Source organism: Alteromonas nitratireducens, from assembly GCF_040812025.1.
GTDB classification, from domain to species: domain Bacteria; phylum Pseudomonadota; class Gammaproteobacteria; order Enterobacterales; family Alteromonadaceae; genus Alteromonas; species Alteromonas nitratireducens.
Map to the genome: position 1 here is coordinate 1 of NZ_JBFNPK010000023.1, position 43168 is coordinate 43168.

At 44.3% G+C, this 43168-nt stretch carries 38 protein-coding genes, 2 pseudogenes and 1 riboswitch; of the genes and pseudogenes, 29 read left to right on the plus strand and 11 right to left on the minus strand.

Annotated features, from left to right (window positions below; translation table 11 throughout):
• Positions 1-118 (minus strand): annotated as a pseudogene (locus AB1N33_RS15225) (IS3 family transposase); the annotation flags it as partial.
• Between the two features lie 119 nt (positions 119-237).
• Here AB1N33_RS15225 and AB1N33_RS15230 point away from each other — a divergent pair.
• From AB1N33_RS15230 to AB1N33_RS15270, 9 genes are all read left to right on the plus strand, one after another.
• Positions 238-1107 (plus strand): TnsA endonuclease N-terminal domain-containing protein, encoded by an 870-nt coding sequence (locus AB1N33_RS15230; protein ID WP_411272423.1) that lies wholly within the window; start codon positions 238-240, stop codon positions 1105-1107.
• The gene (locus tag AB1N33_RS15235) at positions 1091-3196 is read left to right on the plus strand and encodes a TnsB C-terminal domain-containing protein (protein WP_411272424.1); all 2106 of its coding nucleotides are present in this window, start codon (positions 1091-1093) and stop codon (positions 3194-3196) included. Before AB1N33_RS15230 ends, AB1N33_RS15235 begins: the two co-directional genes overlap by 17 nt.
• Positions 3189-4838 (plus strand): ATP-binding protein, encoded by a 1650-nt coding sequence (locus tag AB1N33_RS15240; protein WP_411272425.1) that lies wholly within the window; start codon positions 3189-3191, stop codon positions 4836-4838. The genes AB1N33_RS15235 and AB1N33_RS15240 overlap by 8 nt, the downstream gene beginning before the upstream one ends.
• 1 nt (position 4839) lies before the next feature.
• On the plus strand, positions 4840-6339 hold the full coding sequence (locus AB1N33_RS15245) for a TnsD family Tn7-like transposition protein (protein ID WP_411272426.1): 1500 nt from the start codon (positions 4840-4842) through the stop codon (positions 6337-6339).
• Positions 6340-6377: 38 nt separating this feature from the next.
• Positions 6378-8033, plus strand: a complete 1656-nt coding sequence (locus AB1N33_RS15250) for a Tn7-like element transposition protein TnsE (protein ID WP_411272427.1) — start codon at positions 6378-6380, stop codon at positions 8031-8033.
• Between the two features lie 197 nt (positions 8034-8230).
• Positions 8231-8710, plus strand: a complete 480-nt coding sequence (gene nrdG, locus AB1N33_RS15255) for an anaerobic ribonucleoside-triphosphate reductase activating protein (RefSeq protein ID WP_411272428.1) — start codon at positions 8231-8233, stop codon at positions 8708-8710.
• Positions 8694-10484 (plus strand): anaerobic ribonucleoside-triphosphate reductase, encoded by a 1791-nt coding sequence (gene nrdD, locus AB1N33_RS15260; protein WP_411272429.1) that lies wholly within the window; start codon positions 8694-8696, stop codon positions 10482-10484. The genes nrdG and nrdD overlap by 17 nt, the downstream gene beginning before the upstream one ends.
• 120 nt (positions 10485-10604) lie before the next feature.
• Positions 10605-10997 carry a ribonucleotide reductase subunit alpha gene (locus tag AB1N33_RS15265; protein WP_411272430.1) on the plus strand — a complete coding sequence of 131 codons (393 nt, stop codon included), beginning with the start codon at positions 10605-10607 and terminating at the stop codon, positions 10995-10997.
• A gap of 59 nt (positions 10998-11056) precedes the next feature.
• Positions 11057-12073, plus strand: a complete 1017-nt coding sequence (locus AB1N33_RS15270) for an Acg family FMN-binding oxidoreductase (RefSeq protein WP_411272431.1) — start codon at positions 11057-11059, stop codon at positions 12071-12073.
• Between the two features lie 13 nt (positions 12074-12086).
• On the opposite strand, the gene AB1N33_RS15275 is transcribed toward AB1N33_RS15270, so the two are convergent.
• From AB1N33_RS15275 to AB1N33_RS15285, 3 genes are all read right to left on the minus strand, one after another.
• Positions 12087-12527 carry a hemerythrin domain-containing protein gene (locus AB1N33_RS15275; protein ID WP_411272432.1) on the minus strand — a complete coding sequence of 147 codons (441 nt, stop codon included), beginning with the start codon at positions 12525-12527 and terminating at the stop codon, positions 12087-12089.
• Between the two features lie 5 nt (positions 12528-12532).
• Positions 12533-14293 carry a bifunctional protein-serine/threonine kinase/phosphatase gene (locus AB1N33_RS15280; RefSeq protein ID WP_411272433.1) on the minus strand — a complete coding sequence of 587 codons (1761 nt, stop codon included), beginning with the start codon at positions 14291-14293 and terminating at the stop codon, positions 12533-12535.
• A gap of 67 nt (positions 14294-14360) precedes the next feature.
• Complete coding sequence (locus tag AB1N33_RS15285; RefSeq protein ID WP_411272434.1) at positions 14361-15827, minus strand: NarK family nitrate/nitrite MFS transporter; 1467 nt, start codon at positions 15825-15827, stop codon at positions 14361-14363.
• A gap of 475 nt (positions 15828-16302) precedes the next feature.
• Here AB1N33_RS15285 and AB1N33_RS15290 point away from each other — a divergent pair, with 475 nt between their 5' ends.
• Both AB1N33_RS15290 and AB1N33_RS15295 read left to right on the plus strand, forming a co-directional pair.
• The gene (locus AB1N33_RS15290; protein WP_411272457.1) at positions 16303-17577 is read left to right on the plus strand and encodes an MFS transporter; all 1275 of its coding nucleotides are present in this window, start codon (positions 16303-16305) and stop codon (positions 17575-17577) included.
• 5 nt (positions 17578-17582) lie between these two features.
• Positions 17583-18785, plus strand: coding sequence for an NnrS family protein (locus AB1N33_RS15295; RefSeq protein WP_411272435.1), 1203 nt, complete (start codon positions 17583-17585; stop codon positions 18783-18785).
• A 6-nt stretch (positions 18786-18791) separates the two neighbouring features.
• Here the strand turns inward: AB1N33_RS15295 and AB1N33_RS15300 are convergent, their stop codons facing one another.
• Together AB1N33_RS15300 and moeB are read right to left on the minus strand one after the other, a co-directional pair.
• On the minus strand, positions 18792-19163 hold the full coding sequence (locus tag AB1N33_RS15300) for a SirB2 family protein (protein ID WP_411272436.1): 372 nt from the start codon (positions 19161-19163) through the stop codon (positions 18792-18794).
• An 11-nt stretch (positions 19164-19174) separates the two neighbouring features.
• Complete coding sequence (moeB, locus tag AB1N33_RS15305; protein WP_411272437.1) at positions 19175-19933, minus strand: molybdopterin-synthase adenylyltransferase MoeB; 759 nt, start codon at positions 19931-19933, stop codon at positions 19175-19177.
• Between the two features lie 189 nt (positions 19934-20122).
• On the opposite strand from moeB, the gene AB1N33_RS15310 reads away from it, so the two are divergent.
• The 7 genes from AB1N33_RS15310 to moaE all read left to right on the plus strand — a co-directional run bounded on the left by AB1N33_RS15310 (position 20123) and on the right by moaE (position 24870).
• Positions 20123-21319: an alginate export family protein gene (locus AB1N33_RS15310; protein ID WP_411272438.1), complete on the plus strand. Its 1197-nt coding sequence runs from the start codon at positions 20123-20125 to the stop codon at positions 21317-21319.
• A gap of 108 nt (positions 21320-21427) precedes the next feature.
• Positions 21428-21580: riboswitch (molybdenum cofactor riboswitch) on the plus strand.
• Positions 21569-22543 (plus strand): GTP 3',8-cyclase MoaA, encoded by a 975-nt coding sequence (gene moaA / locus AB1N33_RS15315; protein WP_411272439.1) that lies wholly within the window; start codon positions 21569-21571, stop codon positions 22541-22543. (Overlaps the previous riboswitch by 12 nt.)
• A 1-nt stretch (position 22544) precedes the next feature.
• Positions 22545-23138 carry an NTP transferase domain-containing protein gene (locus tag AB1N33_RS15320; protein WP_411272440.1) on the plus strand — a complete coding sequence of 198 codons (594 nt, stop codon included), beginning with the start codon at positions 22545-22547 and terminating at the stop codon, positions 23136-23138.
• The gene (moaB, locus tag AB1N33_RS15325; protein ID WP_411272441.1) at positions 23125-23670 is read left to right on the plus strand and encodes a molybdenum cofactor biosynthesis protein B; all 546 of its coding nucleotides are present in this window, start codon (positions 23125-23127) and stop codon (positions 23668-23670) included. Before AB1N33_RS15320 ends, moaB begins: the two co-directional genes overlap by 14 nt.
• Positions 23667-24161, plus strand: a complete 495-nt coding sequence (gene moaC, locus AB1N33_RS15330) for a cyclic pyranopterin monophosphate synthase MoaC (protein ID WP_411272442.1) — start codon at positions 23667-23669, stop codon at positions 24159-24161. The genes moaB and moaC overlap by 4 nt, the downstream gene beginning before the upstream one ends.
• Positions 24158-24403: a molybdopterin converting factor subunit 1 gene (moaD, locus tag AB1N33_RS15335; RefSeq protein WP_411272443.1), complete on the plus strand. Its 246-nt coding sequence runs from the start codon at positions 24158-24160 to the stop codon at positions 24401-24403. The genes moaC and moaD overlap by 4 nt, the downstream gene beginning before the upstream one ends.
• A gap of 2 nt (positions 24404-24405) precedes the next feature.
• Positions 24406-24870, plus strand: a complete 465-nt coding sequence (gene moaE, locus AB1N33_RS15340; RefSeq protein WP_411272444.1) for a molybdopterin synthase catalytic subunit MoaE — start codon at positions 24406-24408, stop codon at positions 24868-24870.
• Positions 24871-25300: 430 nt separating this feature from the next.
• Here moaE and AB1N33_RS15345 read toward each other — a convergent pair whose 3' ends face one another.
• Genes AB1N33_RS15345 through narL form a run of 3 tightly spaced genes read right to left on the minus strand, consistent with a single transcriptional unit; the run spans position 25301 to position 27574 of the window.
• Entirely contained in the window at positions 25301-25675 is a 375-nt protein-coding gene (locus AB1N33_RS15345; protein ID WP_411272445.1) for a YbaN family protein, read from the minus strand.
• 7 nt (positions 25676-25682) lie between these two features.
• Positions 25683-26918 carry a molybdopterin molybdotransferase MoeA gene (moeA, locus tag AB1N33_RS15350; RefSeq protein WP_411272458.1) on the minus strand — a complete coding sequence of 412 codons (1236 nt, stop codon included), beginning with the start codon at positions 26916-26918 and terminating at the stop codon, positions 25683-25685.
• Positions 26919-26920: 2 nt separating this feature from the next.
• On the minus strand, positions 26921-27574 hold the full coding sequence (narL, locus tag AB1N33_RS15355) for a two-component system response regulator NarL (RefSeq protein WP_411272446.1): 654 nt from the start codon (positions 27572-27574) through the stop codon (positions 26921-26923).
• Between the two features lie 308 nt (positions 27575-27882).
• On the opposite strand from narL, the gene AB1N33_RS15360 reads away from it, so the two are divergent.
• From AB1N33_RS15360 to modC, 4 genes are all read left to right on the plus strand, one after another.
• On the plus strand, positions 27883-29496 hold the full coding sequence (locus AB1N33_RS15360) for an MFS transporter (RefSeq protein WP_411272447.1): 1614 nt from the start codon (positions 27883-27885) through the stop codon (positions 29494-29496).
• Between the two features lie 71 nt (positions 29497-29567).
• A complete protein-coding gene (gene modA, locus AB1N33_RS15365) occupies positions 29568-30347 on the plus strand; it encodes a molybdate ABC transporter substrate-binding protein (protein ID WP_411272448.1) in 780 nt (259 codons plus the stop codon).
• 1 nt (position 30348) lies between these two features.
• Positions 30349-31023 carry a molybdate ABC transporter permease subunit gene (modB, locus tag AB1N33_RS15370; protein ID WP_411272449.1) on the plus strand — a complete coding sequence of 225 codons (675 nt, stop codon included), beginning with the start codon at positions 30349-30351 and terminating at the stop codon, positions 31021-31023.
• Between the two features lie 2 nt (positions 31024-31025).
• Positions 31026-32084, plus strand: coding sequence for a molybdenum ABC transporter ATP-binding protein (gene modC, locus AB1N33_RS15375; RefSeq protein WP_411272450.1), 1059 nt, complete (start codon positions 31026-31028; stop codon positions 32082-32084).
• Positions 32085-32109: 25 nt separating this feature from the next.
• Here the strand turns inward: modC and AB1N33_RS15380 are convergent, their stop codons facing one another.
• Positions 32110-33900 carry a histidine kinase gene (locus tag AB1N33_RS15380; RefSeq protein ID WP_411272459.1) on the minus strand — a complete coding sequence of 597 codons (1791 nt, stop codon included), beginning with the start codon at positions 33898-33900 and terminating at the stop codon, positions 32110-32112.
• 332 nt (positions 33901-34232) lie between these two features.
• Here AB1N33_RS15380 and AB1N33_RS15385 point away from each other — a divergent pair, with 332 nt between their 5' ends.
• From AB1N33_RS15385 to AB1N33_RS15415, 7 genes are read left to right on the plus strand one after another with little or no spacing between them, the layout of a single operon-like run.
• Positions 34233-38009 (plus strand): nitrate reductase subunit alpha, encoded by a 3777-nt coding sequence (locus AB1N33_RS15385; protein WP_411272451.1) that lies wholly within the window; start codon positions 34233-34235, stop codon positions 38007-38009.
• 2 nt (positions 38010-38011) lie between these two features.
• Positions 38012-39544 carry a nitrate reductase subunit beta gene (gene narH / locus AB1N33_RS15390; RefSeq protein ID WP_100642516.1) on the plus strand — a complete coding sequence of 511 codons (1533 nt, stop codon included), beginning with the start codon at positions 38012-38014 and terminating at the stop codon, positions 39542-39544.
• The gene (gene narJ / locus AB1N33_RS15395) at positions 39544-40284 is read left to right on the plus strand and encodes a nitrate reductase molybdenum cofactor assembly chaperone (protein WP_411272452.1); all 741 of its coding nucleotides are present in this window, start codon (positions 39544-39546) and stop codon (positions 40282-40284) included. Before narH ends, narJ begins: the two co-directional genes overlap by 1 nt.
• Before the next feature lie 2 nt (positions 40285-40286).
• On the plus strand, positions 40287-40970 hold the full coding sequence (gene narI, locus AB1N33_RS15400) for a respiratory nitrate reductase subunit gamma (RefSeq protein WP_411272453.1): 684 nt from the start codon (positions 40287-40289) through the stop codon (positions 40968-40970).
• Between the two features lie 54 nt (positions 40971-41024).
• Positions 41025-41819 (plus strand): peptidylprolyl isomerase, encoded by a 795-nt coding sequence (locus AB1N33_RS15405; protein ID WP_411272454.1) that lies wholly within the window; start codon positions 41025-41027, stop codon positions 41817-41819.
• 34 nt (positions 41820-41853) lie between these two features.
• Positions 41854-42189, plus strand: coding sequence for a PM0253 family protein (locus tag AB1N33_RS15410; RefSeq protein ID WP_411272455.1), 336 nt, complete (start codon positions 41854-41856; stop codon positions 42187-42189).
• 18 nt (positions 42190-42207) lie between these two features.
• Positions 42208-42726, plus strand: coding sequence for a CBS domain-containing protein (locus AB1N33_RS15415; protein WP_411272456.1), 519 nt, complete (start codon positions 42208-42210; stop codon positions 42724-42726).
• A gap of 321 nt (positions 42727-43047) precedes the next feature.
• Here AB1N33_RS15415 and AB1N33_RS15420 read toward each other — a convergent pair.
• A pseudogene (locus AB1N33_RS15420) lies at positions 43048-43168 on the minus strand (IS3 family transposase); the annotation flags it as partial.

The window sequence follows — 43168 nt, forward strand, 5'->3', positions numbered from 1 at the left end:
CGCATTGCAGGCTGTCACACATAAAGTCCATCGACCAGCAATGGTTGGCCTGAACGGGTACGGCCAGTGGCTCAGGGGTTCGGGTAGGCAAGCGTTTCTTGCCACGTCGTCGCTTGTTGTGTAGATTGACAAAAAAGTATCATACTTACATAAAAGTGTCATACTAAACAAAAAACTATCATACTTAAAATAATCCGAGCTATGCTTTTACTTAATAGCCTTGCTCGGATTATCAATATGAGTATGAAAACCGCTTTCTTAAGCCCCTACCCAAAAGAAATTAAGAGTCTTCTTCAGCCTGCAATTCTGAGACGCTTACAAAAAGAAAAACGTGGTCAAGGTTATGGAAAAGATTATCAGCCCTTTCTAACTGTTCGAGATGTTCCAAGCAAGGGAAGGGTACATCGCCGTCCAGCTCTTACTCATAACCGTATTGTCCATCTACTTTCAGACCTTGAGCTTGCGGCATTTTTACTTTTTGATTGGAATGATACCGTGGTCGATATACGTGAGCAGTTCCCTCTTAACCCTGAAGCCACTATTGATATTGCAAAAAGATTAGGTATCAAACATCCCTCATACAAAGGGATACTTCAGGTTATGACTACTGATTTTTTAATTGATATGGAAATTGATGGGGTTCTAGTAAGTCGTGCTGTTTCCGTCAAGTATGCTGAAGATCTAGAGGATGCGCGCACACTAGAAAAACAGGAGATTGAGCGTCGCTTTTGGGAAAATGAAAAAGTAGCCTGGTACGCAATTACAGAACACGATGTGCCAGTTACGTCGGTAAAAAATATCCGCTGGTTAGCGCCTCACATGCACAGTTATGACCTTGAGGTTTCCGAGAGAATGAGCATTTTCGAACGAATCGCCAAAGCGCTTGATGGCAATTCGGAAGAAAAATTGCCAGTTCCGTTGCGAGAGCTGGATGACAAATATGCTCAAGAGCCCGGCGCTCACCTCCAATACTTCAGACACTTAGCCGCACAACACGCTTTTCTTTGGGACATTCACGGAACACTGCACACTAAGCTAAAAGCAAGGGATATAGAACTGTCAGAGTACTGGTTAAATCAGGGGGCAAATTATGTTCATGCCAAATGATGTTTATCAATGGGATACCAAGAGGATCAGGATACTCTGGAGCAATCCACAAGTAATTTATTGGATAAATGTTGATGACGAAAGAGCCCTACCACAAGCAACACGGAAATCAGAATTTGAACACTTGTTGGCTAGAGCCGATCTTAAAGTAATCAATGACCCTTACGTAAATATCAGTATGAGCGCACCTAAGGCAGGTTCGAAATCCGAGAAAGTACAACAAAATGCATGGATTGCTATCAAGGATGTAGTCAAGTCTGAGCCCGATATTTATGAGAGAAAGGCCCGTGGATTGCTGATGAGTAAGATCATGGAGGAGAACAAAGTTACAAAGCAAACGTTGTATCGTTGGCTGCGAAAATATTGGCAATTCGGTATGTGTCCGAATTCATTGAGTGGCCGTTATGACTTGTGTGGGGGACGAGGAAAACCGAAAACATTTAAAGAGAAGAGAAACGGACCCATCCGTACCCGTAATCTGGGTGAAGGTGTCCCGATCACAGATCAAGTCAAATCTCTGTTCAGGGTAGTTATCCAAAAAAGTTATCTCAACGAAAATAAATATGACTTCGATTATGCATACAACCAATTATTGATCGCTTATGGGGTTAATATTCCAGCATCGCCGGAAGACTTAATAAATGTGCCAACAGAGCGTCAATTTAAATATTTTTTTCAGAAAGAATATACATCGATCGAAGTGACCAAAAAGCGTGAAGGTGAAATTAACTATCTGAAAGATTTCAGTCCCAGTATTGGTACCTCGACAGCTGAAGTGCCTGGTCCTGGATACCTTTACCAAATTGATGCCACCATTGCTGATGTGTACCTTGTGTCAGAACAGGACCGAGCAGAAATAGTTGGCCGACCTACTATGTATTTTGTTGTCGACGTGTTCAGTCGAGCGATTGTTGGTATGTACATAGGCTTGGAAAATGCTTCCTGGGTCAGTGCAATGGAGGCGCTTGGAAATGCTATGGCAAATAAAGTCGATTATTGTGCAGAGCATGGCATTGATATCACGCCTGACCTATGGCCAATGCAGGGTTTGCCAGAACATATAATTGGAGACAAAGGTGAAATGCTTGGTCGACATGTCGAAGTACTCAGTAAAGCTTTTCACGTCGAGATTCAAAATACGCCTGCCTACCGAGCTGATTGGAAAGGAATTGTTGAACGCTATTTCCGAACTGTTCAGACTAAAATGAAGCCGTTTGTTGAAGGTTATGTAACCAAAAATCCAATTGGTAAGAAACGGCATGGTAATGATTATCGGCAAGATGGAATACTAACTCTTAAAGAGTTCACGAAAATGATGATTAAGATAGTGCTTCACTATAATAATGATCATGTTATTCGAACTTACGATATTGACTCTGATATTCCGAAAAAACTTCCAGCGAACCCTTTGGCGCTATGGACGTGGGGAATCGAATATCGCACAGGCTTACTAAGAAGACCTGACCCTAAATTAGTGAAGGTCAACCTGCTCCCTCATACCAACGCGACTGTGACTGAGCATGGCCTAAAGCTTTTTGGCTGTTATTACAGCTGTAAACAAGCGCTGGAGTGGGGTTGGTTCGAAGAGAATTACAGAGGGCCTAAAACAGTTACCGTCGCCTATGACTTATACAGTACGAATGCAATTTACCTTCGCCCCTCTGACTCGTATGCTGAATTTATACCCGCATACTTAACGTCCCGAAGTCGTGCTTACGCCAATATAACCATATGGGAACTATGGGTTACCCAGGACATTCGATTGGATGTAGCAGCCACTTCAAAACTTAAGAAACGATCAGGCTCGGTTAATTTGGTTAGTGAACTTCAGCAAATCAAAGACGAATCCAAGCAGTATCAACCAAAATATACGAAAACAGAGAAAGCGCAAAGAGCGAAAGGGATAGCGGTCAATAAGCGTAAAGAAAGGCAGTATGAGCGAAGCAATAAGACAGCAGAACGGAGTGAACATTTGGAAAGGACTTCTGCGACTGTAACACCGATTCATGGGGCAAATGCCGAGCAAAAGAGCTTTAAACTTCCAACTCGGTTGAAAGACCTATTGAAAGATGGGGACTCAGATGACTAACCCAAAAATTACAAGGTTTCCTGAAGCAGAATACAAAAAAACAGGTTTGCCTGAGTACGATGAAAACCCGCTGATCGCGGCGCTTCCGGTAATAATGAGCCCCATAGAAGTGGCAAAGTCCTTGAGAAAGAGACCACACTTTCAACCTGAAGAAATTAATTTACCATGCCACATCCGAACCCATGCAATAAACCGCTTAACGCGAGATTTTTTTGTTCCCCAAACCAACCACATCATTATCGAGCAGAAGCTGTCGAAACTCATCCGATGCAGCTACCTCAATAGGAACCCAAAAACCGCAACGTTCAAGCGAAAGCTAAATTCAATTCGAGGCTTGATTCAGAATGAAAATCTAACCACCTATATGCATGATGATGTGGACTCTCCTGCTTCATCTATGACGATTGCAGGAATATCCGGAGCAGGGAAATCAACCACGACAAATCTTGTACTGAACACTTATCCGCGTGTTATATACCATCCAGACCTTCATATGCTCCAGGTGCCCTGGCTTAAAGTTGATTGCCCATACGATGGTTCACTTTCCGACTTCTGCTTAAGCTTTTTTATCGCGCTAGATCGCCGGTTGAACCTTAATTATAGGCAGCAGTACGCATCCGGTAGACCAACAATCGCAAAAATGATGGCAGATGTTGCTGATCTTTGCCTTATACACGCCATTGGTTTAATTGTCATCGATGAGTTTCAGCATATGAGTCTCGCGAAAAGTGGTGGCGAAAAGAAGATGATCAACTTTTTGGTAACGCTTGTAAATGTCGTAGAAGTCTCTGTTGTACTTATTGGTACGCCCAAAGCTTTGCGACTATTTGCGAGCGAGTTCCGGCAGGCAAGACGCGCAAGTGGAGATGGAAGTCTGGTCTGGGATCGATTGCCTAAGGATGAAAGCTGGGAAGATTTTCTTGAAGAGCTATGGCCTTACCAGTGGCTTAGCCATAAGGTTGAGAGAAATGAGTCGCTGACAAATAAACTGTACGAGTTGACGCAAGGAGTGCCTGACATTGTTGTGAAACTCTTTTGTCTTGCCCAAGCTCGCGCCGTATTATTAGCATCCACTCCAGAAGACGAAATTATATCTCCCGAACTCTTGGAGCAAGTGTTTGAAGATGAGTTTTCAATCGTTAAGCCTTTGCTTGATGCATTGCGGACAGGCAACAGGAAGAAACTTGAAGATTGCAATGATCTCATTTTTCCAAAATTTGAAAGTAGCATGATAAATGCGATGGATAAGCTAGTATCACAGCCTCTAGGTAAACCTAAAACGATCGAGTTGGGGGAGTCTGATGAGACGAATATCGCAAATTCAGCTATACAAACGATCGTCTCAATGGGCATTTGCGAAGACATCGCGAAGCCGCTCGTTACAGATGCATTGGCGAGGAAACCAGACCTAACGCTGCTTCAGATAATACAAATGGCGACAACGGCGCTTACACAAACGGGCGAAGAACAAACAATAAAGACAAATGTTGGCTCCAAACCAGTCTATACAAACCGTGACAGCTGGGGTCAACTGCCTGAGAAAGACCTCAGGAAGATGTATGCCGACAAATCAGGATCTATGTATGAGGTGATGAAGGAGAAAGGTCTTATTTACCCAATATATAAATTATTGGCTGGATAGTATGCTGGGCTATTTTCCGGTTCCTTATCAGGACGAATTACTTTACAGCATGGTTGCACGTTATGCGCAGCATGCAGGTTTAGCGGGTAATCAAAAATCCATTTTGAGGGAAGTGTTTTCTTCTTCAACCGCGGTCGCTGTTCCGGACTTACCAAGCCACTTGAGTTCTCTCGTTAAAAACCTTCAACTTGTTTGGCCGACTAGCGTGGAAGAGTTGATAAGGTCATTCACATTGGCACCGATTAATTTACCTTTCTTGTCGCAGAAACAGGCTTCAAAAACTATTCGTTCCATGTGTTCAGACTCTGGAGGCGACATTCATACTCGATCTGGCATTGCTGCCAGCGCAATCAAACAACAGGAGTACTTTCGCTATTGCCCTAAATGTTTGAAAGAACAGTATCAGGAATTCGGTGAGTGTTATTGGAAACGAGTACATCAACTGTCAGGCTTGGCGTTTTGCAGTCGCCATTCATGTTTACTGGAATACTCAACGATATCTTTCCATCCGAAAGAGAAACATCTTTTTATTGCAGCGAACGAGAGCAAATTGAATGCAGATATCAGACATATAGAGCTGAAAGATATTGAAAGAGAACTGCATGACCGGTACGAACAATTACTTAATGCTAGTCAATCTTCAGGACTTGGCTTTAACCGTTGGACATTATTTTACAGAAATTTAGCAGCCGAACTCGGACTTGTGAGAAAGAGTCGGATCTGCCATCAGGAAATACATAGGCTTCTGAAGAAAACTTGGGCCGGAACAGTATTTGAGGATCAATTTCAGTCTTCAGAAAACAACTACTGGCTGACGAACTTATTTCGAAAACATCGCAAGTCCTTTCACCCACTTCGCCATTTACTCGTTACAACCGCTTTGGTTCCCGAATTACCAATAGCAAAGTTATTGGAGAAAGTACGCAGGCTTCCAGACAAAATTTTGGTGATTAATCATGCTAGTAAAAAAGTCTCAGCACAAAATGAAGTTGCTAAATACAGGTCGAGTTGGGTAGATATGCTCAAGCGTTACCCAAGAGCAGGCGTCAAAGAGCTTAGAGGTGCCGAGCGTGGCGGTGCTATCTATGCTTGGTTGTATCGCAACGACAAGAGCTGGCTGATGTCTAATCGGCCAAGACGAAAAGTAAATGCGCAAAGCCACTACGCCGTTAACTACAGTGATTGGGATGCAAAAAACGTTGCGCATCTTGAATCGGTATATGAGGGCATGGCTAACGTGCCCAACAGACCGCGTATAACAAGAACGCGATTAATTAGGGAACTACCCCGTTCAAACTCTGTAGAGAAACATCTATCTGAACTACCGTTGACGACAGCGTGGTTGGCTTCTCACGAAGAATCGGTAGAAGACCACCAACTCCTTAGATTAAGACTTGCTTACGAACAAATAAAATCTAATAACCATGAGGTTAAGCGATGGCGTTTGCTCAGAGTTGCTAACATTCGCGAAGAGTTGGTAACCCCAAAGATTGAAACTTAAATAGCAGCACTAGAACAAAGGAAAGGATAGTCAGATCTGTGTCAGAGGTCGATGAAATTGGAATTCGTGGGATCCCCAAAGAATCTAAGTTGCTCTTACTGGGTGATTGGTACCAAAAACCTGGGAAAGAATGGAGAGTTGTTTGTTATTTCCATAATAAAGACACGGGTGACATCAGAAGGTCCTTACCTATTGACCTACTTCCCGCATTAACACCAGGGACCGTTTTTCCAAGAACATCAACAGAAAACAAGGCTCAGGGTTGGACGGAAACAATTATGTTGCCAACTCAGGAGCGTTGGCATAAGGCTACTTTCAAAGACTTACCAGGCACTTTAAAACGTGCTCATGGTCTTTCAAGTCAATTCGACAATTGTGTTCTGTACAGAATCTCAACTGACGAAAGGGCATATTGGCTACCAATAGCAGAAGTCGCACGCATGCTTTTCTTTCATTCTTCAGAAGTGGTTCGCGCTGCTGTTTATCAGGGGAATACGTGGCAACTCGGTAAGTCCTGGTCTGTAGATTGGGTTGGTAACGTTGAGTTGTCTTCGAATATACCTGTTAGGTACATGAATAACTTACAGTACCGAAAGTTCTTTACGTGGTTGTTGTTTGATCCTGACATTCAAGATAGCTTCGGCTCGATTTTCAAATCAATTAATCAGAATTCAATCATAGTAAACGGCGCAGATCGGTGGACATTTGATTTTACGCCGCCAGATTTAAGCCACTGTGAAATTTCAATTTCAGGCTATACGGGCAGAGAGTCTGAAATAAATCAGGTATTTATTCGAGAGATTAGGTCGGTTTCTGGCCTTACAGCACCTGACCTTGATGTTGTTTATTTTTCACACCCTGATGATCACCTTTTACTTAACAAAGACCCTGAAAATAGTGACGAGAAACCTAAACCACCAAATAGACCACCCGTAAATACTAGAGAGCTGGATCCAGACACAAAACCGAACTCAAATAGAAAAAGACACTTGCTGAAGTTAGGCAGAAGCGGCTTGCACTTTGATGTAGAACTCGACACGAGAAGAAGCACAAGGCAGGTAAAAGTGCTACCACCACAAACTGAACCAGATTTGGATGATTTACAGGAGCAACCCCCTGAAGAATTAGCCAGCTTGAAGAAAGGGAGTGACAATGGAAAGGGATCAAAGGCGGATGTTGACAATCTTGATCCTCCAGACTTAATCGATGCACCTGAAAAAATTGTGTTCTTTCAATCTATGCTGCAAAAACTGCAGGAAGAGCACGGGTGGCAAATTCAGAGCAGTATAGGAGACGTCCCGAGGAAAAGATGTCGCAGCCAGCATTTGGTTGGAGGTAGGCCTCGTCGATATTGCCATGCTGTAGTTAAGCGAGACAAATCGACGACGATTCAAATATTAGAAATTGAATTAACGTGTAAGCCAAAGAAGGACGGGACATTGGATACTGAAAGCTTATCCACATTATTTTTCCGCGCAGGTGATACCTCCATCACATTTCAAAGAATTCTCGATGAGTTAATGACTGCATATAAGGACGAAGGGTTGAATGCAATGAGCTGGAAACGTCAGTTTATTTCGCAGAACACTTCAGTTAAGGAGTACTTGGGGCACCCTGATAACAAGATCACAAACGAGCGAGATGCTCTTGACTCATGGGTAGCTAGAGCAGCAGAAAAAGTGATCGGGATGTAGTAAAGATATATCTACGTAGCTTTCGTTCGAATGGATAGAAGTGCGTTAAGCGCTCAATTACCAGACATTTTTTGCAACCAAGCGTTTTGTGAGAAGATGGAAAAATGATGATCCGCTGTATGCTTTGATCTGGATCAATACTACATATAGTGCTTTTAGTGTTTAAATAGCACCACATGTAGTTACCGGGCTATTCAATGCAACCCCTTTTTAACTCACTGGAACCTCAAGTGCTTTTTCAAGAAGTACCTGATGAGGTATCACTTGGATTCACGATAACAGGCTGTAAGTTGCGTTGTGAGGGCTGCCACAGCTCCGATATTTGGGACTGCAGTCTTGGCAAATCACTGACCAATGAACTGTTTGCTGCATATCTAAAGAAATACGAGGGATTTATAACGTGCGTGCTCTTTTTTGGCGGTGAGTGGAATACAGAAGCTTTGATAGAAAAGCTCCGTATTGCCAGACAATCACAACTCAAGACCTGTCTTTATACCGGACTACCAAGAGTATCCTCAAAAATCCAAAAACAACTGTCATTCTTGAAAACCGGCAAGTGGATTTTTTCACTTGGCGGACTGGACTCCCCGTCGACCAATCAAAAACTAATAAACGTCAATACAGGCGAATTACTAAACCATAAATTTTGGGAGAATAAGTGTGCTAACACTCGATGATAAACATATAAAACAAAAACTGCAGTTTATCGATAGTTACTTAAATGCTGAAACCGCTGCTGATGGCGCGAAGTTAGACGCCAACGCAAATGTGACGAACAAAAACATTGCCACGCTTGAAGCCGAGCTGATGAAAGACTATTTCATTCAGGTAAACCGGGCTTTAGTCAGTAATAAGATTGAAGAGCTATTTGGTCATGAACTTGCGCTTGAGTACCAGCGGCAGATAGAAGCACATGAAATCTATGTACATGACGAAACCAGTCTAAAGCCTTACTGCACTTCAATTACCATGTACCCATTTCTCTTAAATGGGTTGACTGAGCTTGGCGGTGAATCCAAGGCTCCTCAACATATTGAGTCGTTCTGTGGCAGTTTTGTCAACTTAGTGTTTGCTATTAGTGCCCAATTTGCTGGCGCGATTGCGACGGTCGAGTTTCTGATTTATTTCGACCATTTTGCACGTCGAGATTATGGAGAAAATTATCTGGATACGCATGCAAAAGAGGTAGCTAACCATCTACAGCATGTTGTTTATGCCCTAAACCAACCTGCAGCTGCGCGGGGATATCAAAGCGTTTTTTGGAACATATCGCTTTATGACGAGTTCTATTTCGATTCAATGTTTGGCGAGTTTGTGTTTCCCGACATGAGCAAACCCAAATGGGAGAACATTGAATCGCTGCAAGCATTCTTTCTCGAGTGGTTTAACAATGAACGTAAACGGGCAGTGCTCACCTTTCCAGTAGTCACAGCGGCAATGTTGACTAAAGACGGGGCAGTCAGAGACATCAATTTTGCAGCGACCTGTGCTAAAGCGATGAGTGAAGGTAACTCATTTTTTGTTTATCAATCCGAAAGTGCCGATTCATTAGCCTCTTGTTGCCGATTACGCAATGAGATAACAGACAATACGTTTTCTTACAGCTTGGGTGCTGGGGGTGTATCGACAGGTTCTATTAACGTGATCACGATTAATATGAACCGATTAATTCAGGATGGCAGAGATTTAAGCACTGAAGTTCAGAAGATACACAAGTATCAAGTCGCTTATCGTAGACTCATCGAGGAGTATAAAGCAGCGGGAGCACTACCTGTTTATGACGCAGGCTTCATTAGCTTGGAAAAGCAATTTTTAACGCTGGGAGTCAACGGACTGGCAGAAGCTGCTGAGTTTTTAGGTATCGAAGTTGATAATAATCCAAAGTACAAAGACTTTGTTAGAGCTCAACTGCAAGTTATTTACGAACAAAACCGTGCTGCATCTAAGCACTATAATTGTCAGTTCAACACTGAATTTGTGCCTGCGGAAAATTTGGGAGTCAAAAATGCCAAATGGGATAAACAAGATGGCTATCTGGTTAACAGAGACTGTTACAACAGTTATCTCTATCTTGTTGAAAACACAAATACCACACATATTGACAAGTTTATCCTGCATGGAAGAGAGTTAAATCAATACCTTGATGGTGGTTCAGCACTTCACCTCAATCTTGAGGAAACGTTAACCTATAATAACGCCTTAAATCTTCTTAATATTGCTGCGAAAGCAGGATGTAACTATTTTTGTGTGAACGTAAAGATTACGATCTGCAATGTTTGCGAAACTATCGATAAACGCACTTTACATGCTTGTCCATCGTGTGGCTCTGAAGATATCGATCATGGAACTCGCGTAATTGGATACTTAAAACGAGTCTCTGCTTTTTCAAAAGGTCGGAGGAATGAGCATGCCCTTCGTCACTACCATACTCGCACGCGGCTTCACACTTAGACTGACGCATATATAGTGTTTTTACCTATTAAGGGGTAGTTCATTACCCCTTGTGCGCAATGGCATAAAGACCGATCGATGTGTACGCTTTAGTCAGAAACTTTCAAGAGGCTCATTGTTATGTCTGGCATGTTTTCCGACCTTTTATTAAAAGCACAAGAGCAAAGCGAAAAGCAGCGCTTGTTGTTTTTGTTCGCAAAAACTGACGAGACCAACAAAAGCAGAAAGCGAGAAGATAAAAAAGGTTCCATTGAACCCAAAATGGTAGTGGATAAACTGCCTGATGAGCTGTCTGAATTTGCCGCTTTGGTGAAGGAAGCCGATAGCATAAACAAAGACTGGGATTTTGTATTTATAGCCAGTCTTGGGGGCGATTCAAATAAGCCTCCTACTACAGAAGCTGCAGAACCCTATCTAAACAAAATGACCAACGATGTGATGACAGGTAACAATATTTTTCGTTATGTCGTGTTTGATAGAAACGAAAATCCGATAGAAATCACTGCAAATTAGTAAAGGGGAAACCCAGCTCCAGCGAGCTATACTTATGACTATTCTGACGGCTAAAACCCATGGTCGATAACGTACGTGAAATTAAAGACGGCTTGTTTCCTTTTAATGGTGACGAACTGCATCAACTCACGTTTTTATTGAATTATGCGATCCTAGCACCGTCTCATTATAATGCCCAACCTTGGCGCTTTAGGCTATCCAAATACGGATTGGATATCATTCTCGATAAACAACGAGTGTCCAGGTTTGTTGATCCTCACTCTCGTGAAGCAATAATCAGCTGTGGTGCAGCCATAGGCATGATCGAAGTTGCCGCTCATTATTTTGGCTCTGCGGTCAAAATAAAGTATGAAAACACGACTGAAAGAGACTTGTTGGCGCATATCAACATAGCAGGACACTACGACCCGTCTGATGATGACATTGCGTGGTTTCATGCTATCAAGCACAGGCAAACTAACCGAAGGTATTTTGATGATACTGAACCACCCAATCAAGTATTCGATAGTGTAGAGGGCTACGCCAATTCGCTTGCAGTTCAACTGGCGCTTTCAACAGATATTGCCGCGATCTCAAAGTTTTCAGACATGATTGAAAAAGCGGTCAAACGCCAGTTTTCGCAGCCCTGGTTTCGATTCGAATTTACTTCGTGGCAGCGGTCTATGCTGAGCCTAAAACTAGATGGTCTGACCGGGCATGGTTTTTATCACACCACACTTCCACACCTATTATCTAAGCCGATGTTGAATTGGTTCAATTGGGGAGCTAGTATTGGCAAGTATAATGTCGACAAGTGCCGCCATGGGAGCCCGACATTTGCTGTGATTGCCACCGCTAATGATGATAAAGCAGACTGGCTGAATACTGGTCGACTATTAACGTTTTTCTTACTTGGGCTTGCACATCATCGTCTGTCGGTTTCATACATGAATCAAGCTATTCAGGAGCCAGACCTCAGAAAACAACTGCCACCGGTTTTACAATCATTGAAATATCCACAACTGATTCTGAGAATAGGTAAGGCATCGCCGGTACATTTCACTGCGCGGCGATCCGTTGAGCAAACAATACTATGAAGATATGGTCAATTCACATATCCAAAAAGAGCGCCAGCAACTGTTCCTCTGCCAGAGCTCGATCACACTGAACATAAAGCACTTGCTCTTCTTTTTCGTTGTGTAGCAGAAGCAGTTCTGACAGGGCTTTTTCGAGTGCTTCTGAATGATCGTCGTTTTTTAAGCTTTCACTAATTTCGTCAAGCATAGCCTTAATCTGATCATGCTCATGTCGCATCACCACCGTTGGGCCCGTATCATTTATACCGGTTGCTTTTTCAAACATGGGAAACAGCAATTCTTCTTCCCACCGAATGTGTCGTTTCAATCCTTCACTAAATTTGTCGAAGAGTAAAACAGCCTTGTAGCGTTGGTTCTGTTTATTTTCCCGGTACATGCGAAATAGAAAATCAAGTCGTTCGTGATCAACACTAAAAAATTGGGTTACCAGATTTTGCATTACTGACGGCTCCATAGCAGTTATCCTGTGGTCGAAAACAAAATGACAACCAGTATCAGCATAGCAACCCAAAAGGCGGACATCATCTGCCAAAAAAGCAAACCTTTGCTGTTATCGATTGCGGGATCATCTTTTAAAAACTCGGGATTAGGCCGAGTTACATCATTGACAAAGTCTTGAAGTCGTTTGTAGCGTTTTGGCATGTCAAGCGTCACACCTTTTTCCAACGCACGATCAAACCATAGAGGAATAATGGGGTTGTGGTCAGTGGCGCTTATATATCGCAGCTTGTCAAAGTCATGGCTGTTGACGTATTGCTCTATCTTTTCCCCATAGGGTAACTCACCGGTAAATAATTCGTAAGTAATGGTGGCCAATGCATAGATGTCGCCTTGGATCCCGGTGTTCCTGCCTTGTAAGTAATAAGGATCAGAGTACGTAGCCGTGCCAAGCGCACCAAGATGCTCGATAGGAATAAAAATCTCAGCAATACCTGCAACAAAGACAGACCCAAAATCAATCACTTTAATCTTCATTGCATCATCAACAATGATGTTTGCAGGCTTCAGATCCTGATGAATCGTTTCTGTATTGTGAAAAGCCTTTAACGCAGCAGCGATCTGTTTTACTAGTGTGATAGCCATCTTGGGAGAGGGCAACGGGTGGTCAACCATCCATTTATCGAGCGAAATACCAGGCACATACTCCATTAGGTAGTACAAACAGGTTCGTGGTCGATTTTGGGTTATGATCTTGACCACGTACTCACTATTGATGCGTTTACCTATCCACTCTTCCTGAATAAAGCGGTCAATGTAGTGCACGTCATCCTGAAAGTTGAGCGATGGTGTCTTCATTACCATTTGCTCATTAGTTTCCAAGTCAGTAACGAGATAAACCTGGCTGCGACTGCTGGCAAAAAGGGCTTGATCAATTCGGTAACCATCCAGCTTCATGCCGGGTTCGAGATCGGGTGGGAACGGTAGTCGGGTTAATTTGGTATTGAAATCATCACGGCTTTCATCAGGCAGTTTTTCGACTTTGGCAATCGCGCAGCTGATATTGTCGTCGCTGTTGGCCATTTTAGCCTCAGCAATTATGCGCTCGCATTGCTGTTGAGGTTCACGTTCATCATTCAGAAAATCGATCAGTTTCTCTGAACTGATGAAATCGTGTACACCATCTGTTGTCAGAAGAAATATATCACCTTCTTCCAAAACTGATTTTCCGTAATCGACTTGTAGTACGTTATCCATTCCTACGGCTCGGGCCAGAATGTTTTTGCCTCCGCCTATGTTGATTGAATGATCTCGCGTCAACTGTGTAATAGTGCCTGCTCGATAACGGTAGATCCGTGAATCGCCAGCGTGGAAAAAGTGAGCCGTCCTTGATTTGAGTACAAGACCACTAAACGTGCATAGATAGCCTTTTTCCTGATGAGTGAACTCGTGACTTTGCTTGAACAAGTTTAAATTGATAGTAGTTAGTGTTTTTTGTCCGGCTTGTTTTGCTGACCACGTATCAGGCGTGCGGAAATATTCTTCGATAAAGTGTTTTACTGCATAATCGCTAGCCTCTTTGCCCGCTTCGGCACTACTGACACCGTCAGCTATTACGACGGCTGTGCCCTTCGACGATATCGCGTGTTGGTCAGTCGGCGTATGCACAGCAACTGCATCTTCATTGACCGGCTTAACGCCTGCAATAGAAGCACAACCTGTAACAACAACAAGCGTTGCATCGTTTGTGACGTCGTGCTTTTGAGTGTGCTCTGATCGCATTGAAAAAGTCTAGGTTAGTGAAAAAGACATCCCTGTTTTAGAGATGCCTTTTATTGACGAGTTACTATTAACTTACATCGATCATATGAACAGTGCCATCTTCAGCAATTTCAGCGATTTGACCACGCGGTTCATCCATAAACATCAGCGTGAATAAGCCAACTAACGCGGTCGCTGCGATGACGTAGAAAAACGTACTGTAATCGACAAATGAAAGGACGGTTAAGAATGTAACAGCACCAACATTACCATATGCACCTGTCATACCCGCAATTTGGCCTGTCATTCTGCGCTTGATTAATGGGACGACAGCAAACACCGCACCCTCGCCAGATTGCACAAAGAATGAACAGCCCATAGCAATGACGACTGCTAGCCATAATGGCCATGTACCATCAACCAGGCCCATTAACGCATACCCTGCAGCCAACCCTGCGGTTAGAATCATGAGTGTAGATTTACGGCCAAATTTGTCAGAGATCCATCCGCCTGCTGGGCGTGACATCAAATTCATAAATGCATAGGCACCCGCGACCAAACCCGCTAACACTGGATCAAGGCTGAATGTTTCAGCAAAGAAAAGTGGCAACATTGAAACCACTGCTAACTCGGAACCGAAGTTAGTGAAGTACAGAATATCCAGTACAGCGACTTGTTTGAAATTATAGCGGTGTAACTCTGGTACTTCTTTGGTAAAGATTTCTTTGTTGACTTGCCAGACTTTATAAACTTCAAGTAAATACAAGGCAAACAACCCAACGTAAATCGAATTCACAATGGTTTGGCTGAGAATGTCCACACCACTTGGAGATAGTTTCCAGGCTAGCAGAGCAATTGCCGCATACATTGGCACTTTCATCAGCAGAAGTAAGAAGAAGTCACCCTTGGATGTCACTTCCATAGCGCCTAAGTTTTTGGGCTTGAAGTATGTTGAACCTTTTGGCGTATTAGTCACATTGGCATAATAAACAAAAGCAAAAATTAAGCTTATTACACCCGTTAAGCCAATCGCATATCGCCACCCGTCTTCACCGCCAAACAAAACCGCAATTGTTGGCAAGGTAAATGCGGCGGCGGCAGATCCAAAGTTACCCCAACCACCATAGATACCTTCCGCTGTGCCAAGTTCGTTATGGGGGAACCACTCCGACACCATCCTTATGCCAATAACGAAACCAGCGCCAATGAAACCGAGCAAGAAGCGGGCAATCGCTGCTTGCACGAAGCTATCCGCAAAAGCAAACATGAAACAGGGGATGGAACAGATAGCCAGTAAAGCTGAATAGACCAGCCTCGGCCCGTATTTGTCTGTCAACATGCCGATAATAACCCGGGCCGGAATGGTGAGCGCAACGTTCAAAATGAGCAGAGTTTTAACCTGGTCGGTTGTCAGTCCTAAAGTTTCTTTTACTGCTTGAAGTAACGGTGCGAAGTTGAACCAAACTAGAAAGCTAATAAAGAACGCCATCCAAGACAGATGGAGTATTTTCATCTTGCCAGTAAATTTAAAGATATTGAATTTTTCAGTTGTCATGGGAATCTCCGCATGGATTTGTTATCTATCACTAATTATTAGCTCTCTGGGATCTTGGTCTTTGACTTGAATCAATAAGGAATAACCTGTAATTACAATGCTTTACGGATACCTAAAAGGTGGTATCCAGCTGTGCTTAAAGTGGCAAAAATTGGCACTTTTGTAGATTCATTGATCGCCGAATAGTTGTTTCCCCTCTTACAAGCGTAAACGAAGGCTCGTTGATTCCTATTGCTTCTAGGCGGTAAGTTTCAGTTTTTTGTGGGTAAGTAAATATCCAAAAGCAGCCGATGTAAGCCTTGTTGTAATGCTGAATTAATTCATTAAAAACAGTGGCTTAAAATTTTTCAGCGACTACCTATTTAGGGGTAATTAGTAACTTAAACCTTAGTCAAGCATCCCCCCTGGTTTATAGAGTTGTCGCCTTGTGGACGCTAAAGTGAATACTGGTTTTTATTTATTATCGGGTAGATTTTTGACAGCTTCACACTCCAGGCAGGCAACGCGAGCTTTAGTATTGGCAACGCTCGTATTTGCTATTAACTTCTCAGTTTGGACGCTTTATGCAGTAATGAGCGTTGAACTGAAGCAAGTGCTTGAATTGTCCAGCACTCAGGTCGGTATTCTGCTTTCTGCACCCATCATCACTGGCGCATTATTGAGGTTGCCAGCAGGTTTATTGTGTGAGCGATACTCGCCAAAGATGATACTGATCCTGCAGATGCTTATCACTGTTCCACCACTAGTTTTATTACCCAGTATTGATAGTTTTTCAGGCTACGTGATTGTTGGGTTACTAATTGGAATATCGGGAGTCTCTTTTAGCATTGGTATTCGCTACCTCACGGACTGGTTTGACAGTAAAGAGCAAGGCACGGCAATGGGAGTCTTCGGTGCGGGCAACGCTGGTGCGGCTCTCAGTTTAATAATTGTGCCTTATATACGAGATGTTTGGAGTTGGAACACTATTGGGCCCACCTACAGCGCAATGGTTTTAATTACCTGTTTTGCGTTTTGGTTAGCCGCGCCGTCACCACCTAAATTCAAACAGCAAAACAAACAGAAACCGCTGGCGTTTTTTGTGAAACCATTGGCTCACGCACGAGTCTGGCGATTTGGACTGTACTACTACTTTGTTTTCGGCAGTTTTTTAGCGCTATTGCTTTGGCTTCCCCAGTACTATGTGAATGCCTACGCTTTGCCGTTCAATCAAGCCATGGCTCTAACTTTATTATTTGTTATCAGCTCCAGCATGGCACGTGCTGCCGGAGGTTGGTTTGCTGATCGTTTTGGCGCGCGGAATGTCAACTGGGGGGTGTTCTGGATTTGCTTAGTTTGTCTTTTCTTTTTGAGTTATCCGCCAACGACAATGACCATTCATGGTGTGGATAAAGATGTCGAACTTTACATTGAACTGAATGTTTGGGTGTTTACTGTCTTGCTCTTACTGATTGGTTTAGCGCAAGGTTTTGGGCGCGCCAGCGTATATAAAATCATCAACGACTATTATCCCGAACAGATGGGAAGCGTCGGTGGTATGGTCGCCATGCTTGGCGCATTAGGTGGTTGCACGCTCCCTATTCTTTTTGGATTGGCAGTCGACATTGCCGGCGTCTACAGTGCGTGTTTTATGCTGCTTTACGGCGTGTTAGCAGTCTGTATGCTGTTAATGCATTTGGCAATAAAACGCGAGCGATATAAAAGCCGAGTGTTAGCAGCGCAACAACATAATTTTCTCGAACAGGATTAATTGGCATGTTAGACATCGTGGATAATCAACAAGAGCAAAAAATTACTCCATTGCTACGTTTAGGGTTTCGGCCGTTTTTCTTGTTCGGTAGTCTGTTTGCAGCCTTATCCATAGCGTTGTGGCTGCTGACTTTAAAGGGCGCTGTTTCTGTTGAGCCACTTAACGGTATGCTTTGGTGGCATAGTCATGAAATGTTGTTTGGTTTCACGGCAGCGATAATCGCTGGATTTTTACTCACCGCTGTTCAAACCTGGACGAATATCCCAAGTATCAAGGGAGGGCAACTACTGCTTCTAGTCTCCCTGTGGGGTTTTGCACGGCTGTTGATTTTGTCTGGCTCGACGCCGACGCTGCCATTGACAATGATTGTCGATTTGATGTTCTTACCGTTAACAGCATTTTTTGTCGGTCAACGGATGGTCAAAATACGCCAGTATCGAAATCTGATTTTTATTCCTGTACTAGTACTCATGTCAGTGATGAACCTTTTCACCTATCTACCCAGCCTAGGTTTTGATGCAGCTTGGCAGTCACGCGGTATGCAGGGTATGACGTTGCTAGTCACATTTCTGGTGGCTTTTTTAGGTGGCAGAGTCATTCCGATGTTTACAGCAAATGGCACAAAAACTACCAAAGTACTACCTATAAAGTGGTTGGAAATGGCAGCCTTAGCCAGCCTTGTGGTTGTGTTGGTTTTATTGCTACTCAAAGATGTTGCGGATATTACGATGTTGACGGGCATTGTATGCCTGACAGCAGCCATGATTCATGCATTACGTCAGTGGAGGTGGCGCATCTGGGTCACTTTAAATGTGCCACTCGTATGGTCTTTGCATTTTACTATGCTGTTCATTCCGATAGGGCTAGGCTTGCTAAGCCTGCATTTCTTTGGTGTAAGTATTACTTTAAGTACTGCAATCCACAGTTTAACCGTTGGCGTCATAGGGGGCATGATTTTAGCTATGATGTCTCGCGTTTCACTTGGGCATACCGGCAGGATGCTACAAGTTGGAAAGCTAATGAGCGTCGCTTTTTTTGCTGTTGTGATCAGTGCGATAGTGCGGTCTATTGCAATAGCGATATGGCCACAGTGGACGATTCAATTTTGGCTATTTGCAGGTTGTCTATGGTGTGTAGCATTCGGTTTGTTTTTCTTTAAATACTTGCCTGTACTGTCAGCACCCAGAGTGGACGGAAGACCAGGATAAATATACTTAAAGCATAAATTTGCTGAATGCAGATTTAAATATCAGACCGATGCATAAGAGCGCGGCAATAAACGCGACTATGCGCTGTGTTTTTGTTTTGCCACGCTTCAATGCTACGGTTCCAAACACAATGTACAACAGGAGCAACAGTATTTTTGCGGCTACCCAGTCGAAAATCCATGGATAGAAGCCTGCCATTACCATCAGAGTAACAGCGGTACTGAGTAAAAGTGTATCGATAACGTGGGGAATAGTTTTCACCCATTTGTGATGCAGCAAGCTTGAATCAGTTATCATCCAATACCCACGGATAACAAAGCTTACAAGTGTAGTTACTGCCAACAGGATGTGTATTTGTTTTAATAGCAGGTAATCCATTGGTTCTTACCTTACCTTATATGTCCGCAAACTTTGCAGTCCTTAAGAGGAACGACATTCACTGTACGCCAGCTGTGCTCCATTGCATCAAACAGCTTTAGCTGATTGTAAAACGGCTCCCCATAGTGCGTTAGGATCTTGATGGCCTCGAGCGCTTGGCTGGTGCCAATAATTCCTACCAGTGGTGACATGACTCCTGATTCAACACAGCTGAGATTTTGTTCGCCAAAGTAATGGCTATAACAGGCATAACACGCACTTTTTTTGTCTGGCAGTACGTTGAATAATTGTCCTTCCATACGTATCGCCGCACCAGACACCAAAGGCTTACCCGACTGATAGCAGATTGAATTGATTTGATCTCTACTGCTTAGATTGTCTGTGCAGTCTACGACCAAATCATTCTCGGTAACCAACATCTGAAGTTCATTTGAAGAGAGTCGTTGATTAAATGTCTTGATGCTTATCTCGCTGTTGATTTGCGACAACAAATGTTGTGCAGAACTTACTTTCGGTTGCCCGATGTTCTTTTCCAAGTGCAGCACTTGTCGCTGAAGATTTGTCAATTCAACCTTATCGTCATCAACCAGCGTTATTCCGCCAACGCCACTTGCAGCTAAATATTGGCTAACAGCACATCCTAGTCCGCCAACACCTAGTATCAACACTTTGCTATTTATCAGGATCTCCTGTTTATCCAAGTCAAAGCCAGATAGCAGGACATGGCGGCTGTATCGCATTGCTTGCTTCGTGGTGAGCTCGTTTTTCATCGTGTATCCCACAACTTTAGTTGCATTTCTTTTTACCACTCAAGCCATAGGCCAGCAATTCCCCAAAAGAGGTAGTCTGAATACCTCAATTTGCTAGCATCGAGTAAGTGTGGGTATCTATATGATTTTTAGTAGTTTTATTTGTTTTAAGGCGTATTGTTTAGCGTAGCATTTAGTGAGGAGAATACTATGAAAACACTATTAGCAACGGCTATCGCTACAATATGTGCAGCAGGTTTGTTAATGCCAAACGTATCGGTTGCAACCGGATTCGCTGATTTCCAACAAGCGATCACTGACGGTGACGCAAATGTTAAACTCCGTTATCGATACGAGCGAGTAGACCAGGATAACGTTGACAAAGATGCGAATGCATCAACGTTGCTTACCCGCCTTAGTTATAAAAGTGCAGATTTTGGGGGCTTCTATACGCAAATAGAGTTCGATAACGTAACCGCTTTGGGCAACGAAAACTTCAATAGTACCGTCAATGGCAATACCAACTATCCTGTCGTTGCAGATCCGATTGGTTCAGATTTCAACCAAGCCTACGTGGGGTACAAAACAGAGTCATTGCATTTTACGGCAGGTCGACAACGCATCAATCACAATAATCAAAGATTCGTCGGTGGTGTTGGTTGGCGTCAAAATGAACAGACTTATGATGGCTATCGTTTAAGATACGACAATCAGTCAGGCCTGAATGTTGACTACAGCTATGTACATAACGTAAATCGAATTTTTGGTACAGATAGCCCGAATTCGGATTTGGGTGGCAACATACATCTGTTGAACGTCACACATAAAATCAATGCTGATCACAAGGTGGCAGGTTTCGCCTATGAGCTTGACTTCGACACTGCGAATGCCATCGCGACTCGCACATTCGGGGTAAGTTACGATGGTAAGATTTCTGCCGTAAACGTTCACGCGGCTTATGCACGTCAAAATGAAACCGGCGACAATCCAACAGACTTTTCAACAGACTACCTCGCATTAGAATTAAGCACTAAGTTGTCAGTGGTTAATGTTGGTATAGGTTTTGAGTCTTTGGGTAGTGATGCGAACGTTGGATTTTCTACACCTCTAGCGACGCTACATATATTTCAGGGCTTTGCTGATAAATTCCTGAATACTCCCAATGAGGGAATAGACGATTTGTATCTAAAGGCCTCAGGTAAAATAGGCAAGTTGAATATGGTGGCTTCTTACCATCAATTTGAGTCGGAAGTTGGCTCCATTGACTACGGCAATGAGTTTAATTTCAACGCCACTTATCCTGTATATAAAAATACAAATTTTTTACTACGTTATGCCAACTACAGTGCCGATGATTTCGCGGTCGACACCAATAAACTGTGGGCAATGATGACTTTCACTTTCTAACGTCATCCACGCGTTAGTTGCCGACTCAACACGGGTCGGCTTTTTTATACCCCCTTGTGAGTATTCCTTCAGCGGAATAACAAAAACAACACTTTTACGCCAAACTTAAGGTAACAAAAACTCCGAGCTCTGATACCTAAGGTTTAAATAACTAAGGTACAGGAGCCGCAACTGAGAAGTTGCCCGGTAGCCAGAGAAATCAACCTGCCGCCCACGAGCTGCAATGCTCGACATTTGGAAAGGTGTTAGATGAATTTACAAGACTCATTCGGACGAAGGTTCAATTATCTGAGACTCTCAGTGACTGAACTGTGTAACTTTCGTTGTAACTATTGTCTTCCTGATGGCAACGACTGCAACACGCCCAAAGGCGGTTTGTCCGTAAACGAAATTCAAACCTTGGTGAAAGCTTTTGCTGGCTTGGGTACAACCAAAGTGCGCATTACTGGCGGCGAGCCTGCACTGCGCAAAGATTTGTGTGAAATCATCGAAACCTGTAAAAAAGTAGACGGCATCAAAAAAGTCGCCCTGACAACAAACGGATTCAAACTCAATCAGGATATCGAAGGGTATAAGCGGGCTGGTCTTGATGCGATAAATGTCAGTGCTGACAGTCTCGACCCTCGCATGTTTGCGGCAATCACCGGCAAACAAAAGTTGGAAGAAATACTGTTGGGTGTTGAACGAGCTGCTCAGTTAGGCATCAGCAGCATTAAGTTAAACACCGTCATGCTCAAGCAATTTAACTACAAAGAATTAGATGCTTTTTCTAACTACCTCCGCGACCACAAGGTTACCTGGCGGTTCATAGAACTTATGCAAACTGGTGACAATAAAAGTTTTTTTGATAAAAACCATGTCGCTGGGCAAACGATCAAAGATCGGCTTCTTGAACAAGGATGGCAACGCATCATAAGAGAAACCGATGCAGGGCCTGCAGAGGAGTTCATGCACCCCGAATTTGCAGGGAATATCGGCCTAATCATGCCTTACAGCAAAGACTTCTGTGAATCATGCAATCGTTTGCGTATTTCCGCACAAGGCAAACTGCATCTGTGTCTGTTTGCAGAACAAGGCATCAGTATCCGTTCATTTCTGTTAGCAGGTGATGTTTCGGGTGCTCAGCAAGCTATTGTTTCTCATCTTCAACAAAAACACAGTCAGCATTTTCTGCATCAAGGATTTACGGGTGCAACGAAACAACTGGCTATGCTAGGAGGGTAACATGAACACAATTGGCGTCATTTTAGCCGGCGGTGCTTCTAGCCGCATGGGCCAAGACAAAGCTTTACTTACGATTTCGCAATCAACCATGTTAACCAGAACTTACAAGCTGTTACTTGAAACATCGGTGAGTAAAGTTGTTATCAGTCGCAATGACGGCGAAGCTGGGCATTTTCCAGATCTGTACCCAGGTAAAGGGCCTTTGTCTGGTATCCACAGTACTGCTATGCGCTTTCCAAACAAAAATCTATTGATACTGCCGATCGACCTTCCGCTAATAGATGCTTCCATAATACAACGCTTGTTAGATAGCGGCGAAAAGTTTTCGAGCAATGTCAGATTTGGTGAACATAGTTTGCCGCTTTACTTGCGTAACACCGAGACGACCCGCCAAACCCTGGATTACACACTGCGGTGTACAAACAGTTTTTCTGTTGATCGCTTTTGCACGCATTTCCCTTTAATGAAGCTGCACCTGCGCCAGCAGTCACCCCTTTTCAATTCAAACACACCAGAACAATGGCGTTTTGCAATGCAACACTTCGAAACATCTGAATGTTCTGTACCAACTGAGGTTCGCCATGGGACATGCTAACAAACAATTTGAATCACTTGGTATTGCTGTTCTGACAGTTTCTGACACGCGTGATAGAAGCACGGATACCTCTGGCGAGTATCTGGCTGTGAATGCAACAGAATCGGGTCATCAGGTGATTAAGCGAGACATTGTTATTGACGATATTTATCTGATCAGGGCAAAGGTCTCAGCTTATATCGCGGATCCAGCCATACAAGCCGTAATCGTGACTGGAGGTACCGGATTTACTTCAAGAGATTCCACACCTGAAGCGGTAAAACCCTTGTTTGACAAAGAAGTTGAGGGATTCGGTGAATTATTTCGATATTTGTCATTTAAGGAAATAGGTACTTCAACAATCCAATCAAGGGCTATATCTGGATTAGCAAACAACACTGTTATATTTTGTCTACCTGGGTCTACCAATGCTTGCAAAACCGCTTGGGCGGGTATCATTGAAGCGCAACTAAATGGCGCCCATGGCCCGTGTAACTTCGTACCGCATTTACAAACCAATGAAGCACTTCAATGCGCGAGTAGACCGATATGACTGGGCTAACTAATTCTGAGCTTAGCCATATTGATAATCATGGCAAAGCGAACATGGTCGATGTGAGCGAAAAAGCCACATCGACTCGCATAGCAAAAGCGGAAGCCTATGTCAGTGTTTCAGATATTGCGCTTGAGCAAATAATACAAAACCAGTTGGCGAAAGGTGATGTCTTTAGTGTCGCAAGAGTGGCAGGCATTCAAGCGGCAAAACAATGTGCCAATCTGGTGCCGCTATGTCATCCACTGTTACTCAGCAAAGTAGACGTGGATTTTGAAACTGACGAGTTATCCAAGCAAATAAAGATAACCTGTCAATGTAAATTAAATGGTAACACTGGCGTTGAAATGGAGGCGCTTACTGGCGCCTCTGTGGCTGCGCTGACGCTTTTTGATATGTGTAAAGCTGTTGACCCAGAAATGGTTATTCATGGCTTAAAAGTCATTGAAAAAAGCGGTGGTAAAACTGGACTGTGGAGGCGCTCTGCATGATACAGATAAAATTTTTCGCAAGTCTTCGTGAAAGGTTAGGTACATCGTCTTTGAATCTTGAATATGCGGGTGAAAACACTGTAGCCGATGTCGCACATGAGCTTGTCGAACGCGGAGAGGAGTGGTGTTTGCTTGAAGAAAGAGACATTCTGTGTGCGGTGAATCAAACCCTTTGTGGTAAAGACGCAAAAATTAATGATGGCGACGAAATCGCGTTTTTCCCGCCGGTGACTGGAGGTTAACAATGATTAGTGTTCAGCGTGACGACTTTGATCATTGTGAACAATACCAGGCGCTTAAGAAAGAGGCGGATGGGGACGGTGCCGTAGTCACTTTTACGGGTTTGGTACGAGATTTTAATATTCAGGGGGCAGTGTCGGGCATTCTCATAGAGCATTACCCAGGGATGACCGAGAAATCCCTGATGCGTATCTGTAGTGAAGCTCGAAAACGTTGGCAGTTAGGACAAATAAGAGTTATCCATCGAGTGGGGAGGATTGGGCCTCAGGAGCAAATTGTGTTCGTTGGCGTAACATCCAAACATCGCAAAAACGCATTTGACGCTTGTGAGTTTATTATTGATTACCTTAAAACCAGCGCTCCTTTATGGAAACAAGAGGGTACCTCAGAAGGTATGAAGTGGGTTGCCAGCAGGTTGTCGGACAAGGAAGCAATGGATCGCTGGTTTAATACAACCAACCTGTCTTGAACGATACGCCGACGATTACGAAAATTATCGAAAGCAGGGTTACGGCAATAATATGCAGGGCCATATCCCATAAATTCTGCTGTGATAATTTAGGTAAAGCTCTTAGTTTAGCGTCAACAGCTAATAAAATAGTTAACGTAAGTAGTATAAACTATAGGGCAATCACCCTTGAGATTGGGTTATTCCAATCCAGCCATAGTGAAATGTCTGGCAACAATCGATATGCTAACAGCAAACCGGTGACTATTTGGATTAGCATGGCCGGTTTACCAATACGCTCAAACGCTTATTCAAACTCCAGCAAACGTTGGGGTGACTTCTCTTTCAATACTCTGGGTAATACAGCAAGCGCCAACACGATATGGCCGCCTGTCCATACTGTTGCTCCTAAAATGTGAGCGAGTATCAAATAACCATACATAGTATAACGTCAAACCTGACTGGGTCTGCTCCATATAAAGCTTAAAACGAGAATGGATACAGTGGTTACCGAAGCAATTGTCCAATAAGCGTAATCGCCAATTAATAACGCAGCGGCTACCATCGCAATCAAGCTAGTGCAAGCAATGACTTTGGTCTTAAGTGCAATTACACCTGATTGTTCCCAGTCGTTAATTACGCCTCCGAGCAATGGCTGCGATAATAGCCATTGATACAGCGTATTCGAGCTTTTAGAAAAACAAAAGGCAGACAAGAGTAGAAAGGGTGTAGTTGGAACCAAAGGTAATACGACGCCAAAAATGCCGCAAAGACAGGCCAGTAAGCCTGCAATTATGAACATCGAACGACGAAGTTGATTACTCATTGCTTTTTTATCTCAAAACCGAATCAAACCATTGCACATTCACGGTTTCTCCCGGCTCTACCATTCCGCGACTGTTCTCAAGCACTGCATAACAATTGCTCGTGGTAAAACAAGAAAGCACGCCTGAGCTTTGAGAACCGCCAGAGTCGACTATCAGTTGACCATTGTCATCGCTGTAACAGAATGCGCGTTGATAGTCAGTTCTTCCTGGTTTCTTTCTAAACCTATTCTTTGCGATGGCTCTAATGGCGACATTTCCATTAGGTGTGCAGCCCGCTAATAGTGATAAAGACGGTGCGGCAATTTGGTCAAAGGTGACTGCCGCTGATACTGGATTACCGGGGAGACCAAAAAACAAACTGTTGTTTAATCTACCGAACGCGAGTGGTTTGCCAGGTTTGATTGCCAGCTTCCAAAAGTCTACTTGGCCGATCTCCTCGAGAATTTCACGTGTATAATCAGCTTCACCCACCGACACGCCACCAGAAGTGATTACGCAATCTGCACTTGCATCTGCTTGGGTAAAGGCTTCTCGAATTTTATCCGGGCTATCTTCTATCACACCCAAGTCCAGAACCTCAGCGCCAAGACGTTTTAACATTGCGCGCAGCATGGGCCGATTGCTGTCAAAGATTTTGCCCTGTTGAGGAATGTCCCCAGGCTGTAAAAGCTCATCACCGGTTGAAAACAATGCCACTTTAAGCTTGCGGAAAACTGATGCCTTATCGATACCAATAGACGCGAGGAGCCCAATATCAATTGCAGTCAGCCTCTTTCCTTTAGACAGCACGACGGATTTTTTTGCGATATCACTACCTGCGATGCGTATCGCTTCACCTAGCTTAACAGTGTGAGTGACTGTGATTTCCTTAGCATTTGCAACGGTGTTTTCTTGCATAACCACCGCATCCGCACCTGATGGGATTTGTGCACCGGTCATAATACGCACGCACTGATGCTTGCCGATCTCGCCGCTGAATGGATTGCCAGCAAAGCTCTTACCAACCAGACTAAAAGTAGTACCAGAAGACAGATCCTGATGGCGAATGGCGTAGCCGTCCATTGCGGAGTTATCAAAACCCGGGACGTTAATGGGAGAAATCACATCTTCGGCCAGTACTCTATCCAATGCCGAATCGAGGTTGCATTGATCGACATCGTCAATCGGAGTGATAGTGTCCCAAATGATTTGTTTGGCTTTTTCTATCGGCATAAGGCCTTTAGCATCGCAACCACATCCCATGATTAAGCTCCTTTTTGGTGGTTCACCATCCATACAGCTGCTTCCACACGAGAGCGTAGATTCAGTTTTTTAAGAAAGTGCTTCACATGGACTTTGACCGTTCCATCCGAAATATCCAGTTCTCGTGCAATAAGCTTGTTGCTCATACCTTTCGCGATGAGTTTGAGGATCTCCAATTCACGACTGGTCAGGCTGGCCAATGCTCGACTTCCAGCCCTTTCGGGCTTGCGTAGCGCAGTAGCCAGTACCTCAGTCAGCTTTGCGCTCATTACCATTTTGCCGAGCGCGGCTTCACGCAGTTTGTTGACAATGTCTTCTGGATCCATGTCTTTTAGCAGATAACCATCGGCACCTGAGCGAACGGCTTCAACAACATCTTCATCGTTGTCAGATACCGTCAACATGATGATGCGCGAATCAACACCTTTATCCCGCAGATGCTTTAGCGTTTCCAATCCATCCATACCTTGCATGTTCAAATCCAGCGTGATCAGGTCTGGCTCCAATTGCATCGCCATTTCGATGGCTTCTTTTCCTGAACTCGCCTCTCCAACGACTTCTAGATCATCTTCAAATTCGATAAGTTGGTTTAATCCTTTACGCAATAAAGGATGGTCGTCAACCATCATGATAGTGGCGGGTTTGTCTTCGAACATGTATGCCTCCTTACAAACGCTGAGTCATTCTTTTAGTTAAACTATACACGAACTGGTGAACTTCTCTTAAATTACTGGAGGTAAGCCAGCTACCACTTAAGGGGTAGCAAAACACATTCATTGAAACCCTTTAAATATAGGGAATACAACAAGATAGCCGTACCCCTTTCAGCATTCAATAAGCTGGAAATCGCATATTTTGTTACCACAATGCCCCGTCTGGCTACCTACTGAAGCAGATTGTTAGCTCTGCCTGCGTGGACCATAGTGTGACCAAATAAATGTCATTCTATGTTGGAGTAAGCGTTATGTCTGATCTGCACAAGTGGGATCCAGAAGATCCTGATTTCTGGGAAAAAGAGGGAAAGAAAATAGCGAATCGCAACCTATGGATATCCATTCCTAGCTTGCTAGCTGGCTTCGCTGTATGGCTCTATTGGGGAATCATAACCGTTCAAATGTTAAACCTGGGTTTCCCCTTTGCAAAGGCTGAACTCTTTACCTTGATGGCGATTGCTGGATTGACCGGCGCAACACTGAGAATTCCAAGCAGCTTCTTTATTCGATTATGCGGCGGTAGGAACACCATTTTCTTTACGACTGCACTACTAATGATACCAGCGGTAGGAGCAGGATTTGCGCTGCAAAATCCTGATACGCCATTATGGCAATTTCAACTGTTAGCACTGCTATCCGGCTTCGGCGGCGGAAACTTTGCTTCATCAATGTCCAACATCAGCTTTTTCTTCCCAAAAAAGCAGCAAGGTTTGGCACTAGGTATGAACGCAGGGCTAGGTAACTTTGGTGTTACCACGATGCAAATTGTTGTACCACTGTTCATGACATTCGCTGCCTTTGGTGCTTTTAGTGGAGACCCGATGACGCTGATCAACACATCAGGCACGCTCATCGGTAAAATTCCTGCAGGCACGGAAAGCTATATTTCAAACGCCGGTTTTGTCTGGTTGTTATTACTTGTCCCTCTATTCTTCCTATCATGGTTTGGTATGAACAATATTCGTACGCCTGATGTTTCTCCAAACATAGGTAGCCCTCTAACATCTTTTGCTCTGATCACCGTTATGCTCAGTATCGGTTTGGTGGTGGCGGCTTTTGGCTTATGGTTGATGCTACCTGAGACTGCAAATGGTTCTGGATTCGGGGTACCCAAGGAAGTTGTATTAGTACTGGTTGTGACTGCCACCGTCGTTATCTTAAAAATGTTACCAGGTTCAATTGGTGAGAGTCTGACTCGCCAATATCAAATCTTTAACAACAAACACACTTGGGTGATGAGTGTGATTTATACGATGACCTTCGGTTCGTTTATCGGTTTTGCGGCCTCATTCCCGCTCGCGATAAAAGTTATTTTTGGCTACAGCCACGTTATGGTCGATGGAATGATGACGCACAATACCATCAACCCTAATGGGCCAAGTGCTTTAATGTACGCCTGGATGGGCCCATTCATTGGTGCACTTATTCGTCCGTTAGGTGGTTGGATTTCGGACAAAATTGGCGGTGCATTAGTCACACAAGTCTGCTCAATTGTCATGATTGGTAGTGCACTCGGTGCTGCTTATTATATGCAGGCAGCCTATCAATCAGCTACGCCGGAAGAGTTTTTCATTCAATTCTTCGTGTTGTTCCTGATTCTCTTTGCCGCTACAGGTATCGGTAATGGTTCAACCTTCAGAACAATCGCGCAAGTATTCCCTAAAGAACAAGCGGGCCCAGTACTTGGTTGGACGTCAGCAGTAGCTGCATATGGTGCCTTTTACATACCAAAGGTTATTGGTGAGCAAATCCAGGCAACTACTCCTGAAGTCGCGTTGATTGGATTTGCAGTGTTCTATGGTGTCTGCGTCTTGATTAACTACTGGTTCTATTTACGTAAGGACGGCGAATTCTACAATCCTTAGGAAGTCCGAATAATCGATAATAAGGTGCGAACGATCGCACCTTTTATCGGTTTACCATGGTTGAGACTCTCATGCGTTTAAAGCTATTTTTCTCATTGATAACCCTGTTTTTTCATTTGAATGTAAATGCTGAAGAGCTGTTAATAGCAGCTGCGTCTGATCTTAAATTTGCGATGAGAGATATCGTTAGTTTATTTGAGACTGCAAATCCAGACGTAGCCGTTAAAACGTCGTTTGGTTCGTCAGGCAAGTTTCGTACGCAGATCCGCAACGGAGCACCTTATGATCTGTATTTCTCAGCAGACATAAGATTTCCACAGCAGCTAAAAGCAATGGGGTATTCTTCGTCGGCTGTTGTCCCATACGCAAAGGGCCGATTAGTTCTATTGAGCCATAAAAACGATTTGTCTAACGGCCAACTCGCTTCTTTGCTTCGCGTTGACTTTGAGAGAATCGCTATTGCCAATCCGAGGCATGCTCCCTATGGCATGAGAGCCAAAGAAGTACTGGATCAAACTGGATTGTGGACTCAGCTGACTTCAAAAATCATCTATGGTGATAGCGTTTCCCATACTGCTCAACTTATCGTTAATCAGCATGTCGATGCGGGTATTGTTGCCTTGTCGTTGGTAAAATCTGCATGGAACTCCTCAAGAGCCTCCTACATATTAATACCAGAGACTCTCCATTCTCCGCTACTCCAAGGTTTTATTGTCACCCAACACGGTGGAGACAACCCTACCGCGTGGCGATTTCATTCATTTATGCAAAGTGGAGCCGTCTCAAAAATACTGACAGAATATGGGTTTGAAGTACCTGATCAAGAGGCCGCAAATGCTATCCACGAGTGATATGCAAGCCTTGCTTCTGACCTTAAAGCTGGCGAGCACGGTAACCATTCTCCTGTTATGTTTTGGAATTCCGTTTTCCTGGTGGTTGGCTAGGTCTCGCTCCAAGCTCACAAGTCTCTTAACTGCATTGGTAGCGATGCCACTCATATTGCCGCCTACGGTACTCGGATTTTATATACTATTGCTTTTAGGTCCTGAGGGGCCGGTGGGTAAAGTAACAACTCAATTAGGTTTTGGTGTATTCCCTTTTACGTTTTCAGGCTTGGTCATAGCCTCGATTGTTTATTCTTTACCCTTTACAGTACAACCACTTGTGTCTGCCTTTGAAGCCATCCCTACTCGAACGCTAGAAGTCGCATCTACGTTAAGAGCCTCTCCCATCGATACTTTTTTTTCTGTGGTGTTGCCTTTATCAAAGAATGGCATTCTTACGGCTATCGTTTTGACTTTCGCGCATACGATTGGTGAGTTTGGTGTTATTTTGATGATTGGAGGCAATATTCCGGGTGAAACGCAAGTTGTATCAATTCAAATTTATGACCATGTAGAGAGTATGGATTACGGCGCCGCACATACGCTGTCATTGATCATGCTTGTCTTTTCATTTTTAACGTTAACGCTTTTGCAATGGATCCGGCGTAGGCGGTTTGCATTCGCCCCTTTGAAGAGTCAGTAATTGTGGAACTCGCTTACAGGCTATCTAAAGGGAGGTTTAATCTGGATGTTGATCTTGAGCTTCCCGACACAGGCATTAGCGTGCTTTATGGGCATTCTGGTTGCGGCAAAACAACATTGCTGCGCTGTGTCGCTGGCCTGGAGAAGGAGGCAGCTGGATACTTTTCTATCGGTGATGAAGTTTGGGATAGCCCAAAAACTAAGCTTAAGCCGCACAAGCGAGCCATTGGATATGTCTTTCAAGAGCCAAGTCTATTTAGCCATCTCAGCGTTAAGGATAATCTTCTCTATGGTATCAAACGTGCCGTTCACGCAAGCAAACAGAACCTAGATGAAGCAATTTCAGTGTTGGGAATTGCACACCTGTTAAATCAAAAGCCTGCTGAATTATCAGGTGGGGAAGCACAGCGTGTCGGCATTGCTCGGGCACTGGCGTTGAACCCCAAGATTTTGCTGTTTGATGAACCACTGGCATCTCTTGACGATGACCGAAAACGCGAGATTTTACCTTTCTTAAAGCGTGTTAAGCGGCAACTGAGCATACCCATGTTATACGTTACTCACGCAGCGCAAGAAGTGGCAATGCTAGCAGATCATGTTGTTGTTATGCATGAAGGTAGTGTGGTATCTAGTGATTCGCTGTCGGCCTCGCTTTCAAATGAGATGTTACCACTAAGACTCAATGATGAGATATCGACGGTCTTGTCAGGCAAGGTAATAAAGATTGACAAGCAGTGGCACTTAGCTTGTATGTCTATTGGCGACCAAGCACTTTGGATACCCAACAATAGTTTCAAGATAGGCAACCAAGTAAGAGTTCAAGTCTTTGGGAAAGATATCAGCCTGGCGAATTCTGTAAGTAAAAACAGTTTTCAAAACGTGCTCAACGCTCAGATTGTAGCAATTAATGAAGGTGAGCACCCAAGCCAAGCAATTGTAAAAGCTACTGTAGGCGAAAATGCTTTTATGGTTTCGGTAACCAAACGCGCAATAGCAAATTTGTCTTTAGCGGCTGGTAGCCAAGCGTTGTTACAGGTGAAATCAGTTGCAATTCACAGTTGATAAAACGGGTCAAAAGCTTGGGAAATCAAGCACTCTTGCTCTTTACCTCAAGAGTTCGCGCATACTCCGGAATAAAACTAAACATGACCATGGTGCCGCGTTCACCATTTCGTTTGACTGATAATTCCCCATCCAAATTCCGGCTGCGTTCCTTCATAATGGCCAGGCCGTAGTGATTCAGCTTATTCGGGTCTTCAGGGATGCCAATTCCGTTGTCTTTAACCGTTAATATCACTTCTGATAAGGAATTACTGGTTATGCTAATTTCAATATTGGAACCCTGAGAGTGATAGAAAGCATTTTGGGTCGCTTCTCTGGCAATCTGTAACAGATGTATTTCTTCTTGGGGCGTGAAGGGAATATTACTCACGTGATAATTGAGCGTAAAACTGAAATCTTCTGAGCGGTTTTGCAATTGTGAAATCGTTTGCTCTAATGCGGCTTTGATGCCCTGCCCATCGAGTTTCAACCTGAAAGTTGTCAGTAACTCTCGCAGTTCACTATAAGCCGCGCCAAGTCCATTTTTGAGCTCATCAATTACTTGATCTATTTGCTCCTGGGCACTGTCTTTTTGCTGCAGACGTTGCAATCGAGTTACCTGAATTTTTAGGTACGACAATGCCTGTGCCAACGAGTCATGCAGTTCTCTGGCAATTATCGTGCGCTCATTCATCAAAGAGATACGCCTGCGCTGCTCATTTAGGTACTTCATGCTCAGACCATTAGCGACCTGCTCAGCAATGGCTTCAAACAGCTGGTGCTGCCAGTCTTCCAGAATACTTCCTTCACCCAAACTCACCACCAAGACACCATAGTGTTGATCACCAATACTTAACTGATACTTCATTTGCCCATTAACAGGCGGAAAAAGTGAATCATGCTCAGTGCAGTTTTGGCAGAGCTGCTGTTGACACATGTCTGGAATCGTTTTTTCGGTACTCATCAAATGTTCGTATGGGCCCGTGCCTTGCGCTGTCATAATGCATAGGTCTAAGTCTTTTACACCTGTTACGTCAGCCAGCTTGTTGAGTAATGGTTGAAAATCGACAGAGCCGGGTTCAACTTCATTGAGTTTGCGTGACACTTGAAACAGCAATTCGAGTGATTGATTTGAACGCGACAGCTTTCTTATCTTTCGTTTGATTTGCTCTTCCAGTTGCGATTTTGAGCGATACAGGCTGCCGCTCATTTTGTTGATTGTTCGGGCCAACAATGCAAGCTCGCCTTTGCCCGTTTCCTCTGCTCTGGCAGTGAAGTCTCCTTGGCCTATTTGACGAGCTACTGCTGTCAGCTTTGAAAGCGGTTGCTCTATATGCCGATGCACAATCACCATCGCTAGCGCAATAAGTATCAGGGTGCAGAATAATGCCAGACTCTGAACTAATCGGATCGTAGCAATATTGGTTTCAGCATGTTTTTGGTAAGCAGTAACCAATAGTTCGATGTTTTCCACCAGTGTGTTGAAAACTCCAAGACTAGAAGTATTATTCTCAGCTGACGCAGTTAAATAGGCTTGGATCAACGGCTTGACTTCTTCACTCCAGTATTTTGTAACAGCCGCATGATGCTTTGCAATATCACCGCTATCCCGAAGCGCCTGTTGATTAACCAGCACGCCGGTATTCAAAGTCAGATCAAATTCACCAACTAATTGATTGATTGTCTCAATATCATTAGGGCTTTCCTGCATCATGCTATGAATTCGATACGCCTGCATTCTCAATGAGCCCGCCACATTGACCGCCTGAGCATCAAACTGAGCGCCGTCACTCATAAACACGGTAGTAAACATACTGATGATCGCCAAAAAGCTCACCGAAAACATTAATGCAGCGATTTTAAAAACAGTCGAATGTATAAAACTTTTAATTGGTTGCATGGTTAATAAAGAGATTAAGTCGACTCACTAGTGATACCTACAAAGATTAATCTGCGCTCAATTTGAATCCAGTTCCTAATGCCATCAGTCTAGACCCCTTTAATACAAAGGAAAAGCAAAAAAACGCCTCTACCACTTTGGTGGTAACTCTCTCATTTAACGCTATTTTCGGGTTCTTGCCGTGCGATTAACAATGCACTTTAATCCAAATAGAGCTTGAGTTTGCAGCGCATCTAGTCGTTGCTATTCCATTGATAAAGGAGTCTGGCGTGAGTCATTTTTTAGACAGATTGCAGTTCTTCAAACGTAACGAAGAGCCGTTTTCGAACGGTCACGGGGTTACTACGAATGAAAGTAGAGGGTGGGAGGACGGATATCGCCGTCGTTGGCAGCATGACAAAGTTGTGCGTTCAACCCATGGTGTTAATTGTACCGGGTCATGTTCCTGGAAAATCTACGTGAAAGATGGATTGGTAACCTGGGAAACTCAGCAAACCGATTATCCACGTACGCGCCCAGACCTTCCTAACCATGAGCCCAGAGGTTGCCCGAGGGGCGCAAGTTACTCTTGGTACATCTACAGTGCCAATCGCCTCAAGCATCCAAAAATCCGTAAACGCTTAGTCAAACTGTGGCGAGCAGCGAAAGCCCAACACAAGGATCCGGTTGAGGCTTGGCGCTCGATTGTTGAAGATCCCGCAAAAGCCAAAGAATACAAACAACAACGAGGCCTAGGGGGGTTTGTTCGCGCTAACTGGAACGAAGCTAACGAGATCATCGCGGCTGCGAATGTATATACGGCAAAAACTTACGGCCCTGACCGCATTACCGGCTTTTCACCCATTCCTGCGATGTCTATGGTTTCCTATGCGGCGGGTGCGCGCTATCTGTCGTTGATAGGTGGAAACTGCCTAAGCTTTTATGACTGGTACTGTGATTTACCGCCAGCATCTCCCCAAATTTGGGGTGAACAGACTGATGTGCCAGAGTCGGCTGATTGGTATAACTCAAACTACATTATTTGCTGGGGCTCAAACGTTCCGCAAACACGCACACCAGATGCGCACTTCCTCACAGAAGTCCGCTACAAAGGTACTAAGGTCATCGGTATCACGCCTGATTATTCTGAAGTGGCAAAACTTACTGACCAGTGGCTGGCACCAAAACAGGGGACTGATGCAGCATTAGCGATGGCATTTGGCCACGTTATTCTTAAAGAATTCCATGTTGAGAAACCATCAGCATATTTTGCCGATTATGTGAAACGTTATACCGACTTCCCTGTTCTGGTCATGCTTGACAAAGCTGAGGACGGCAGTCTGCATCAGGGGCGGTTCCTCAGAGCGTCAGATTTAGATGGTCAACTCGGTCAAGACAACAACCCTGAATGGAAAACCATCTCGGTCAATGATAAAGATGGCGAATTAGTTTCGCCTACAGGCTCAGTCGGTTATCGCTGGGGTGAAAAAGGGAAATGGAATATTACCCAAACTGATGGTAAATCAGGTGATGAACTCGATTTACGAGTAAGTCTGAAAGGTAGTCATGATGAACTGGTCAGTGTTGCTTTCCCATATTTTGGTGGTGCGGAGCATGAATTTGGTTACTTCCAGAATACTGAGCATGACGATGTGTTGCTGCGCAAAGTACCAGCGAAGAAAGTCAAACTCGCTGATGGCTCTGAAACCTATGTTGCCACTGTTTTTGACTTAACACTTGCCAACTATGGTGTCGATAATGGCTATGACGATCCAAATGTGGCCAGCAGTTACGACCAAGACATTCCATACACTCCGGCTTGGCAGGAACAAATCACCGGCGTACCGCGCGCAGATGTGATTAAAGTCGCGAGAGAATTCGCAACTAACGCAGACAAGACCAAAGGTCGTTCCATGGTGATCGTTGGTGCAGGTATGAACCACTGGTATCACATGGACATGAACTACCGTGGTCTCATCAATATGTTGATGATGTGTGGTTGCATCGGTCAAAGTGGTGGCGGTTGGGCACACTATGTAGGGCAAGAGAAACTGCGCCCTCAAACTGGCTGGCAACCACTGGCGTTTGGGCTTGACTGGCAACGTCCACCGCGCCATATGAACGGTACTTCTTTCTTTTACAATCATTCAAGCCAATGGCGCTACGAGAAGTTAGAGATGACAGAGGTCATTTCTCCAATGGCAAATAAAGACAAATGGTCTGGTTCTATTATTGATTTCAATAGTCGCGCCGAACGTATGGGCTGGTTACCATCTGCTCCGCAACTCGGCATGAATCCGCTCCAGCTATGCAGAGATGCTGAAGCTGCTGGTAAGTCTCCTCAAGACTATGCCGTGGAACAACTCAAAAGCGGCGAGCTGAATTTTGCCTGCTTGGAGCCTGAGAATCCGCAAAACTATCCACGTAACTTGTTTATTTGGCGTTCGAATTTGCTCGGTTCTTCAGGTAAAGGTCACGAATACATGCTACGTCACTTGCTTGGAACTAAACATGGCTTGATGGGCAAAGATCTTGGTGAAGATGGGGGTAAAAAGCCAGAAGACATTAAGTGGGTCGATGAAGCCGCAGAAGGTAAAATTGACTTGTTGGTGACATTGGACTTCCGTATGTCAACTACCTGTCTTTACTCAGACATCGTGTTGCCAACAGCAACCTGGTACGAGAAGGACGACTTAAACACGTCTGATATGCACCCGTTTATTCACCCATTAAGTGCAGCAGTAGATCCTGTGTGGGAGTCCCGTTCTGACTGGGATATTTTCAAAGGCATCGCCAAGCAATTCTCTAAAACTGCAGTCGGCCATTTGGGTGTGGAGAAAGACTTAGTCACCTTACCGATTCTGCACGATACGCCAGCAGAAATCGCACAACCCTTTGGCGTGAAGCATTGGTGGAAAGGAGAGTGTGACCTTATTCCAGGAAAGACTGCGCCGAACATGATTGTGGTGGAGCGAGACTATCCGAATACCTATGCGCGATTCACCTCGATTGGGCCATTGCTTGAAAAACTTGGCAATGGCGGTAAAGGAATAAGCTGGAATACGGACACAGAAGTCGAATTTCTTGGCCAGTTAAATCGTCGTCATGTTGAAGAAGGTGCGAACAAAGGTCGGCCTAAAATTGAAACTGCCATTGATGCGGCGGAAATGATTCTTTCACTCGCGCCGGAAACTAACGGTCACGTTGCGGTTAAAGCATGGTCTGCCCTTAGTGAGTTTACCGGGCTGGATCACACGCATCTGGCGAAACCCAAAGAAGAGGAAAAGATCCGCTTCAGAGATGTGCAGGCACAACCTCGCAAAATCATCAGCTCGCCTACTTGGTCAGGTTTAGAAGATGAACACGTTTCATACAACGCGGGTTACACCAACGTGCATGAGTACATTCCGTGGCGCACAGTCACAGGTCGCCAACAGTTCTATCAGGATCATGAGTGGATGCGCGATTTTGGTGAAACCATGTGCCTGTACAAGCCACCAATCAATCTCAAAACCGTGAAGCCAATGATGAATAAGCAACCCAATGGTAATACGGAGATTGCGCTGAACTGGATAACGCCACACCAGAAGTGGGGAATCCACAGCACCTATTCAGACAACTTGTTGATGCTTACGTTGTCTCGCGGCGGCCCGATTGTATGGATCTCCGAACCTGATGCGCAGCGCGCAGGCATCGTTGATAACGATTGGATCGAAGTGTTCAACGTGAACGGTGCGATCGCTGCCCGAGCGGTTGTGTCACAGCGCGTACCGGAAGGCATGAGCATGATGTATCACGCTCAGGAACGCATAGTGAATGTGCCGGGTTCAGAAGTTACCAAAACTCGCGGTGGTATCCACAACTCGGTCACGCGAGCGGTGATGAAACCGACTCACATGATTGGTGGATATGCGCAACAGGCCTACGGTTTTAACTATTACGGCACTGTGGGATGTAATCGGGACGAATTCGTTATCGTTAGAAAAATGGCGAAAGTCGACTGGTTAGACGATGACAGCGTCGAACAGAGTGCAGATGAATTTAACAACTTTGGAGCGGAGGGCTAATCATGAGAGTTAGAGCTCAAATAGGCATGGTGCTCAACCTTGATAAGTGTATCGGTTGCCACACCTGCTCTGTAACTTGTAAGAATGTATGGACATCGCGCGAAGGCGTCGAGTATGCATGGTTTAACAACGTTGAGACGAAACCGGGAATCGGTTATCCCAAAGAGTGGGAGAATCAGGAAAAATGGAACGGTGGCTGGACTCGGCATAGCAATGGTAAATTGACACCTAAGCAGGGTGGCAAGCTACGTATTCTGGCCAACATCTTCGCCAATCCCGACCTGCCCGGTATTGATGATTACTACGAGCCGTTTGATTTTGACTATCAGCATTTGCATAAAGCGGGTGAAAGTAAGCACCAGCCTGTTGCGCGTCCTCGTTCACTGATAACAGGTCAGCGAATGGAAAAAATTGACTGGGGCCCGAACTGGGAAGAAATCCTCGGTACCGAGTTTTCCAAGCGTCGAGCTGATAGTAACTTTAATCAGATCCAGGCCGACATGTATGGCGAGTTTGAAAAGACTTTCATGATGTATCTACCGCGCCTGTGTGAACATTGCATCAACCCAGCATGTGTAGCCTCTTGCCCATCTGGCGCAATCTACAAGCGTGAGGAAGACGGCATAGTGTTGATTGATCAGGACAAGTGCCGCGGCTGGAGAATGTGTGTCAGCGGTTGTCCGTACAAGAAGATCTATTACAACTGGAAAACCGGTAAATCTGAGAAATGTATTTTCTGCTATCCGCGTATTGAAGCAGGACAACCTACAGTTTGTTCAGAAACCTGTGTCGGTCGAATCCGTTACTTAGGCGTAATGCTCTATGATGCTGATCGCGTAGAAGAAGCTGCCAGTGTTGCCAATGATAAGGATCTATATCAAGCGCAGTGCGACATTTTCCTCGACCCATTCGACGAAGCTGTACAGGAGGCTGCGCGCAAAGAAGGTATTCCTGAGGCGTGGTTGAAATCAGCTCAAGAGTCTCCGGTTTACAAGATGGCCATGGACTGGAAGGTCGCTCTACCGTTACATCCCGAATACCGCACACTGCCAATGGTATGGTATGTGCCGCCTTTGAGCCCAATTCAAAGCGCAGTTGAGGCCGGTAGTGTGCCAATGGATGGTGTCTTCCCAGACTTAAAAGCGTTGCGTATTCCAATGAAGTACTTAGCCAATATGCTGACTGCGGGTGACGAAGCTCCGGTTGAGCATGCGTTAAAGCGCATGATGGCAATGCGTAAATTTAAACGCTCACAACAAGTTGACGGCGAAGAAAATTTAGAAGCGCTGGAACAAGCTGGACTCAGCGTCGCGCAAGTTGAAGAAATGTATCGTTATATGGCGCTTGCCAATTACGAAGACAGATTCGTCATTCCGACTAGCCACAAGGCATATGCAGAAGATGCTTACGATATGAAATCCGGTTGTGGCTTCAGCTTCGGCAACGGTTGTAGTGGCGGTGACAGTAGCACCGACTTGTTTGGCGGTAAAAAACAAACCGTACGTCAAGTCATTCCTGTGGAGGTACAAGACTGATGGAAATTTTAAAAGTCCTTTCAAGACTTCTTGATTACCCGACAGAAGCGCTCTATGAGCACGGAATCGATATTGCAGAAATTATTGCAAACGATGCCGAGTTTGATGACTACAACAAAGCTAGTCTGCTCGCATTTGTCGATCAGCGCTTCTCAGACAGCTTGCTTGATTGGCAAGCTGATTATGACGGTCTGTTTGAGCGTGGTCGTTCACTATCGCTGCTCATCTATGAGCACATTCATGGAGAATCGCGCGACCGTGGTCAGGCAATGGTTAATTTGCTGGAGCAATACCGAGCCGCAGGCTTGGATATCGGTGTGAGAGAGTTACCTGATTATATCCCCTTGTTTCTTGAGTTCGTTAGCACACAAGGCAGCGAGAATGGCAAAGGTTGGTTGCAGGACATTGCCCCCATCCTTGCGCTACTACAAGTACGGCTGGAAAAAAGAGGGAGTAACTACAGTTCAGTCTTTTCAGCATTAGTTGCTCTTTCTGAGGCAGCTATTGATGTACAGGCACTGCGTGAGCAAGTCAAAGATGAAAAACGTGATGATACCAAAAAGGCGTTGGACAAAGTCTGGGAAGAAGAAGCCGTCACTTTTGGTGGTGACGCAGTAAACGGCGGTTGTCCGTCTCAGGTCAATCGACCCTCTGAGACGCAACGTCGTGACCAGGATGTTCCCATCAGTTTTGTAGATAATTCGTCAGCCAAAGCGGCTGAGCAAGCAATAAGGAGCTAGTAATGGCTTTTTTAGATACGTTCTTTTTTGGCATCTATCCTTATATCGCAACCGGGATTTTCTTTCTCGGTAGCCTTCTACGGTATGACCGAGAACAATACAGTTGGAAAACTGGGTCAAGCCAAATGCTTAGTAACAAAAACTTTCGTGTAGCCAATATTTTATTTCACGTTGGTATCATTGCGATTTTATTGGGGCATTTTGCGGGCCTCGTATTGCCTTGGGAAATTTGGCATGCACTTGGAATATCTTTGGCAACTAAGCAAGTGATAGCCATGGGGGTGGGTGGTTTCTTTGGTGTCTTATGCTTTATTGGTTTAACTATGTTGGTAAAGCGCCGTTTGTTTGATCCCAGGATCCGTGCTAACAGCAGTAAGATGGACACCGGCATTTTACTGCTAATCTACCTTCAGTTAATCGTAGGTATGTTTACCATCGTAATCTCTTCGGGTCATATGGATGGCGCTGTGATGTATAACCTAATGAGCTGGTCTCGTTATCTATTGACGTTCAGGCCGGTTGAAGCAGTAGAGTTTATTTCAACGGTTCATCCGGTTTACAAGTTCCACGTTACTTTGGGTATAACGTTGTTTGTACTATTCCCATTTAGCAGGTTGGTTCATATCTGGAGCGTTCCTGTGCAGTATGTCCGCAGAAGCTATCAGGTTGTTCGTTCAAAAGCATAATTACCACAATCACTCATTGGGGCAAGGAAGCCTCCTTTTTAAGTAGGATTGACTATGTCACTTACAAACACCCCCGATATTACAGTAAACGGGAAAACTATTAGCTCGGCTATGATCGACGCTGAGGTTCAATATCATCCGGCAGAATCACGCCGACAAGCGATGGTAAAAGCGGCAGAAACACTGATTATTGGTGAACTAATTACGCAAAAAGCGATGGAGAAAGGGATACCACTTAACCCTAAATCAGATGCAATTGAACAAAACAGTCAGTTGATTGATAGCTTGTTAGCCTCTGAAGTCTACGTTCCGGAAGCAACAACGGAGGAATGTGAGCGCTATTACAGTGCAAACAAGGAAAAGTTCAAGACAGCTCCGCTGATTGAAGTTAGTCATATATTGATTGCATCAGATCCAAAAGATCTTGAGCACAGAGCTGAATCTCATGCCTTGGCAGTTAATCTTATTCATAAGTTGCAAGGCGGAGAAACTAGGTTTGGAGAGTTGGCCAAACAGTTTTCTTCATGCCCTTCCAAAGATGTTGATGGTAGCTTAGGTCAGCTTTCGTTTGGCCAAACTGTGAGAGAGTTTGAACGTCAGGTATTTGCTGCCAGTGAAGGACTAATGCCTCAGCCGGTAGAGACTCGCTATGGTTACCATGTTGTTTTTGTTGCCAGAAAAGTAGACGGCAAACCGCTTTCATTCGATATGGTGAGCGAGAAAATCAAACAATATCTTAATGATAAAGTTCACCGCAAAGCACTGTCGCAATACTTGCATCGGCTGGTCAGCGAAGCAGATATACAAGGGTTTAACTTTGAATTCGATGATTCAATGTTAATGCAGTAGCGTTGTTTAAACTAGAATAAGTGGTGGGTGTTATATGGCAAATCCCTTCACGGCGCGCTGGACAGCACAAGGACACACACTCTGTTTGGGGCATTGGGAAATCAGCTTCAACCAACAGCTATTGGAATTGCCGTCGGCGAAAGCCGAGAACCACATGGGTACACGCGGTATTTTCAGTTGGCTATTCCCAGATGATGAAGAATATACAGAGGGATTAGAGATTCACGAATGGATTGAGGAGCAAGCGGACTGGCTTGTGCCGCTGTTTGAGCGTTACGACATTCCATTCGACGAGCAGCATGTTGAGTGGTTTTATCAGGCGGTCAATCAAAATGACTGGCGATGCGGTAGTTGTGGTGGCTGTCTTTAAGTGAGAAGGAATGGAGAAATGGTGAGTGATAGTACAACAGTGCTGGATCTGTTAGAGAAATACCCCATAGCAGCAATTGCCAGTACAGATTTATTGACTGCTTATGAAGGTTGGTCAATCAAAAAACTCTCTGAGTTTTTTGCAAAGCATAAAATAACTGGTGCGCCTGTTATTGCATCCGATGAAACCCTTGTAGGTGTTGTGACACAAACTGATGTTGTGAAATTTGAAGGTAGTAGCCCCGATGAAAAAGAGATTGAAAAAATCATTCAACACTACATTGGGCCACAGGGAACCGTGCTGCAATCGGAAATCGACAGGATACAATCGCGTGCGTCAGATTACTGCACCGTTAACTCTATAATGACTCCCGAAGTGTTTTCAATTGACGAGAAAAGCTCCATTTCAGACGCGTATAATACAATCGAGTCCCATGATATCCATCGGTTGTTCGTCACGCGAGAGTCAGTATTAATTGGTGTGGTTACCGCTATGGATATTCTTAACTGGGTTATACAATGCCCTACGGCAGATTAAAAAAGCATAGGTTTGTTCTGTGAAAGGCCTTATTATCAATAACCAGTTTTTGAGAGGAGATTAAGCTCAACCAATGAAACCATATAGCTTCTTAGTCAAATAGCCCGTCTAAAAATTTAGGCTTCAAACTTTTGCGTTGGCTTGTCTTAAAATGTGCTTCAAGAATTATTTGATAGTATGAAACTTTTTTGTATCAGATTTGAATGATATCCACACCAATCTATTCGAATAGTATGATACTTTTTGATTTATTGGATAAACTGGGCCTATTAAAATCAATAACTTACATTCGTTATAGTATGATAGTTTTTTGTAATTCTACATGTTGAGCTTCAACTCACAGTAAATACGATACACACGCTTGTGGTTCCAGCCGTGTCCCCAACGTTTCAGGATTTTAAATAGCTTGCTGAAGCCGTAAGCGGGATAGCGCTCAACGGCT

Excerpts from the sequence above, each read along its gene's own strand:
- moaA (WP_411272439.1), top strand. The coding sequence starts at position 21,569 with ATGAATTTACAAGACTCATTCGGACGAAGGTTCAATTATCTGAGACTC.
- AB1N33_RS15405 (WP_411272454.1), top strand. The coding sequence starts at position 41,025 with ATGTCACTTACAAACACCCCCGATATTACAGTAAACGGGAAAACTATT.
- moeB (WP_411272437.1), bottom strand. The coding sequence starts at position 19,933 with ATGAAAAACGAGCTCACCACGAAGCAAGCAATGCGATACAGCCGCCAT.
- narJ (WP_411272452.1), top strand. The coding sequence starts at position 39,544 with ATGGAAATTTTAAAAGTCCTTTCAAGACTTCTTGATTACCCGACAGAA.
- AB1N33_RS15300 (WP_411272436.1), bottom strand. The coding sequence starts at position 19,163 with ATGGATTACCTGCTATTAAAACAAATACACATCCTGTTGGCAGTAACT.
- moaE (WP_411272444.1), top strand. The coding sequence starts at position 24,406 with ATGATTAGTGTTCAGCGTGACGACTTTGATCATTGTGAACAATACCAG.
- AB1N33_RS15410 (WP_411272455.1), top strand. The coding sequence starts at position 41,854 with ATGGCAAATCCCTTCACGGCGCGCTGGACAGCACAAGGACACACACTC.
- narH (WP_100642516.1), top strand. The coding sequence starts at position 38,012 with ATGAGAGTTAGAGCTCAAATAGGCATGGTGCTCAACCTTGATAAGTGT.
- narL (WP_411272446.1), bottom strand. The coding sequence starts at position 27,574 with ATGTTCGAAGACAAACCCGCCACTATCATGATGGTTGACGACCATCCT.
- AB1N33_RS15275 (WP_411272432.1), bottom strand. The coding sequence starts at position 12,527 with ATGGAGCCGTCAGTAATGCAAAATCTGGTAACCCAATTTTTTAGTGTT.
- AB1N33_RS15245 (WP_411272426.1), top strand. The coding sequence starts at position 4,840 with ATGCTGGGCTATTTTCCGGTTCCTTATCAGGACGAATTACTTTACAGC.
- AB1N33_RS15235 (WP_411272424.1), top strand. The coding sequence starts at position 1,091 with ATGTTCATGCCAAATGATGTTTATCAATGGGATACCAAGAGGATCAGG.
- AB1N33_RS15415 (WP_411272456.1), top strand. The coding sequence starts at position 42,208 with ATGGTGAGTGATAGTACAACAGTGCTGGATCTGTTAGAGAAATACCCC.
- AB1N33_RS15320 (WP_411272440.1), top strand. The coding sequence starts at position 22,545 with ATGAACACAATTGGCGTCATTTTAGCCGGCGGTGCTTCTAGCCGCATG.
- moaC (WP_411272442.1), top strand. The coding sequence starts at position 23,667 with ATGACTGGGCTAACTAATTCTGAGCTTAGCCATATTGATAATCATGGC.
- AB1N33_RS15310 (WP_411272438.1), top strand. The coding sequence starts at position 20,123 with ATGAAAACACTATTAGCAACGGCTATCGCTACAATATGTGCAGCAGGT.
- modB (WP_411272449.1), top strand. The coding sequence starts at position 30,349 with ATGCAAGCCTTGCTTCTGACCTTAAAGCTGGCGAGCACGGTAACCATT.
- AB1N33_RS15285 (WP_411272434.1), bottom strand. The coding sequence starts at position 15,827 with ATGACAACTGAAAAATTCAATATCTTTAAATTTACTGGCAAGATGAAA.
- AB1N33_RS15240 (WP_411272425.1), top strand. The coding sequence starts at position 3,189 with ATGACTAACCCAAAAATTACAAGGTTTCCTGAAGCAGAATACAAAAAA.
- AB1N33_RS15345 (WP_411272445.1), bottom strand. The coding sequence starts at position 25,675 with ATGAGTAATCAACTTCGTCGTTCGATGTTCATAATTGCAGGCTTACTG.
- moaD (WP_411272443.1), top strand. The coding sequence starts at position 24,158 with ATGATACAGATAAAATTTTTCGCAAGTCTTCGTGAAAGGTTAGGTACA.
- moeA (WP_411272458.1), bottom strand. The coding sequence starts at position 26,918 with ATGGGATGTGGTTGCGATGCTAAAGGCCTTATGCCGATAGAAAAAGCC.
- AB1N33_RS15230 (WP_411272423.1), top strand. The coding sequence starts at position 238 with ATGAGTATGAAAACCGCTTTCTTAAGCCCCTACCCAAAAGAAATTAAG.
- AB1N33_RS15360 (WP_411272447.1), top strand. The coding sequence starts at position 27,883 with ATGTCTGATCTGCACAAGTGGGATCCAGAAGATCCTGATTTCTGGGAA.
- narI (WP_411272453.1), top strand. The coding sequence starts at position 40,287 with ATGGCTTTTTTAGATACGTTCTTTTTTGGCATCTATCCTTATATCGCA.
- AB1N33_RS15295 (WP_411272435.1), top strand. The coding sequence starts at position 17,583 with ATGTTAGACATCGTGGATAATCAACAAGAGCAAAAAATTACTCCATTG.
- AB1N33_RS15270 (WP_411272431.1), top strand. The coding sequence starts at position 11,057 with ATGGTCGATAACGTACGTGAAATTAAAGACGGCTTGTTTCCTTTTAAT.
- modA (WP_411272448.1), top strand. The coding sequence starts at position 29,568 with ATGCGTTTAAAGCTATTTTTCTCATTGATAACCCTGTTTTTTCATTTG.
- AB1N33_RS15280 (WP_411272433.1), bottom strand. The coding sequence starts at position 14,293 with ATGCGATCAGAGCACACTCAAAAGCACGACGTCACAAACGATGCAACG.
- moaB (WP_411272441.1), top strand. The coding sequence starts at position 23,125 with ATGGGACATGCTAACAAACAATTTGAATCACTTGGTATTGCTGTTCTG.
- nrdG (WP_411272428.1), top strand. The coding sequence starts at position 8,231 with ATGCAACCCCTTTTTAACTCACTGGAACCTCAAGTGCTTTTTCAAGAA.
- AB1N33_RS15265 (WP_411272430.1), top strand. The coding sequence starts at position 10,605 with ATGTCTGGCATGTTTTCCGACCTTTTATTAAAAGCACAAGAGCAAAGC.